This is a genomic window from Acutalibacter caecimuris, from assembly GCF_034335085.1.
GTDB classification, from domain to species: domain Bacteria; phylum Bacillota; class Clostridia; order Oscillospirales; family Acutalibacteraceae; genus Acutalibacter; species Acutalibacter caecimuris.
The window spans coordinates 1-44,636 of record NZ_JAWXXJ010000026.1 but is presented as its reverse complement, the minus strand read 5'-3'; the positions used below and the strand labels follow the sequence as shown (position 1 = coordinate 44,636).

Here is a 44,636-nt window from a genome sequence, read left to right as displayed (position 1 = left end):
GTTCGATGTCCCCGCGGTAGGGGGAGCAGATAAAAACTTGCTGCATATCGGTTATCCTTTCGAGTCATTCGGGTGCATCCCGTGGTGTTGATGGTTGCTGCCGCCACCCGGTCGGGCGGTGGCTGTTTGAGTGGCCAACTCATGACAGGGAACTTATCGTAGATACCGTTTCTGTCAATACCTGCGCGAAGTTACTTTTGTGGATAACGTTACTTTTTGAGTGGGAGGCAGAAACGTGGAAAATAAAAAAATCCCGTATCTCTGCGGAGGAACTCTCTTTTTCCTGCTTGTGCAGACGAAAAAGCCGAGAACCAACGCAAGGGAACGGGAAAAAGGGGTAAAAGATCATTTATCAGACCCTGAAATGATGGAGGGACTGATACAAGCAATCACCGGAAACTATACCTGTGTCCAAGGAGGTAGCCTAAAAAAGAACACTTCTCAGTTTCGTGAATGCCAAATTGATGGCAGTGTGTGCATTCCATTCAATGATAACGCCACTTCCAATAGTTATGACTACGATGTAGTAAACAATTACGATAGCGCACTTCAGCGGATGCTGAAATTTACAGATAACTTTCTCGATCCCTCAAAGGCAGCATGGCTTGTACGGGTACTGCTTGATGTAATAGAACATGATGCAGGGGATGACGTTCAATTCTATACACAGCAAAATGGCGTGCCTCTTTCAAAACCAGATTTACTGGGAACAACACATTTTGAATTTCAATCCTTTTTGATAGGCATAGTACATTACATCTTGATGAACCGCTCTGATAATATATCTGGACAAGCTACGCTGGAAACGTGGGGGAGCAAAGAAAGTGGTCATGAACGAAAACTGGGGAACGATTTTTTGTTAGGTTCTTCCCGGAAGATAAATGTTGATTGGTATACCCCAATTGATAAGAAAACAATTGCTGAAGAGTCAGAAACTGATGATGGTCAAGAAGATGAATCAGAATATGCCAAGATAGAGGTTGTGGACGAATGTTCTGATAAAGGAGAACAGGAAGCAAAAATTATAAACCAGTCTGTGCTTATTAATAACGGTAGTGGCGTCCAGATAGGTGTCAATTACGGAACGATTAACCTATCACCACGGCAAAACACAAGGGATGATTGATGGTGATAGAAAATACACTATAGTTTTGCCCGAAATTGATTGCATATGGCGAACATGATATTCACAAGGAAGTGTCTAATGGATAAAAATCAGATGATTCCGTCGGAAATCACATCTGCGATAGCCCAGGCCGCAAATCCAAACATATTGGTGAACCAAGGAGATGGCATTCAAATTTTGCAAAATCATGGTCCGATTAATATTAACGTGAGCGGTCCCGAACTAATCGGACTATTATCCATGCTCGGAGCCAAACCAGCAGATAATCCAGTGACGCACGCTATGGAATGGGCATCCCTCAGCAGAACACATTACTGTCTCTTTGTGTTGGAAAATGAGGAATATAAAGACGGCGTGTTCTCCATAGCCAAAGATCGCGCTTTGCAGAAGTACACACCCAAAGATGTCCGAGATAAATACCGAATACTGAATCCGGCAAATATGGATGAACTCAGAACTATGCCCTGTATATTCACCAAGCGAAATATGTATTACAAAAGAACAGAGCCTCACCATCCGGCTCTTGTGGGAAGAATATCTAACGCTGTGCCGCAGGGTGAGGTTATAAAAATATATTTCAGCGGATTTCAGGCGTTTTCCCAGCAGATATTAAACCAAAATACGGCACTGTTACATATGGCATCCGCACCCCTGCGGAATGAGCTTGATGTAGAACACTGGGCAATCAAGCAATGTAATTTGATAGATGCCTTTGTAGCGATGAATATTGAGATTAAGTAGGAGGACGTCATGACAGAAAAAGTGTCTGCCCTGATTGGCAAAGTAACAGTAAATTCGCCTGTTTTTCAAAATGAGGTTTTTTCTCCCACTCTGATAAATTACTTTTTTGGGAAGAACGGAACAGGTAAATCCACGATTGCTAAATTGATTGGTAAGCCGGAAACCACAGAATGGAGTCCCGGAATTTTTCTTGAAGATTACGAACTTCAGGTGTATAATGAGGAGTTCATTCAGGAAAACATACAGAGTTATGGAAACATTCCTGGCGTATTTACCATAACAAAGCAAAACGCCACCGTTAAAGCAACGATAGATAAAAAGTCTGCCGATTTAAAAAATCTGTCTGATAATAGAACTGCAATAGGCAGAAAGATTACAGAAAACAATAATCAATTGGAGAACATACTCAATACCCTTGTGTCTGCTCTTTGGGGAAAAAGCGAAGCCACAAGAAAAATGTATCCTGCAACACAGACAGGATTTACTACAAATAAAAAGAAATTTGTCGCCGAACTTATGAAGCACAAACCCGGCTCGGTTGACGAAGATGCGGTTAAGGAGCTGTATGCTTTAGCATATGGTGAAGGCGGCAGGCACTATGAGGAATTGAAGTCTGTGTCTGCTTCAACGATTCCATCGACCTTACTTTTGGGAAAGACGATAGTAAGCAGCAGCCACACGACCTTTTCTGATTTTTTAAATGCGTTGAATGCCACAGCGTGGGTCAATCAGGGACACCGGGAGTACCAACACGCTGCGGGCAAAAAATGCCCTTACTGCCAACAAGACCTCCCAGACAGCTTTGAGGACGACCTTGCTTCCTGCTTTGATGAACAGTATAAGAAGGAAATGGCGCAACTGCAGGAGTTTATCCAGGCTTATAGGGCTGCTTTGAACGACATTTATTCTGTTCTGAATGGAAATGCAAAAAGCAACTTTGCCTGCGATCAACTTGCGGCATATACCACAGAATTTGAACTCTTCATGGAGAAAGCAAAGGCGAATGTAGCGCAACTCGAAAAGAAATGGAATGACCCGACCCTGGTTGTAGAGCTGGATGATCTCTCCACCTATCTACATGATTTGAATGAGCTGGCAGAACAAATCAATCAGAAAATCCGGCAAAATAACGCTATCCTTGCGAACATACCAACAAAGCAGAAAGAATGCGCCAACATGGTATGGACACTGATGGCAACTATCTGTCAAGCAGACATCGCTGTTTACCAAAGCGAGAATGATCGAATAAGGGCTGAGATTTTAAGGCTTCAGGGCGAACAGGAAAAAGCAGAAACCGATATCGGAACGCTCAATGACGAAATCGCGCAGTTGAACAAACAGACAGTAAACACATCTGCCGCCAAGGACAGTATCAACGCTCTCATAAAATCGTCCGGTTTTCAAGGTTTCTCTCTGAGGGAAAAGCCGGGAGCGCAGTATGTCTATCAACTCGTCAGGGAAGACGGAACAATTGCAAAAGGCTTGAGTGAGGGTGAGCGTCATTTTATAGCGTTCCTGTATTTTTACCATATGGTCATGGGAAGTCAGTCTGACGAAGGCAAAATGAAAGATAAAATTGTCGTGATTGACGATCCAGTCTCCAGCATGGATAGTAGCGCTCTCTTTACTGTCGCCTCTCTCGTCCGGGAAATGATAGCTGTATGCTATAACAACTATGAGCTGACCGAAGAAGAAAACGTAGATGACCATATCAGGCAGATTTTCTGTCTGACACACAATCCGTTCTTCTTCAAAGAGATCGTCTATAACCGCATAGCTGCATATGAATGTGTCTCCGTTTACGAAATCAAAAAGCAGGCAAACAATCGCTCTGTTGTCGAAAAATGTGAACAAGACAGTCCCCGCGTAGGCGATGGCAAGATCAACCGCAATCCCGTTGTAAATACCTATGAGGCGCTGTGGAGAGAGTACAGAACATCGGAAGACCCGGTAGCGCTTATGAATGTCTCCAGACGGATTCTGGAATACTACTTCCTTCAGATGTGTGGGTATTCTAATGGCAATATACGAAGTGACTTAATGGAAACACACCGTTCTGCTTTTGAAACCCGTCTTCCTGATGGAACAGTCGATCATACGAGATATGATATTGTTGATGCTATGGTTTCTGTGCTGGACGTTGGGGCGCTCTCATTTAATGATGGTTTATACTTTGATGCATCATCTGTTGATCCCTCACTGTTAAAGGACGCATTCAGGCAAGTGTTTGATGTTTTGAACCAAATGCAGCATTACAAGATGATGATGCAGGAAAATTGATAGCCTCTCAAATAGTATGTTTTCGTCTTTCATTTTGTAATAAAAAACAGGAAGTCCGAATGGACTTCCTGTTTTTTACTTTGTATTCATGGCCCGGAGCATCTGTAGTGCTGCCTGCTTCTGCTCCGGGGTGAGCGACACCCAATTATCGAACAACTCTTTCAGTTCTGGGGTCAGCTCGACCATATCTTGTTCCGCAAAGAACTGTGCCAGCGAAATACCAAAGGCCGCACACACGGCCTCTAAGGTAGAAATAGAGGGAACAGTATTCCGCTTGAAGATGTTTGCAAGGGTTGATTCGGAAAGGCCGCTCTCCTTTGCCAACCGATAAGCTGTCCATCCCCGTTCAGACATTAACTGCCGCAGTTTGGAATGTGTGTCCATGATGCCACCTCCCTTGACAATATTTTACCGTTCACTTAAATAGCTTTATACAGTTGACTCGTACGGAAAATACCGTTATATTAAACTGTATCAACCATTGCAGGAGGGCGGTAAAATGACGGAGCAGGAACTGCGGCAGCATCGGTGTTGCTTCACTGGCCACAGGCCGGAAAAATTGGATAAGCCAGAGGCCGATGTGATTGAGGGACTAAAAAAAGAAATCCATACAGCTACTGCTGACGGATTTCGAACATTCATATCTGGAATGGCGCGAGGAGTCGATCTCTGGGCGGCAGAGATCGTGCTGGCCCTGCGGGACGAGGGGGCGGCGATCCGGCTCATCTGCGCAAGTCCATATCAGGGTTTCGAGAACCGCTGGAGCCGGGAATGGCAGGAGCGGTATCGCCGGGTGATGGAACAGGCCGACCTGGTGCGGTTTATCTGCCCCGGTTACAGCCGTGATTGCTTCCAGCGGCGAAACGAGTGGATGATAGACCACTCGGCGCGGGTTATTGCGGCCTATAACGGCCAGTCGGGTGGAACGAGGAACACAGTGGAGTACGCCAAACGATGTGGTGTGCCGCTGGTGGTCCTCAAATAAAATTCTCTGGAAGGTCAAAAGCGGATTGCTTTTAGTGGAAGAATCCGTTAAAATATAATCTGGATAGTTGTGTAATTGCGCGTTTCATAATGTTAAGGCCGAAGGGAGGAACAGTGTGGTTATCAACATTCAAGACGACCTTCTCAAAATCCACAAGCTGGGCCTTCTGGACAAGCTGTTGATCGATAAGACCACAAAAAAGAACATCATGTGGGCGACCAACGCCTATTGCTCCCTTGGGGCAAGGTACGAGCGGAACGAGCCTATCACCCCGGATTTGATCACAGGCCCCAATGCCAGTGTCATCAAGACCCGCGCCCGGAAAGCGATGGAGCAGCAGTCGGAACGGACTCGCCAGCACGCGGAGGTGTTCACCCCGCTTTGGATCTGCCGGAAGATGAACGATTACGCAGACGAGGTATGGTTCGGCTCCGGTGGGGTGTTCTTCTGCGAGGGCAGGCCGACGCCAGTGGTGGTTTTCCCGCCGAAGAAGGATTGGAAAAAATATGTGGATTCCAAGCGCCTGGAAATCACCTGCGGCGAGGCCCCCTATCTGGTCAGCCGTTATGATGTGGAGACGGGCGAGATGATCCCCATCCCCAAGCGCGTTGGCCTGCTGGACCGAAAGCTGCGCGTGGTCAATGAGAACGCGCAGGACGAGGCGGAATGGCTGGAGTGGGCTGTCCGGGCGTTCCAGGTGACCTATGGGTTTGAGTTTCAGGGGGACAATGTGCTGATCGCCCGCGTCAATCTCCTCATGACTTTCGAGGAGTATTTGCAGGCCCGCTGGGAGCGGGAGCCAACAGAGGCGGAGCGGGAGAAGCTCATCAACATCATTGCCTGGAACATTTGGCAGATGGACGGCCTGTCGGGGGCCATCCCCTATGGGACGGCGGAGGAAGAATTTCAACAGATGGACCTCTTTGGTATGTTCACCCCTGCGCCGGACGCCAACGAGGAGAACCGCCAGCCGAATTGCCGCATCTTTAACTGGCGTGGTGATCGGAGCATGGAATACCTGTCATTGAAACGAAAGGGGGATCGCGCTATGAAATTTGACTTTATCATTGGAAACCCGCCGTATCAAGATGATACAATTGGAGATAACAAAACATTTGCCCCTCCCATTTATCACTTGTTTCTTGACGCTGCATACAAAGTTGCTGATGGTGTTGAGATGATACATCCTGCGCGTTTCCTGTTTAATGCAGGAACCACGCCAAAGCAATGGAATCGGCAAATGCTTGAGGACCCCCATCTTAAAGTTTTGTATTACGAACAAGACAGTAGCAAAGTATTCAGCAATACTGTGATAAAAGGCGGTATCGCCATCACCTATCATGATATTCATAAAGATTACGGCGCAATTGGGACATTTACAGCCTATCCAGAGCTGAACTCAATTATCAAAAAAGTTCGTCAACGCCCAGACTTTTTACCATTTAGCGATACAGCAGTTACCAGTTATGCCTATCATTTTACGGAGAAGATGCACGAAGATTTCCCCGAAGCTGCTGGTCAACTCAGCACTGGACACGCCTACGATTTGAAAACAAATGTGTTTGATCGGCTCCCACAGATATTTCACGATGTTGCCCCGCAAGACGGTACAACTTACATTAGAGTACTCGGACGCACGAATAATGAGCGTGTGTTCAAATATGTTCGTGAGGACTACATTAACAAGGTCAGTAATCTTGCGAAGTATAAGATTTTTTTGCCAGCGGCAAGCGGAAATGGTGTTCTCGGCGAGACGCTGACATCTCCAATTGTCTGCGAACCGTATGTAGGGTCAACTGAGTCGTTTATGAGCATTGGTGCGTTTGATACAAAAGACGAGGCAAATGCTGCATTAAAATATATAAAGACAAAATTTGTAAGGATTTTGCTTGGCGTTTTGAAGGTAACCCAGCATATAACGCCTGAGAAGTGGGCATATATTCCAATCCAGGATTATACGATTGAGTCCGATATCGACTGGTCAAAATCTGTCCATGAAATTGACCAACAGCTATATGCTAAGTACGGTTTGGATGATTTAGAAATCAAGTTCGTAGAAAACCAGGCAAAGGAGATGGAATGATGGAAACCGCGAAAATCAAATCCTTCTCCCGCGTGGTTCCGATGATCTACGCCTACAACACCCCCGGCATCGTCTACCATGACGGCTGGACAAAAATCGGCTACACCGAAAAGCAGACCGTGGCCCAGCGCATCAAGCAGCAGACCCACACCGCCGACATCCAGTATGTGCTGGCGTGGCAGGACAACGCCATGTTCAAGGACGGCTCCGGCGAGTATTTCACTGACCACGACTTTCACTCCTTTCTGGAGTCGGAGGCCGGGGTGGAGCGCACTCCGGGGACGGAGTGGTTCAAGGTGGATGGGCCGACCTCCCAGGGATATTTCAATGCCTTCTCCCGCCGTGAAACGCTGGGGAAGAATGCGGAAAAACTCACCTATGCCCTCCGCAAAGAGCAGCAGGAGGCCGTTGCCATGACGCAGGCGTATTTCCAGCGCGGCGGCGAGGAGTTCCTCTGGAACGCCAAGCCCCGGTTTGGCAAGACGCTGACTGCCTATGACCTCATCCGGCAGATGGGCTTTTCCAAGGTGCTGATTGTCACCAACCGCCCCAGCATTGCCAACTCCTGGGCCGATGATTTCATGAAGTTCATCGGTTGGCGGGGCGAATACAGTTTTGTTTCCGACACAGACGCGCTGAGGGACAAGCCCGGTGTTCTGACGCGGGAGGAATTTGTTTCCCGTGGACTCAGGGACCCCGATGCTCCCCATAAAATGATTGCCTTTGAATCACTGCAAGGGCTGAAAGGCTCCATGTACTTCGGCGGCGAGTACGATAAGCTGAAGTGGATGGCAAAAAAGTACAGGGACGAGTTCGGCAAGGAGCAAGCAGGGATGGAGTTTGACCTGCTGATCGTGGATGAGGCCCAGGAGGGCGTGGACACTGAGAAAACAGACCGCGCTTTCCGCAATATCGGGCGCAGGCACACGCTGTATCTCTCCGGCACACCCTTCAAAGCCCTGGCCAGTGAGCGATTCTCCAAAGAGCAGATTTTCAACTGGTCCTATGCGGACGAACAGGAGGCCAAGGAGAACTGGAGCGGAGAAGATAACAATCCCTATGAGCCGCTGCCCCGGCTGGCTATGTTTACTTATCAGCTCTCCGGCATGATCCGGGAGCGCATCGAGCGGGGCTTGGACCTTTCGGACGAGGAAGGGACGGTAGATTACGCCTTTGACCTCAACGAGTTTTTCGCTACGAACGAGAGTGGAAAGTTCATCCACGAGGATGAGATCAAGAAGTTCCTCCATGCGCTGACCACCCAGGAGAAGTATCCGTTCTCCACCCTGGAGCTGCGGCAGGAGCTTTGCCATACCATGTGGTATCTGAACCGCGTGGCCAGCGCGAAGGCCCTGGAAAAACTGCTGCGGGACGATCCCGTATTCAGCGAGTACAAGGTCGTTCTTGCCGCCGGTGATGGCCGTGTCGATGACGATGATGCCCAGGCCGCAAAAGCCTTTGACCAGGTAAAAGCGGCCATTGCGCAGTACGACAAAACGATCACCCTGACCGTGGGTCAGCTCACTGTGGGTGTGACCATCCCGGAGTGGAGCGGCGTCCTCATGCTCTGCAATATGAAAAGCCCCTCGTCCTATATGCAGGCGGCGTTCCGGGCGCAGAATCCCTGCATCGTCACCAGAGACGGACAGCGGTTCCGAAAAGATACCGCCTATGTCTTTGATTTTGACCCGGCCCGGACGCTCATCATCTTTGACGAGTTTGCCAACAATCTCTCCGCCGACACCGTGGGCGGACGCGGCACCTCCGATGACCGGAAGGAGAACATCCGGCGGCTCTTAAATTTCTTCCCAGTATTGGGCGAGGACGATGAAGGCCGGATGACTGAGCTGGACGCTGCCGCAGTTCTCTCCATTCCGCGCCGCCTCAAGAGCCAAGAAGTTGTACGCCGGGGTTTCATGTCGAATTTCCTGTTTCGGAATATCAGCAATGTGTTCGGCGCTCCGGCCATCGTCCGGGAAATTGTGGAGAAGCTCACCCCTGCCCATGAGGAGGGAAAGCGGACTGATCCGCAGAAACTGGACGGCATGGATACTGTGTCCGTGGATGAGAACGGCGAGGTGGAAATCCCGACCGAGATCGTTGTCGGCAAGACCCAGGGGTTGTTCGGAGAGAAACTGTACGAGGATATCTCCCATGATGTACAGGAGCAGGTGGAGGCCGTTGCCGAAAGTAATGATGTTGCCTCTGTGGGTACACAGGTCAAAAACCTTGCCGGGGCAATCAAGGACAGCTTGAAGGAGAAGGTCCTTGCCCCTGTGGTGGAAACCTACGGCATGAACAAGGGGGCGCAGGCCCGCCTTGAGCGCCAGGTGGAGCGGGACATCGACCGCGCGTTTGAGCAAATCCAAGGTGACTACGAGCAGCAGGCGAGGATCGCCCAGGCTGAGTTGGAGCGTAAGCAGCAGGAGGCCGAAACCGAGCAGGAGGTCGCCCAAGCTGAATCCGCGTTCAAGGCCAGCATGGATTCCGCGATGCAAGCCTTTATGGAAACGGTCCAGGAAACCGTTCAAAGGACGATTGAGGAAAAGCCGAAGGAAGTAATCGAGCAGATGGAGCGGCACAAGGCCGAGCAGGAAAAGCGCACTGTTGAGGAGGAGGTTCGCGCCCATCTGCGTGGTTTCTCCCGGACGATTCCCAGCTTTATCATGGCCTATGGCGATGGGGACCTCACTCTCGCGAACTTCGATGATTACACCGAGGACGATGTATTTTTGGAGGTCACCGGCATCACCGAGGATGATTTTCGTTTCCTCCGGGACGGCGGCGAGTATCAGGACCCCGAAACCGGGGAGACCACATGGTTTGAGGGCCACCTGTTCGATGAGGTCGTTTTCAATGACTCCGTGGAGGAGTTTTGGAAAAAGAAACAGCAGCTTGTAGATTACTTCGATGAGTCGCAGGAGGAGGATATTTTCGATTACATTCCTCCACAGAAAACAAATCAAATCTTTACCCCCAAGTGGGTAGTTTCCATGATGGTAGACCAGCTTGAGGAGAACAATCCCGGCTGTTTTGACGACCCCACAAAGAAATTTGCGGATCTCTACATGAAGTCCGGGCTTTACATCACCGAAATTGTCAAACGGCTTTACCGGAGCGAGGGCCTAAAAGCTACATATCCCGATGAACGGGAGCGTATCCGCCATATCCTCCAGGAGCAGGTCTTTGGCATGGCTCCGACACGCATCATCTATTTGATTGCCACGAACTATATCCTCGGCTTTGATGAGGAACTGAAACACAGCATCCATAACTTCGTAGAGGCGGATGCAGCAGAGGCATCCAAGCTGGGAACCCTGGATGCTTTGGTTGAGCAGCATTTCGGACAATAGGCTGGCCTATTGCTGAAGGAGGGCAGGATCATGAACGAAACAGAGAGAAGGATATGGGGTATCCATACGCAGGATGACTCCCTATTTTTGAAAGACAACACCATAACCATTGGATGGGGCGCTTTTGGCGACCTCACAGATATGGAGAATGACCGCGAGGCATTCAAGAAAAAATATGCCGAAGTGTATCCGCAGGACAAGAAAGGAGCCATTGCTCTGGCAGCGGGGATGCTTTATCGATTCCGCTATGAGGTGCAGATTGGGGACTATGTGGTGTTTCCATCGAAAAGCAACCGCGAGATAAACATTGGAATTGTTGAGGGAGAGTATCAGTACGAGGCTTCGGCGCAGGAATATGTCAATCGGCGCAAGGTAAAGTGGCTGAAACATTTGCCCAGAACCGTCTTTTCACAAGGTGCCTTGTACGAATCGGGATCGGCAATGTCACTTTTCACCATCAAAAACTATGCGGATGAGTTTTTGGCATCTCTGGATACCGGATTCAAGAAGACGGCAATGGAGGATGAGGACGAAAGCGTAGGCGCCACAGCCGAGGAGATCAAACAAAGCACCAAGGACTTCATACTGAAGGAACTTAGCCGGAATTTGAAGGGCTATGCTTTGGAGAGTTTCGTGGCTGACCTGTTGGATGCAATGGGATATCGCACAGAGCTTTCACCACAGGGCGGCGACAGCGGCATTGACATAACTGCGTACAAAGATGAGCTTCCCCCTCGGATTTTGGTTCAGGTAAAGAGCCAGGACGGAGACATTCGGGAGACCACGATTCAATCGCTGAAGGGGGCCATGCGTGAGGGCGACTACGGATTGTTCATATCATTGTCAGGCTACACAAAAAACGCGAGAAAGTATCTGGACAGCACCCCCATTATCAGAGGAATTGACGGGGATGAGCTTGTAACGCTGGTTCTCAAGTATTATGAGAATCTTAGTCCCAAGTACAAAAAGGTCATTCCTCTGGAGCGAGTTTATATTCCCGTTCCTGTGGACGAATGAGTGCCGCCGAATCCGCCAATGAGAATGATTTAACGCCTGCTCAAAAATTTAACGGGTTTTCTGGCTTTCTCCACCTGCAACCCCAAAAATCTAACGCCTTATGCAAAGTTTCAACACATACAAGCGTCCAGAATCCAGAGAAAAGCAAAAAAGCACCGCTACAGGCCGGAGATTGTTCTGGCCCACAGCGGTGCTTTTTCTGAAAATGTACGAAAATCGGTTAAAAATACCCGTTTCGGCATAAAAGTAGGGACGGAAATCTTGATACTCATTGTATCAAAATCTCCGTCCCTACATGGTCGAGGTGACAGGATTCGAACCTGCGGCTTCTACGTCCCGAACGTAGCGCTCTACCAAGCTGAGCCACACCTCGAAAGAGGCCGCCTCGGGTGGGGGGGGGTGAGGCGGCTAAAAAGCTCGGACTCGGAACGCATAGCTCCAAGTCCGAGCCGTGGCAGCGGTACCAGGATTTGAACCCAGACAAACAGAGTCAGAGTCTGCTGTGCTACCATTACACAATACCGCTATCTATAATTACCAAGCAATTTGCCAGTAAACATCACATACTGTCAACTGCTGGGCACGTTGTATATTATACCAATTTTTCGAAAAAAGTCAAGGGGTATTTCAAAATTTTTTCGCGGAAATTTTCCGGCGCCCCTACCCCTGGGAAACCCTGCGTGGATTGACATAATTTGCCGGTTCCCCCTTGCGTTCCCATCTATCCAAATGGTATAATGAACATGGCGCAAGCCTTGCTATAGCCATAGGATTTTTTAGCCCGTGTACCGGCATTTGGCATAGGGCATACCAAATGCTTAACGCTTGCAGATCCTAGCCATCAGGCCCAGCGGCTATGCATCCCTTGCGCCGGCCAACATAATACACTTCACAAAGGATGGTTCAAAATCATGAAGATTTCCACCCGCATACTCTCCGGCCTGCTAAGCGTTTTGCTAACGCTGACTTTGCTGCTGCCTGCCGCACCCGCAGCCAGCGCCGCGCCGGAGGACAGCACGCCGCCGCGGGGCTCGCTGACCGCCGCCTTGCGGCTGGACTACCCCCAGCCCCTGGAGGCCCTGCAAGCCCATGAGGTTACGGCGGCCCTTTACCAAAACGGCGAGCCCCTGGGCGAAGTGCCCTTGTGGCAGCCCGGCGAGGCCCAGATGGGCAGCTACGCCGCTACCCTTGCCGCTAAGGATGCCGACGGCGGCGAAACCACAGGGGACTGGCCCAAATACCTGGAACTGGCTGTATCCGGGCTGCCCCAGGGTTCCTATGACCTGGTGTTCTCCGGGCTGGGCTACCAGGGTTTTGTGCAGCCCCTTACCATTGAGGACTGCGATCTCTATGTGGCCCTGGGCACCGGCGACGGCACCTTTGCCCTGGGCGACCTGAATGCCGACAGCCAGATAGATGCCGAAGACCGGGAACTTATGTCCCAGCACCTGGCCTCTACCGAAGAGGCTGACCTGGCTATGTATGATTTGAACGGCGACGGAAAAATCGACATAGTGGATCTGGGCTATGTCAATGACAATCTGGGTCTTACCGGCGAGGCTTTTATGGCCGAGGGCGCTATGCTGGCCCCTCCTGTCGACCCGGAAGGGATCTCGCAGGACCTGGCCGCCGCAGGCACCACCGTTACAGAGGGGGAATTGGCCTCCCTGTTTACCGCCGGCGGCCAGGGGGCTACGCTGGCAGGGCCCGGTACCGAACTGGCGCTGCCTATCCCCTTCTCCCAGCCGGTAGAGCTGCGCCAGGTTGCCATTACCTCCCCGGAACTGGGGGGCGTAGAAACGGGCAGCGTAACCGTAGAGTATGAGGACGGCACCACCGAGGAACTGCCCATTGACGCTGCCATACCTGCCGGCGTGTATGCCATTAGCCGTACCCCAGGCACCCGCACCATCACCATTGATCTGGGCCAACGGGTGCCGGTGAAAAAGATCACCGTGCGGGTGGAAAAGACAGAGGACGGCACGGTTTCCGTAGAGTCTGTCCAGTTCCTTAAGGACATTATCCCGGAGAACCCTGCCGCCGTCAACCGGCTGGTCAACGGCCTGGCTGCCGAGGCTGGCAGCGGGGAAGTTACCCTGCGCTGGCGGGAACTGCCCAACGTTACCGGCTACCGGGTGGCCTACTGGCTCGACGGCAACCAGGGCGCTGCCAAAACGCTTGAGGTAGACCGGCCCTTTGCCACTGTAACCGGGCTGGAAAACCTGAAAACCTACTGGTTCCAGGTAACACCCATCGCCCAGGGCTGGGAGGGCTCCCCCTGTGAGGCGGTTTCCGCCACGCCCCAGCCTGCCCAAAAGCCCGATGCCCCGGATATGGTTTCCATCGGCGAACTGGACGGGGCCCTAACCGTCAGTTGGAAAGCCTCAAAGGGGGCCACCTACTATGAGGTCTACTATAAAAAGAAGGATGCCGCCGGGCAATACCAGCAGGCAGGCGGCATGATAAAGGGCACCAGCACCCGCATTAGCGGGCTGGTAAACGGCACTACCTATAGCGTTTATGTGGTCGCGGGCAATGAGATCGGCTCCAGCGGCCCCTCCCGCATTTCCGAGGGCACCCCGAAAGCGGTAGACTATGATACCCCCCAGGGCCTCCCCACCGCCAGCCTGCTGGGCCCGGATAAGATCAAGGATATCCGGCTGGCATGGCCCAACAACTATGCTGCCGGGGAGTATACCGCGGACGCGCCCTTTACCCCCCAAAACCTCATTGACGGCGACTACCGCACCCACTGGACCGCCGCCAACTGGCACGGCAACGAACACGTGATCACTACCTTTACTGAGCCTGTAGACCTGCAAGCCGTGCTGTGGGCCCCCCGGCTGGACGGGAATTACCCCAGTTGGCTGCGTGCTTACAGCATACAGGTGTGGTACGAGGGGGATGACCTAAGCCAGAACGGCCGGCTGATTGTGCCGGATCCCCGGCGGGGCGGTGTGGACAACAACACCGACACAGGCAACAACGGCGGCTATGTACAGACCTGGCCCAACATCCCCAACCGCGGGCTGATCCCCACCACAAAGTTTGCGGTGCTCCCCTTGGGGCCGGCCAAAAAGGTGGTACAGATCAGCGTGGCAGTGGAGCAGGCCGGTTACAACCTGGTCAGTTGCTCAGAGCTGATGTTTATGAAATATGACCCCGCCCACTGCTTGCCCGACGAGATTGCTGCCCTGTTTGCCGACGACCTGCGCACCACCCTGCGCCCCGGGGTCGATGCCGCGCAGATTGACGCCCTGAAGGCCCGGCTGGACAGCGACGAGAAGTATTACTACCTGGATACCGCCACTTTGGCTGACGAACTGGCCCTGGCCCGTGAGTTGCTGGGCGGCTCCTCCGCCGGGGTGATCAAGGAAGGGGTACAGTCCCGCTCCGCCGGCGCAGACAGCCAGAAGTACAGCCAAGGGGGCAGCGACCTGCAACCCTTGGGGGTAACGGCCCTGGCCAATAAGGAGATCACCCTGTACGCCCAGGGTATACCCGAGGGCGGCACCCTGACCGTGTACGCCAGCCAGTTTAACGCCGAGGCCTCTGCCTGGCGCAGTTCTATGGGCACGGTAGAGAACGGCCGCAACACCCTGCTGGTGCCGAAAATCGGCAGCCAGAACACCCAGCGGGGAGGCAGCCTGTACTTTACCTATACCGGCCCCAACCCGGAGAAGGTTCGCCTGCATATACGGCGGGCCACAGCCATCCCGGTGCTGGAACTGTCCGGCTGGTACGATATGACGGAAACGGCGCGGCGCAACACCATCACCCAGTACCTGGGCGACCTGGACGCGTACCTGGCCACTGCCGGGGTCAACGAGAACAATAAAACTACCAATGTACTGAACGTCACAGAGATATCAACCCCCACCATGCTGCTCTCCCTGCCTGCCCTGGCGGTAAAGAACAGCACCGCCGCCACTGGTGACGCCCGGGTGGAGGCCCTGTTCAACTCTGTGCTGGCCTGGGAGGACCTGATGCACATCTGCAAAACCACCCAGGGCATTGACAACACCTACCATGACAACGATATGCAATCCCGCCAAAACATCCGGTGTATGCAAATGTTCTCCGGCGCGTTTATGTACGCGGCGGGCAACCACATCGGCATCGGCTACGGCTCCTGCGGAGGCATGGCCGGTGGGCGGCCCATCTCCCAACTGGCCGCCGGGGCCACGGCCAACCAGCTCTTCGGCTGGGGCATCGCCCACGAGATCGGCCATAACATGGATAAGCTGGGCCGGGCGGAGATCACCAACAATATCTATTCCCTCATGGTACAGACCTGGGACGGCAAAAACGGCACCCTCCCCTCCCGTCTGGAAACCAGCGGCAAGTACGCCAAAGCCTTTACCAAAACCGCCCAGGGCCTGCCCGGCGAGAGCAATGACGTATTCGTACAGTTGGCCATGTATTGGCAGTTGCACCTGGCCTATGACGGTGCCGCGCCCGCTGACTTCTATAACCGTTTCTTTAAGGCCTGGAAGGCCGGCACCTATACCACCGGGTTCAGCAGCCTAAGTTATGACGAAAAAATGGCCCTGACCGCTGCGGGCGTTGCCGGTAAGAACCTCACGGAGTTCTTTACCCGCTGGGGGATGCGCCTGAGCCAGCCCGTCAAAGACAAACTGGCCTCTTATCCCGCCGAGCCCCGGGCCCTGTGGTACCTAAGCGACCAGAGCCGCCGGGAGCGCTTGGCGGGCACCGGCGCCGGCTCGGTAAACCACCTGCTCAGTGCCAAACTAAAGGCGGGCAGCGTCAACCAGGTTGAAATCTCCGCTGCCACACGGGAGGCTGTGAACATCCAGGGTTACGAGATCCTCCGGGACGGCAAACCCATTGCCTTTGTAACCCCGGACCAGGTGCAGGGCTCCTTGCTCTACACCGATGAGATCGGCTCCGGCAACCACCTGGCCTTTACCTACTCGGTAAAGACCTACGACCTGCTGGGCAACTTGATTGACACCACCGGCGGGATGCAGGTACGGGTCGCTTATGACAAGACCGTGCCCGCCAGCCAGTATGACCTGAGTCTCAGCGGCACCACCGCTGTGTTTACCTTGAAAGGGGAAACCGCTGTTTCCGGCCTTAAGCTGCTGAACACTTTGCCCGGCAGCGGCAGCTTTGAGGTGTCTGTCACGGATATGGGCGGCAAAAAGATCGTAGCCCGTTCCGGCAGCTACGGGGACAGCCAGTCCGCCGACGATCCCCAGAGCTATGTGACCTACTTCAACAAGCCCGGTACAAACAGTGCCAGCGGCACCATCTGGACCTACGATGCCAAAACCGTCACCATCACCGGCCTGCCCGCGGGCATCAGCAAGGACAATATCCAACTGATCAGCTACGCCGGGGACGATATCTCCTTCCTTACCGGGGAGGGCGGCTTTGTCGGCCGGCTCTTTGCCGACTACGACTGCGGCGGGGGCAATGTGCTGAAAGCCGGTACGCTGGTCATTGCCGGTACCTACCGGGGCGACCCCTACTACTCCTCCATCCGGGTGAAAGGCAAGTTCACCGCTACCAAAACCGTGGTAGATGACCGGGGCGAGGAAACCGTGGAAACCACCGAAGAGATCCGGGATATTGACGGCGACTGCTACCTGTTCTCCCAGGTGCCGGAGGATAAAAAAGTCAGCGATATCAGCGACGGCCTGTTCCTGTTTGTGCCCAATGTACAGCGGGAGGCCGAGTTGCAGGACGCCACCCACTGCGACGGCGTGAACCTGCTGCCCAGCGAGGTAATGGCCGAACTGTACCGGGTAGATGATCCCAACGACCCGGATAGCCCCCGGCTGACCACTGCCAGCACCCTGTGGGCCCTGAGCCCCGGCGGCGAAGACCTGCCGGAGATCGTGCTCAACGAGAATTGACGTAGAAGGGAGAACATCATGAAAAAACTGCGCAATATCCTGGCGCTGCTGCTGTGCCTATGCCTGCTGTGCCCGGCCCTGCCCGCCGCCGCCTATGAGGACGCGGTGCCCACCGTGCGGTTCAGCCTGGAAAAGGACGGCTCGGTACAACTGCGGCTGACCGGGCTGGTAGAAAACACCGTGCTGCGGGGCGTACAGTTGGAGGTCACCCTACAGGGTGACTACGAGGCCAAAGACATCGCCCTGACCCCGGCGGACAGCCTGGCGTTTAGCCCGGCCTTCGCCACGCCGGTAAGTAAGGGCGGCGGCAAAACCACCGTCACCCTGTACCTGGTTTCGGCCTACGCGCTGAACACCGATACCACCGTGGCCCTGGGCAGCCTGACCGCCAAAGGCCAGGGGATATTCCCCCTCAGCGCCCGGCTGGGCCTGCTGTGTCAAGGCGATACCGAAATCAGCATGGCCGATGCACCCGTAGGGCCGGCCGCCGAGTTCCCCTTTACCGACGTGCGCGCCAGCGACTGGTTCTATGGCCCGGTGCTCTTCGCCCGGCAGCATGGGCTGATGAGCGGGGTGGAAACCACCCTGTTTGGCCCCCACACCACCACCACCCGTGGGATGATCGTCACCATACTCCACAACCTGGAGGGCAACCCGGAGCCTAGCAGCACCGGCACCTTCTCGGACGTGAACAGCAAGCTATACTACGCCGCACCCATTGAGTGGGCCAGCAGCAACGGCATTGTCAGCGGGTACGGCGGGGGCATTTTCCGGCCGGATAGGCCCATCAGCCGGCAGGAACTGGCCGCGATTCTGTACAACTACGCCAAGTACAAGGGCCGCGACGTCACCGCCACAGGTGACCTTAGCGCCTTTACCGACGGCGGCAAGGTAGCCACCTACGCCCAGGATGCCATGCGCTGGGCCGTTGGCAGCGGCATTATAAACGGCAAAGGCAACGGGCTGCTAGACCCCCTTGGGGGCGGCACCCGGGCCGAGGCCGCAACTGTGCTGAAACAGTACATTACCAGCGAGTAAGGCAAACCAGAAAAGCTCCCCTTACGGGGAGCTTTTCTGCGTGCATTTTCAGGTATTTGCGCAAAAAGAAGAGCCGGGCAAATGCCCGGCCCAACTTGTATTACACAACTTTCGTAGCTTTGAACAAAGCCTACCCTTACTGCAACAGTTGCAGCACGCCCTGGGGTACAGAGTTCGCCTGGGCCAGCATGGCCTGTGCGCTCTGGATCAGGATGTTGTTCTTGGTGTAAGCCATCATCTCGTCGGCCACGTCGGTGTCGCGGATGGTGCTCTCAGCGTCGGTGATGTTCTCGGTCATCACGCTCAGGTTGTTGGCGGTGTGGTCCAAACGGTTCTGGGTAGCGCCCAGCAGGCCGCGCACAGAGGACACCTTGTTGATAGCGTTCTTAATGGTTTCAATAGAGGTCTGCGCCCCGGTGGGGTTGCCGATGTTCACGTTGGAAACGCCCAGCGCGAAAGCGTGCATATCCTCAACGGAAACCGTCAGGCGGTTAAAGCTGTCGCCGGTGTCGCCAATCTGGAGGTCCAGGCCGGCAGCGCCGCCGGAATGGCTGGAGCCGCCCTCCAGGCCCAGCAGGCCGGCAGTCTTATCGGGCTTGCCGGTAACACCAGCCTCGCTGGCGCTAAAGCTAAAGTTTACATCCTTATTGCCATTGTAAACCACTTTCAAGCCACCACTGGGATCAGCCTCAACAGTGAAGTCCGCTTTAGTAAGGTACTTGTCATCACCAGCGGTGTAACCCATCGCGGTGTTGTATGCGCCAACAGCGTTCTGAATGCTGGTCTGCACGGCAGTTGCTACAGCATCCAGCGTATCATCTTTGGCATTGCCAGCGTAAGTTGCCTGGACGGTGGTGCCATTGATGTTCATGTTGAAGTTGCCCCCAGCAATCGCGGTGGGAAGGGTCTTTTTGGCCTCAGTCACACCGCCCACACCGGCTGTTGCAGAGAACAGAATCGTGCCTGCGCTCAGTGCAACATCAGCAACGGGAAGGCTGCTGCCCGTCCAACCAATAGAACCGGTAGCGGACTCGTTGGTGCTTTCCAGAGAGAATGTACCAGTAGTGCCGTTAACCGTCACCTTCACTTCGCCGGTCAGGCCCTGGGCCTTCATCTCATCGTTAAGCAGCTTGGTCAAGTCGTCGGCCAGGCCCTCAAAGCCTTGCGCGCTGGTATTCGACTGGTCTACATTCAGTTTATCAAAAAGTTTCTTCGCCTCGCCCTTGGTCCAGTCGATCTTCAAGGTCTGCCCGTCAACCGTAAAGGTATCAACACACGCTTTCATGTTCGCGCCAGACAAGTCAGCTTTACCGCTACCATTCGCACCGGTAATCTTGGCGGCAGAGAACTCAACGATATTCTTGCCCAGCAAAGTGGTGCCGGTAGAATTCACCGCGCCACCGGCCAGGCTGCCGTCCAGCAGCTTAATGCCGTTAAAGTTGGCGCTGTCGGCAATACGGTCAATTTCAGCGTTCAACTGGTCAACTTCGTCCTGCAGGGCCTTGCGGTCTACTTCATTGTCGTAGGTGCCGTTGGCGCTCTGGGTAGCCAGGTACTTCATGCGGCTCAGCATATCCTGAATTTCCTGCATGGCGCCCTCGGCGGTCTTTACCAGGCTGATGCCGTCCTTCACGTTCTTCTGGGCAGCGTTCAAGCCCTGCAACTGGGCGCGCATTTTCTCGGAAATAGCCAGGCCGGCAGCGTCGTCGCCCGCGCGGTTAATCTTGTAGCCGCTGGACAGTTTCTCCAGGTTCTTAGAGAGGGCGCTGGCGTTGTTGTTGTAGTTCCGGTAGCTATTCATAGCCATAATGTTGTGTTGGATACGCATAATTTTGCTCCTTCAAAATTATTTTCTTCGGTGGATCCTTCCACCTGTATGCGCCGGGCCCCGACAGCCGGCCGGACTATCCGGCCCCGCGCGGTGTATTCCATCCGGCTCGCGATGCCGGGTGAAACCCTTTTTGCAGGCCCCTCATGGGCCTTACAAAATAACTATCGGCAAATTTTCGGTAAAGTTAAGTTTTCCGGACAATAAAATTTTCCTCCCATTCCTTCGTCCTCCACCGGCAAGCGCCCCGTTTCGGAAAAGTACCCCTTGCAGGTCGCAAGTACAGCGCCCCCGCCCCAAGAGAGTGTCCAAAATGAAGAGTTTAAAAGCAAGGATCCGTGAACAAATGGTAAAAGTTTCGTCCACCTTTTCAAAGGTGGTGGGGTTTTTAGGGGCAACGCCCCTAAACCGCCGGAGGCCAAAATTTCGTCATTAACTCTTCTTTATGGACACACCCCCGCCCCAAGCCAGCCTTGACAAACCTCACCTGTTGAGGTACAATACGATCATACTAAATGCATAAAGGAGGCCATATTTGTGTTTTCTTCCATTGATTCGGCCAAGCCGGCCCTGCGGGCGCTGGTAAAGGAGCTGCGGAAGGATTACCCCTACGCCAGCGTCCTGGCCGTAGAGGATGCCGCCCGCCGCTGGAGCATCAACCGCAGCGGCGTGAATATTGATGCCAGCGGCTTTGGCGGCGGCACGGGCTTTGTGGTGCGGGTGTTCGACGGCATAGGCTGCGCCGAGTACTCCTTCAACCGCTTTGGCGAGGACCGGGTCGCGGAGATCGCCGCCACCCTGAAAGAGCGCCTGGCTGCCCAAAATGCCGCTTTGGGCGATGCCCAGCCCCTGCCCACGCCCCTCCCCGCCGATGAGCCCGCCACCCTGTGCAAGGTTTCCCCCTTCCGGGTAGACCCCCGTGCCCTGGGGGATGAGGCCATCATCACCAAGCTGCGGTCCATCCGGGAAAAAGCCCTGGCCCAGGATAGCCGCATTATGGATGCCAGCCTGGGGCTAGCCTACCGCTGCTGCCGCAAGGTTTTCCTCAGCGAAAACCGTGACCTGGACCAGACCCTGATGTGGACCACCTGCACCCTGAGTATGCTGGCTGCCCGCGGCCAGGAGATCAAAGCCAGCTACCAGCCCTTCTCCAATCTGGGCGGCGCCGAGGTGTTGGACCACGTAGAATCCGCCGTCGAGAAGGTCGCCGGCGAAACCCTGGCCCTGCTGGACAGCCAGCCCATCCCTCCCGGCGAGTACGACTGCGTCTGCGACCCCGCCACCACCGGCATGATCGTCCACGAGGCCTTCGGCCACGGGGTGGAGATGGATATGTTCGTCAAAGACCGGGCCCTGGGCAAAAGCCATGTAGGCAAGTATGTGGCCAGCGGGCTGGTCACCATGCATGACGGCAGCGCCGTAGACGAGGCCGCCACCATGTTCTTTGACGACGAGGGCACCCTTACTGGCGATACGGTGGTCATTGACAAAGGCGTGCTGAAAACCGGTATGTGCGATGCCCTCAGCGCCGCCCGGCTGGGCGTAAAGCCCACCGGCAACGGCCGCCGGGAAAGCTACGAGCGCAAGGCATACACCCGTATGACCAACACCTATTTTGAACCCGGCTCCCACAGCGTAGAGGAGATGATCGCCTCCATCGGCTACGGCTTTTTGCTGCAACAGCCCATGTCCGGCATGGAAGACCCCAAAAACTGGGGCATCCAGTGCATGGTTTCCGTGGCAAAAGAGATCAAGGACGGCAAACTCACCGGGAAGGTTTTCTCCCCCATCGTCCTAACCGGCTACGTGCCGGACCTGCTGAAATCCGTCAGCATGATGGGCTCCGGGCTGGAACTCTCCGGCTCCGGGTTCTGCGGCAAGGGTTACAAGGAATGGGTCAAGGTTTCGGACGGCGGGCCCTATATGAAAGCCCGCATCCGCTTGGGCTAAGGAGGTAATGAAATGATTGAACGCATTAAAAGCGCCCTACAGGACTGCGGCGTCAGCCTGTGGCGTATCAACGACACCACCGAGGAAACCGCCGAGTTGTTCTTTGTAAAAAAGCAACTGGACACCCGCCGCCTGAAGGATGTCCGAAAGTTCGTGGTAACGGTTTTCCGGGATGTGGAACAACCCGAAGGCCAGCCCCTGCGGGGCTTTACCAGTGTAACGCTGCTGGAGTCCATGGACGATGCCCAACTGCGGAAGGAACTGGACGGGGCCTACTACGCCGCCCAGTTTGCCACCAACCCCTACTATGACCTGCCCGCCCCGGTACAGGCCCCCCTAAAGGAAAAGGCCGGCCCGCTGGCCACATCCCCCCTGGCAGAAAGCGCGGGCAAAATGGCCCAGGCGCTGTTTGCGGCGGATGTCCAGGCCGATGCCTTTGTAAACTCGGCCGAGGTTTTTGTGGTGCACACCCGGCGGCACATCCTCTCCTCAACCGGCACGGATATCTCCTATACCGACGCCCGCACCAACGGGGAGTTTGTCGTCCAGTGCCGGGAGCCGGAGGATGTGGAGATCCACAACACCTTCTCCTATGACAGCCTGGACACCGGGGCCTTGTCCCAAAAAGTTGCCCAGGCCCTTACCTTTGTCCGGGACCGTGCCCGGGCCCAGCGCATCTTGAAAAGCGGCCGGTACGACGTGGTCCTTTGCGGCGACGCGGTAGCCACCGTGCTCTCCTATTATATGGACCGCTCCGCCGCCCACATGATCTACCCCCAATACTCCACCTGGCAGGTAGGCGACCAGGTACAGGGCGAGGGGATCACCGGTGCCCGGCTGGACCTGGATCTGTGCGCCACCGAGCCCTACAGCGAAGAGGGCGTCCCCATGGAGGACCTGCCCCTGCTGCGGGAGGGCGTGCTGAAAACCATCCATGGCAACAACCGGTTTTGCCGGTACCTGGGCCTGCGCCCCACCGGCCTGTACCGCAAGGGCCGCTGCCTGAACACCGGCAAGCCCTTTGAGGAGCTGAAGGCCGGGCCCTGCCTGTGGGCCGTCACTTTCTCCGATTTTCAGATGGATTCCATGAGCGGCCACTTTGGGGGCGAAATCCGTCTGGCCTATCTGATCGAGGACGGCAAGGCCACCCCGGTCACCGGCGGTTCCATCAACGGCAGCCTGTTCGACTGCCAGACTGCCCTACAGTTCTCCCAGGACCGCTACGAGGCGTCCCATTACAGCGGCCCTTACGGCCTGCGCATTGACCAGGTGAGCGTTGCCGGTATCGGCTAAGCCGCCCTGCCCTAAGGCAGCCACCCATCGCCGCCCCATAGCCGGGGCCGGTTTATAGCACAACAGCCAGGCAGTCACCCTGCCCGGCTGTTGTTTTACGATTGCCCGTCCCGGCTTGCCACCGTTACGCAAGGGTTCTCCCCCGGCCCCGCGGCCAGCCGCCCCTTCTCCCCCTGGCCTGCCGCCGGCAGGATATGTTCAAAGATGCACAGGCTACCCAGGCCCTTTGCCCGCTGGTACTCCTCCAGGGTGCGGATCGTCCAACTGGCCTCCTGCATCCCAAATACCGCCCTCACCGCGTGCATGGCCGGTATGTCCCTGGTTTGCAGGTGGTATGCCTCAAAATGGGGGCGGGTGTACCAGTTGGTCAATAGGTTGCGCCCACAAAAGGCCTGCCAGCGGTTAAGGCCGTCGTCGCCCTTCCTGAAACGGCCCATCAGTTGGCCCCGCACCACCTCCGGCCGGTTCACCCGGAACCACCGCACAATCCGCGGGTCAAAGGACTCCACACAGTAAGGCCCATGGTAGCCCTTCAGTTCCTCCATAACCAGCGTACACAACTGGGCCGGGTCGTTATAGCCCTTCAGTTCGATAATCAGCGGGGTACTCCCCTCCAGGGCCCCCAACACCTCCCGGAAGAGGGGGACACGCTCCTGGGTGCCAAACAGCCGGTAGCCCTTCAGCTCCTTGTAGGTCATCTCCGCTATCACCCGTTGCGACCCGCAACTGCGTTCCAGGTGGGGGTCATGGTGCACCACCACCTGCCCGTCTTTCGTCAGTTGCAAGTCAAACTCCATGCCATAGCCGGCCAGTTCCGCCAGCCGGAAAGCCTTTATCGAGTTCTCCGGCACCCCCTTTTCCAGGTCGTGCAACCCCCGGTGGGCATAGTCAAACGCCCTGAATAGCCCAAAGCCCGGCCGCCGCCACAACTGCGGCGCAATCAGCCAAAGCCATACCAGCACCGCGGCCAATGCCACCAGTACGATCACCAGCAGCACCGGTGTACCCGCCATGCCCACTGCCTGTAGTTCTTCTAAACCCATAGCGTCCTCCCGTTTTCTGGTTTTCCTCCATCATATACCAAATGGGCCGGAATTGCAAGCCCGTCGGCCGCATTTCGCCCCCTACGGGCACACCCTGCCCTTCCCGGTCCAATTTTTTGTGAGGAGCCTGGCCTACGCGTCAAACATGACATAATATTGTCATGTTCCTTCCGGTATAATAGGCCTATCCCTATCAAAAAAAGGAGTACCCCCATGAAACAAGACCATACCCTGGCCCGTGCCGCTGAGATCATCGCCCAGCGCTACAATCTGCTGGTGGACTGGAACGCGGCTACCGGCGAACTGTAAGCGTAAACTTGCCCATAAAAACAGCGGGGTGCCCAAAAGGCCGCCCCGCTGTTCTATTTTTCCTGCCGGGCCTCCTCTATCCGGGTGGCACTGTATGTCCCCCGGCCCAACCCGGCCTGCTGCAAAAACCGCACCCTGTAGCCCAGGCCTTCCAACCGGCCCAGGTTCTCCCGCCCCTGCCCCAGGGCGTTGGAGATATCCTCCGGGCAAACCGCCACCACATAGTCCCCCGGCCCCTGCCCGGCCAATGTGGCCAGCAGCCGGCCCAAAAACCGCCGGCTCTCCACCAGTTGCCGGAACGCCGGGTGATAGGGCCCGGCCAGCCGTGCCTGCTCCAGCCCAGGCCCGGCGTGCAGCCCCATGCGGATGACCCGCACCCCCGCCTGTTCAAAGCGGTCCAACAGCCGGGCGCATAGGGCCACTGCCTCTTCCAGCGGCTGAGGGGCGTAGCGGCCCCCTTGCCATAGGGCCGCCAGTTCCGTGCCGGGCAACACCAGGGTCGGGTACACCCGCATCGTCCGCGGCCCCAGGGCGATCAGCTTATCCGCCGTGTCCAGGGCTTTTTCGTCGGTGTCGGTATACAGGCCGGTCATCATTTGCAGGCCCAGTTCCAGGCCCGCCTTACAGACAAACCCCGCTGCCCGCACCGTGTCCTCCGCCCGATGCCCCCGGCGGTTGGCCGCCAGCACCCCGTTGTCCATAGACTGCGCGCCCAATTCCACAGCCGTCACCCGGTAAGCCTTCAGCAGCCCCAGCACCTGGGGGTCAACGGCGTCCGGCCGGGTAGAGCAGCGCACGCCCTTAAACCCATACCGCTCCACCGCCGCCTTGGCAGCCTCCAATAGGGCCAGCATATACCCCCGGTCAATCGCCGTAAAGCTGCCGCCAAAAAAGGCAATCTCCGTTTCCCTGCCCCGGCCGCTTTCCGCCGCGATCCGGGCCGCGCGGGCCACATCCTCCGGGGTAGGCGGCCGCCGGTGGCCCGCCCCGGTGATGGCCCCCTGCTCACAAAAGCTGCACTGGTGCGGGCAGCCCAAATGGGGCACAAACAGGGCGATATTCCCATGGTGTCTGGGCCCGCTCAATAGCCCATCAACTCCAATGCCTCCCTGGCCGCCTGCTGCTCGGCCTCCTTTTTGCTCCTGCCGCCGCCCTTGCCAATCACATTGCTGTTCAAATGCACCTCCACGGTAAAGTGCTTTTGATGGTCCGGCCCGCTCTCGCCGGTCAGCACATATTCCAACCGCTCCTCCGGGTTCTGCTGGATAATCTCCTGCAAGGTGGTCTTGTAGTCCTTAAAGGCCCTGCCCCCCCTGGTGCGGGCCGCCGGGGCCACAAAACGTAAGATCAGCTCCTTCGCGGTGTCCAGGCTGCCGCTGTCCAGGTACACCGCCGCTACGGTAGATTCAAACACGTCCGCCAATATGCTGGGCCGCTCCCGCCCGCCGGAGTGCATCTCCCCGTGGCTCAGGCGCAAAAAGCTGCCCACCTCCAGCGCCCGCGAGAACCCGCACAGGGACTTTTCACACACCAGCGCGGCCCTGGTCTTGGTAAGCTGCCCCTCCGGAAGGTCAGAAAAATGCCGGAACAGGTATTCCGCCGTCACAAACCCCAGCACCGAATCCCCCAGAAACTCCAGCCGCTCATAGCTCTGGCAGCGGTTCTCGTTGGCATACGATGCGTGTGTCAGCGCCGTTTCCAGCAAAGACTTGTCCTTAAACTCGTACCCTATCAGTTTTTCGTATTCCTCAAGCGCTCTCATCTGTCCTTTAGCCTCCTTTTACGCCTACTCCGCCGCCCCGGCCGGGCAGGCATTTGCCCGGCCAGTTCCTGGCCAAAGCCTCCGAACCACCGCCCGTCACTCTGCCTTTTGGGAGAACGCCTCCGCCAGTGTTTCCACATAGCCCGACTGGGTGCAGTCCCGCACCAGTTTCAAGGCGCTCTCCACCGCCCTGGCCCTGGCATTGCCGTGCATCTTAAACATGGGTTTCGAGGCCCCAATAACCGGCGCGCCACCGTAAGAGTTGTAGTCCATCCGCTTTTTCAGCCCCTGCAAATCGCCGTAAATCATGGCTGCGGCCAGCTTATTCTTCACATTTTTCTGGAAGATCTCCTTTACCATGCCCATCATAGCCAGGGCGGTACCCTCGTACAGTTTCAGTACGGTGTTGCCGGTAAAGCCGTCCGCCACCGCCACATCGCATACGCCATAGGGGATATCCCTGGCCTCCACATTGCCAATAAAGTTGATCGTCCGGCTGCCTTTCAGCAGGGCATAGGCCTCCCGCCGCAGGTCGCCGCCCTTGTGGTCCTCGGTGCCCACGTTCACCAGGCCCACCCGGGGGTTTTTAATCCCCATCACCTTCTCCATGTACACCGAGCCCATCACCCCGTACTGCAAAAGCCAGTCCGGCCGCGCCTCCACGCTGATGCCCCCGTCGCAGATCATAAACGGCCCCCGGGTGGTAGGCAGCACCGGGGCAAAGGCCCCCCGCCGCACCCCTTTCAGCCAGCGGACGACCCGCAGGGCCCCAAAGCCCAGGGCGCCGCTGTTGCCCGCGCTGGCAAAAGCGTCCCCCTTCCCCTCCGCCAAAGCCCGTACCCCCACAGCCATCGAGCTCTCCGCCTTCTCCTTCAGGATGCTCCCCGGCTCGTCCTCCATGGTCAGCACCTGTGGGCAGTGGATGATCTCCATCTTCTCCACCTGCCCGGCCACGTTCATCTCTTTTGCCGCGGCCAATATCCTGTCCCGGTCGCCGGTCAGGGTAATGTCAATCCCCAGGTTCTCCATCCCCCTGGCGCAGCCCAGCAAAATCTCCCCCGGGGCGTTGTCCCCGCCAAAGGCGTCTACAATAATGCGCATGATCCCTCTCCTTTACTCTGTTTCCAGCCGGGCCAGCCAGGGCTCCAGCGCCTCCAGTGCCCGCTGGGCCAGGCGGCCGTACCGCTCCCGCTTGTCCCGTATCTGTTCCCCCAGCGGGGGCAGTATGCCAAAGTTTGCCCCCATGGGCTGAAAGTCTTTTCCCGTATACCCGGAGATATACCGGCTCAGCGCGCCGGTCATGGTCGTATCCGGCAACACCACGGTTTCCTGCCCCCGCAGCCGCCGCACCGCGTTGCGCCCGGCCATTATGCCGCTTGCCGCAGATTCCATATACCCCTCCACCCCGGTCATCTGCCCGGCAAAAAACAGTGTGGGCCTCTTCTTCAGGGAAAAATCCCCCTGCAGCAGTCCGGGGGATTGGAGGAAGGTGTTGCGGTGCATCACCCCATACCGGGCAAACTCGGCGTTTTCCAGCCCCGGTATCATCCCAAACACCCGTTTTTGCTCCCCAAACTTTAGGTTGGTCTGAAACCCCACCAGATTATACAAGGTATTCTCCCGGTTTTCCGTACGCAGTTGCAAAACCGCCCAGGGCCGGTGGCCGGTGCGGGGGTCAACCAGGCCCACCGGTTTCATGGGCCCAAACCGGATGGCCTCCCGCCCCCGGCTTGCCAGCACCTCAATGGGCATACACCCCTCATAGACCTTGGGCCCCGCCACGTCAAAGCCGTGTACGGGCGCCCGTTCCGCCCCCAGCAGGGCGTCGGTAAAGGCCTCATACTCCTCCTTGTTCATGGGGCAGTTGATGTAATCGCCCTCCCCTTCCCCCCGGCCGTAGCGGTCGGCGGTAAAGCAGCGGGCCATGTTGATGCTCTCCCTGGTGACAATCGGCGCGGCCGCATCGTAAAAGCTGAGGCCGCCCCCGCATAGCCGCCCGATCTCCCCCGCCAGCCCCGCGGAGGTCAGGGGCCCGGTCGCAATAACCGCTACGCCCTCCGGCAGCCCCGTCCATTCCCGGCGTTCTACCGTGATCAGCGGGTGCCCCCCTATGGCCCCTGTCACCAGCCGCGAGAACACCTCCCGGTCCACCGCCAGCGCGCCCCCCGCGGGCACCTTGGCCTGCTCCGCGCAGCCCACCAGCAGCGAGCCCAGCCGCCGCATCTCCTCCTTTAAAAGCCCCGCCGCGCTCTCTATCCGCGCCGCCTTCAGCGAGTTGGAGCACACCAGTTCAGCCAGCAAAGGGCTCTTGTGCGCCGGGCTGTACCGGGCCGGTTTCATCTCTGCCAGCCGTACCGCCACACCCTTTTGGGCAATCTGCCACGCCGCCTCGCACCCTGCCAGGCCGCCGCCCACTACCGTTATGCTTTCCATTTTTGGCGCTGCTCCTTTCCTTTTTAAGGTTGTTCCTGCCCTTTTTAGGGTCGCCTCCGGCAGCTTAAGAAACTTTTCGTGAAAAGTTTCTTAAGAATCTTCCAAAGCTTCCCTGCCGTTACCGGCCGCCCTCGTAGAGCCAGGCTCTCCCCTCGACCGGCAGCGGTACCGCCTCTGCTTTTTTTAGGCCGCCTCCGGCGGCTTAAAGAATCTTCCAAAGCTTTCCTACCGTTACCAGCAGCCCTCACAGAGGCAGGCTCCCCCTCGGCCGGCAACCCGGCAGCGGTACCGTTTCTGCTTTTTTAGGCCGCCCCCGGCGGCCGGCGCCCCTACTCCTTCGGCTCCTTGCCGGGGAAAGTACAGCCCTCGGTAACGCAGTAAAGGCGCTTGTCTTTGGTCTTTTTCTGCATCAGCACCTTGCCGCACACCGGGCATTTCTCCTTGCTGGGCGGATCCCAGCTAACAAAATTGCAATCCGGGTAGCGGTCGCAGCCGTAGAACACCCGCCCCTTCTTGGACTTGCGCTCAATAATATTGCCCCCGCACTTCGGGCACTCGGCCCCGGTCGTTTTCACAATCTTCTTGATATTCTGGCACTCCGGGTAGCCCGAACAGGCAATAAACTTGCCAAACCGCCCGTGTTTCACCACCATCGGCCTACCGCATTTGTCGCAGATCTCGTCCGTTTCGTCCTCTTTCAGGTGTATCTTCACCCCGTCCATGGCCTTTTTGGCCTTCTGCACGGTCTTGTCAAAGTCGTCGTAAAAGGTGCGCAGGGTATCCACCCAAGCCTCGTCCCCCCGCTGCACCGCGTCCAGGTCGTCCTCCACCTGGGCGGTAAATTTCACGTTGACGATCTTGGGGAACTGCTCCTTCATCAGCTTGGTGATCACCTCCCCCAATTCCGTAGGCTTAAAGGCTTTGCCCTCCCGCACCACATACTCCCGCATGGTAATGGTAGAGATGGTCGCCGCATAGGTAGAGGGCCGGCCAATACCGTTCTCTTCCAGGGTCTTGATCAGCGAGGCTTCCGTATACCGGGGTGGCGGCTGGGTAAAGTGCTGGTTTCCTACCAGGTCCCGCACCTTCAGTTTCATCCCCTCCTCCAGGGGGGGCAGATCCTTACCGGCCTTTTCCGCCTCGTCCTTGCTCTCCTCGTACAGGGCGGTAAAGCCCTCAAAGTTCACGTTAAAGCCGCTGGCCTTAAAGATATACCGCCCTGCGTGGATATTGGCCTGGGTGGTGTTCAGCACACAGTTGGCCATCTGGCTGGAGATAAACCGCTCCCAAATCAGCTTATACAGCTTATACTGGTCCGGCGTCAGCGAGTCCTTCACCCGCTCCGGGCTCAGGCTGATGGTAGAGGGCCGGATGGCCTCATGCCCGTCCTGGGCCCCTGCGCGGGACTTAAAGTGCCGGGGTTTCGGCGGCAGGTACTTGCCGCCCCAGCGCTCCTCGATAAAGGCCGCCGCGTCCCGTATGGCGTCCTCCGAGATACGCAGCGAGTCGGTACGCATATAGGTGATAAGGCCCACGGCCCCCTGCCCCTCAATGTCCACGCCCTCATACAGTTCCTGCGCCGCCCGCATGGTGCGGTACGCCTGGAACCCCAGCCTCCGGGACGCCTCCTGCTGCAAGGTTGAGGTGATAAAGGGCGGGGCAGGCTGGCGGGTGCGTTTGCCCTTTTTCACCGGGCCCACTATAAAGTCCTCCCCCTCCAGTTCCCCCAGGATAGCGTCCGCCTGCTGGCCGCTGGTAATCTCGATCTCCCCGTTCTCATCCCCATAAAATGCCGCCTGGAACACCGACCGGGAGGGGGGCGCGGTCAGTTTCGCGTCCAGGCTCCAGTACTCCTTGGGTACAAAGGCGCGTATCTCCTCTTCCCGGTCCACGATCATCCGCACCGCCACCGACTGCACCCGGCCCGCCGAAAGCCCCTTGCGGATGGTTTTTACCAGAAAGGGGCTGAGGGTATACCCCACCAGCCGGTCCAAAATCCGCCGGGCCTGCTGGGCGTTCACCAGGTCCATGTCAATGGTACGGGGATGGGCCATGCCCTCGGCCACCCCGGTTTGGGTGATCTCGTTAAAGGTCACCCGGTCCTGGGCGTCCTCGTCCAGTTTCAGTATATAGGCCAGGTGCCAAGAGATAGCCTCCCCTTCCCGGTCCGGGTCGGTGGCCAGCAGCACCGCGTCCGCCTCCGCCGCGGCTGCCTTCAGGTCCTTCACCAGTTGTTCCTTGCCCTTGATAATGGTGTATTTGGGCTTAAAATTGTCCTTCACGTCCACACATAGCCGGGCCTTGGGCAGGTCCCGCACATGGCCCATCGAGGCCACCACCTTGTAGCCGGGCCCCAAATATTTCTGAATGGTCTTTGCCTTTGAAGGCGACTCCACAATGACTAATTTTGCCATAATCGTATCCTTTATTTCATAACAAAATTTGTAATCCCCCACTGGCGGGCTCCCGGTTCATATCCGGCGGTAGCGGCCGTTCTGGCCCCGTTCCACCCGGCCCAGCAGTTCCAGCCTGGCCAGCGCCCGCAGCAGCAGCCCGGCCTCCACTCCGCTCCGGGCAGAAAGCTCCTCCACGGTCAGTTCCTTTTCCAGCAGTGCCAGCAGTCCCCCGTCCTGCCCGGCGGGCTGTCCGGGGCCGGGCGGCGCCGGGGTTTCGGGCCTTGGCGCCCCTGGCGGCGGCCTGTCGGAAAGCGCCCCCTGGGCCCTCTGGCCCGCCTGCCGGGGCGGCTTTCTCCGGGGCCTGCCAGGGCTTGCCTCCATACCGGCAGCCCTTTTCCCCTGCCGCTGCCAGCCGGGGTTTTCCTCCACAATCTCCCAGCCCGATTCCACCGGCCTGGCCCCTTTGGCAAGCAGCGCCCGGCTGCCCGCAAAGGCCGGGTCATCCGGCGGTCCGGGGTAGACGTACACCGGCCGGCCCTGCTTGGCCGCCAGCCGGGCATACAGCATGGTGCCCCCTTTTTCCGCGGCCTGCACCAGCACCACTGCCGCGCACATACCCGTAAGCAGCCGGTTGCGCTGATGAAAACCGCCCTGTGCCGGGTTCCGCTGCGAAAAATACTCGCTCAGCAGCACCCCGCCCCGTTCCGCCACCCGCCGGCAAAGGCCGACCGGCCGGTCCAGGTAAGGGCTGGCCAGGTCCACCGGGGCCACGCATACCGTGCGGCCAAAGGCTTCCATGGCCCCCTCCTGGGCGGCGGTGTCCACCCCCGGGGCCATACCGCTGGCCACCACTACCCCGGCCGTGGCCAGTTGGTGGGCGATCTTCCTGGCCACCTGGCAACTGGCCTCGCTGGCCTTCCGGGCCCCCACCACAGCCACCCAGGGGGCGTCCGCCAGGGGGGCCATCTCGCCTTTCATATACAATACCGCAGGAGGGTCAGAAATATTCCTGAGATCCGGGGGATATTTCTCACTCTCCGGCGTAAGCAACTGCCAGCACATCTGGGCGGCAAACTGCAAGCGTACCATGGCGGCTTTCAGGTCAAAGGCCCGCAGGCTCTCTATCTGCTGGCGGGAGATATACGCCAGCCTGCACCACTCCCCGGCACCGGCCCGGTAAAAGCCCTCCAGCCCACCGGGAAAGGTGTTGTGGATATGCCAGGGCTTGGGGCTGCCCTCGCCAAAGGCGTGCTGGGCCCACACCCAAAATACGTCCTTGTCGATCATACCCGCCGCCCCCTTGCCATCTCCCACAGCAGCACCGTCGCCGCCGCGGCCGCGTTCAGTGATTCCGCCCTGCCCCCCATCGGGATCGTCACCAGGTCCGTACACAGCCCTGCCGTTTCCCTGGTAAGCCCGCTGCCCTCATTGCCAATCAGCACCGCGTGGCGCCCCCTGGTAAAGTCCAGTTCGGTGATGGGCCGGGCCTCCGGGGCAGGTACCGCCCCGTGGGCCGCGTAGCCGTGGGCCTGCAACAGCCCAAACAGCCGCCGGGGCGAGGCCTCCAAAGCCAGCTCCATCCGAAACACCGCCCCCATGGAGGCCCGCAGCGCCTTGGGGGACAGCGGGTCGCAGCAATCCCCCAGCAAAAAGACCCGAAACCGGCCCAGCGCCTCCGCTGTGCGCAAAACCGTCCCCAGGTTGCCAGGATCTTGAAGGTTTTCCAACACCAGGCAGGGGCCCTTGGGTGCAAAGCCGATTACACCCTCCATCCCCTGGGGCCGGCGGCACACGCAGAAAATCCCCTGGGGGTTTCTGGTGTCAGCCAGCAGTTGCACCACAGGCTGGCTGACCTCGTATGCCTGCCCGCACACCTTCAGCACAGGCTCCAGGTACTGGGCGTATGTTTTCTTGGCCTGGGCCGTGAAAAAGCAGGCCTCTACCCCCACATCCGACAGGGCCGCGTCCTGGCACAGGCGGGCCCCTTCGCACAAAAAGAGCCCCGCCTCCCGCCGCTGCCGGGCAGAGCCGGCCAGCCCCGCCGCGGCCCGTACCACCGGGTTGCGGCGGCTGGTGATGACCTCAACCCCCACTGGAAACACCCCTTTCAACCAAAGCGCAAAGATACTTCCGGCCCGCCCTGCCGCCCCTCCCACCAGAACGGAAACGCCCAAGGCAGGTTGCCTCAGGCGCAATTTGCTTAATTGGAACGGTACGCATCACGCGCCTGGCAAACCCTATTCGCTTACAGCGCGGCCTTCGCCTTTTCCACCAGCGCGGTAAAGCCCTGGGGGTCGGCAATGGCAATCTCAGAGAGCATCTTCCGGTTCAGGGTAACGCCCGCCTTCTTCAAACCGTTCATAAAGGTGGAGTAATTGGTGCCGTTCATCTTGCACCCTGCGGAAATGCGGGTGATCCATAGCTGGCGGAAATCCCGCTTGCGCTGCTTACGGCCAATATACGCATAGTTGCCGGACTTCATAACAGCCTGTTTGGCCATTTTAAAGTGGCGGCTCTTGGCGCCCCAATAACCCTTCGCCAGTTTCAGTACCTTTTTCCTTCTTTTGCGCGTCATCATCGCGCCTTTTACTCTAGCCATTTCTTCTCAATCCTTTCCCGGCAGCGCCGGCATAATGCGGTCCCTCCGGGGCCGCCTATTCTCCGTCGGCACCGGGCCAGCCGGCCGGTGCCGCTTGCATTTTCCTGTCCTTGCCCTTCTCCCAAAAGGCCCGCTGGGCCCCTGCTGCCGGGCTTATTTATAGGGCAACATCCGTTTCACGGCGGCGGTATTGGTCTTGTCGGTCACCGTGGTGCCCCTGGCATGGCGTTTCACTTTCGGGGTCTTGCCATGGCCGTTAAACAGGTGGCTGGTAAAGGCGTGGCCGCGAATGACCTTCCCGTTTTTAGACAGCTTAAAGCGCTTTTTGGCGCCGCTGTGGGTTTTCAGTTTCGGCATACTTTATTCCTCCTTGGTTTTGTGGCCCAACCGGCGGGCCTTACTTAACGGGCTTGGGCACAAGGAACATCAGCATCGTCCTGCCCTCCAGCTTGGGCTGGCGCTCCACGTTTGCCACCTCGGCCATAGCCTCGGCAAACCGGCGCATAATATCCTGCCCCAGCTCAGGGTGCCCCATTTCCCTTCCCCGGAAACGGATGGACGCCTTGACCTTGTTCCCCTCTGTTATAAAGCGGATGGCGTGGTTTTTCTTGGTCTCAAAATCATGGGTGTCGATATTCAGCGACAGCCGGACTTCCTTGATCTCCACCACGCGCTGGTTCTTCCGCTGTTCCTTTTCCCGCTTGCTCTGCTCAAACCGGTACTTGCCGTAGTCGATTATCTTGCACACCGGCGGGGTGGCCTGGGGAGCGATCTTCACCAGGTCCAGATTCTTCTGCTCGGCCAGCTCCATCGCCTTTTTTGCGGGCATAATGCCCAGTTGCGAGCCGTCCGCGTCGATAAGCCTTACTTCCCGGTCCCTGATCTGCTCGTTGATCTGTAGCTCCTTGCTGCTAATGTTCAGCACCTCCATCAAGAAATCCTCAGCCAAAAAAGCGGACGGTATACCCCGCCCGCTGAATCAACACATAAGCGCCGCCCCAAACAACAGGGGCCGCCCAAGCTATTGACCCAATGCCGGCCTGTGCCGCACGGGTGGGCCGGTTTTCTCCTTACGCCGAAAACCGCCGCTTTGTTTTCCGCCCACTATTATACTACGCCCCCTGGCCTTTGTCAAGGGCTATTTTCCCCAGGGTGTGTCCAAAATGAAGAGTTTAAAACGAGGCTCCAGCGAACAAATAGTAAAAGTTTCGTCCACCTTTTCAAAGGTGGTGGGGTTTTTAGGGGCAAAGCCCCTAGGGCTTGTTTGAAAAATCGAAAACGCCGTCTTTTTACCCAGAAGCAGCCATCTTCTGCGTCGAAAATCCTCGTAATACGCAAGTATTCCTTGCGGTTTTCTCCTTGAAGCTGACCGTTTCTGGTCAAAATTCCGTCATTTCCTCTATTTTCAAACAAGCCCTAAACTGCCGGAGGCCAACATTTCGTCATAAACTCTTCTTTATGGACACTCCCTCTCCCCAGGGCCGCCCTGTCCCCCCAAAACTGCACTTCCATGTAGTTGAACCGCCCGTTCACTTCCTCCACAAACCGCCCGGCCCCGCCGCTTTCCTCTATGGCCTTTGCCAGCATGGCCTTGGTCAGCATGGTAAAGTCCCCCTGCCGCTCTGTCACCGTCATGCTGTCGCCATAGGTAAAGCTTACCAGTTGGGCAGGTATGGCAGAAAGGGGCGCCCGTACCGCAAGCCCCCGGCCAAACCACCGGTCCAGCATTTCGCTGCCCTCCAGCACAAAGGAAAGGGGATGTTCCTGCTCCGGCCGGCCGCCCAGCCGGAGAAAGCGCTGGTAAAGCCGCCGCTCCACCTCCAGGCGCCGGGGGTAGTAGTTTTCAAAATCCGCAAACCGCCCAAAGGCTGTTTCCTCCGGGTTCTCCCTGGCCAACGCCCCGGCCAGGGCAAACGCCTCTTCCCTTGGCAGGCTCATGATCGTATGCAGGGGCTCGCAGTTTTTGTGGCAGTAGTGCACAAGGGTAAGCCCCTCCAGCCCCTTCATCCCTTTCTCCCCCTTTTCCGTCATCGTATATCGTACACGCTGCGCACCCGCAGGCCCACCGGCTTGCCCCGCAGCACCTTCACCCGGCGCTCTCCGGGCAGCATATCAAAGTAGTTGTCACTAAGCACCAGGTCCTCCCCGGCGTTGCGCACCTCTACCCCCTGGGCATAGGCCCTGGCCGTCACCACAATCTCGTCCCCTTCCACCCGGCACCCCAGCGCCGGGTCCGCAAAGCGGAAATACTTGGGCTCCACAAAAATCACCGCGCCAAAGCTGGCCTGCACCCCGTTCTCCCACAGCGTGTAGGTCAAAACATCCTCCCGTATATCCGCCTCCGGCAACTCCACCCGATCCAACCAGGCGCTTTCCAGGGCCGGCGCCAGCAGCGAGATCACTTCTTCCCGTTTCACCCGGCCCAGCCGGTCCCGCAGGGCCCATTTCACCAGCGCCGGGCGGCTGCCCATGGTTTCGTTGGTCACGCACAGGGTCATGGCCGGCGTCCAGCCCGCCGGCTGGGCATTCACCCCCAGCCCCCGGCTCATGGCCCCCTCTTCCTGGCAGGAGAGCAGCACCGGCGCAAAGAACCGCCGGGCAAAGTAGTGCAGGGCCTTCCACCGGCCGGTATAGTCAATGGAAGACCAGGACGCCCCCGGCCAGCAGTCGTTCAGTTGCCAGTAAAGGGCCCCCATGCACCGCCCCCGCCCCCGGCGGAAATGCTCCACCCCATACCGCACCGCCTGGGCCTGTAACAGTTGCGAGGCATACAGCGCCGTGTCCAAATCCCCTGGGCGCAGGAAGTACTGCTGCATATAGGCCGCCAGCAGGGCCCCGCCCATCTGGCACCGCTGATGCTTTTCCATGATATACCCATACAGGTTCCTGTCCTCCGGCAGGGTAAAGCCCTCTACCGTGGAAAGGCAAGGCCAGCTTTCAAAGCCGAACTCCGAGATATACCGGCCCATATTCTTCCGGTAGGCGGTAAAGGGCTGCACCCCGTGCCACACGCTCCAGTCGTGCACATCCCCCCTGGCCTGGCCGTTGGGCTCGTCAAACCCGCCCCCCGAAGAAGGGCTCCCCGGCCAGTAGAAGGCGTCCGGGGCGTGCTCCAGCACCACCTTGGGCAGCAGGTATTCGTACATCCGTATGTAATCCGCCCGGCGTTTCGGGCTGTCCACCCAAAGGCCCTCCTGGGCAAAAAGCTCCATCTCATTGTTGCCGCACCACAGGGCGATGCAAGGGTGGTCCCGCAGGCGTTTCACATTGTCCGCCACCTCGGCCTCTATATTCCTGGCAAAGGCCGGGGTCAGGTCATAGGCCGCGCAGGCGAACATCAAGTCCTGCCACACCAGCAGCCCCAGTTCGTCGCACAGGTCGTAGAAGGCGTCGTCCGGGTAGTGCCCCCCGCCCCACACCCGTATGGTGTTGAAGTTGGCCGCGCAGGCGTCCTCCAGCAGCCGGCGGGTGCGCGCCGGCGTTATCCGGGAGAGGATATTGTCCGCCGGGATGTAGTCCGCCCCCATGGCAAACACCCGCACCCCGTTGATCTCATGGGCAAAGCTTTCCCCCCATGCATCCTTTTCTATGGCCACCGTGGCCGTGCGCAGCCCGATGCGCCGCTCCCAGCGGTCCACCTCCCGGCCCTCCACCAGGGCCCGCACGGTCACGGTGTACAGGGGCTGGGCCCCGTAGCCTCTGGGCCACCACAACTGGGGATCCTCCACCGCCAGCCCCATGGGCCGCTGGGGAAAAGCCGTCACCCGGCCCTGGGGGTCGGTCAGCGTGGCGGCAAATTCCACCCCGGCCGGGGAGACCGCGCTCACCCCCAGGGACAGTTCCACCCTGCCCCCCGTATGTTTCTGCCGGACCCGCACCTCCTGGATGCGGGCCCCCTCCACCCCCAGCAGTTCCACCGGCCGCCAGATGCCCGCGTCCGGCAGGCGGGGCCCCCAGTCCCAGCCGAACATACAGTGGGCCTTCCGCAGGCTGGGGAACCCCCCCATGGCGTCCGGGCTGCCCTGGGCGTATGCCTCCCCGCCGTGGGCCCCTATGTACCCGGTGGGCGAGGCGATCTGCACCACCAGCCGGTTCTCCCCTTCCAGCAGCAGATGGGTCACGTCAAAGGTATAAACCCGGTGCATATTCTCCACCCGCCCCAGGGGGGAGCCGTTCAGTTCTATATCCGCCAGGGTGTCCACCCCCCAAAACCGCAGCAGGGCCTGCTTGCAGCCGGTTATCCCCCCTGCCGGGGTAAAGCGGCAGGTGTAGGTAAAGCTGTTGTCCATCAGGGCCAGCGCCGCCCCCTCGTTGTCCCGCCAAAAGGGATCCTCCATGCGGCCGTGCTCCAGCAGGCAGGCATATACCGAACCCGGCACCCGCGCCGCCAGTTCCTCCCCGGCCTGCCCCACGCCCAGGCTCCACCCCTCTGAAATGGTTTGTCTGATCATAGTCCCCTCCTTGTCTATATGGCCGGGGCCATCCCCGGCAGGCCTGCCCTTACGCCCCGCCGTACGTCCGGGCGCTCCCCCTGCTCAACCAGGTAGAGTACAGGATCATCTCCCCCACCTTCTCCCCGGTCACTTCCTCCATGGCATAGGCGTACAGCCGCAGTTGCATTTCATACCGCCGCCACAGTTCCTCCATATCCTCCACCCGGTCCGTCTTAAAATCAATGATGTGCAGCCGTCCGTCCTCCATAAAGGTACAGTCCACCGCACCCTGCAAAACCACCTGTTCGCCCAGCCCCCCGCTGGTGCCGGGCTGGGCCATGCCGGGGGGTATGGCCGCCGTAAACCGCCGCTCCTTCACCACCTCCGGCGAGCGCAGCACCCGTTGCCCCAGTTCCCCGGCAAAAAAGGCCCGCACCCGTCCCACGTCCACGGCCCCGGCCTCTTCGGGGGCCAGGTAGGCCCTTTCGGCCAGCCGGGCAATCTCCCCCTCCGGGTCCCTGGCCGCCCTGGCAAAGTCGGCAAACTGCATAAAGGCGTGCAGGGCCATGCCCCGCTGGGCCGGCGTCATCCCCTGCTCCCCCAGCCAGGCCGGCCGCGAGAGCCCCAGCTCCCGCCCCCCCCCCTGCTCCGCCGCCAGTTTCGAGGCCGAAACCTTCGCCGGTATGTCCAAGGCGTCCTCATAGGGGTAGCAAAAGGCGGCCTGGGCCCGTACCTGCCGGTACAACTCCATATCCGGCTGGGCCGGCTGGGCCGGCGGCGGCGCCGCCTCCTCCTGCTCCGGGACATAGTCCCACAGGCTAACCGCCCAGGGCTCCCCGTCCTCTGTTTCCACCGCCCCGGCGGCCAGCCCGGCGGCCCGGCGCAGCCCGCCCCCGCTGGGGTGGCGCAGGGCGCAGGCCAGCAGCCATTCCCCGGCGTTTTTGGCCCGGCCCACCGCAAAGGGGTCCGGCCGTCCGGGGCCAAACTCCATGGCCGCCCGGTCCAGTACCGGCCCCATATCCCTGGCCGATGCCACCAGCAGCAGCTTTTCCTGGGCCCTGGTCATGGCCACATACAGCACCCGCAACTCCTCCGCCGCGGCCCCGCGGGCGCTTCCCAGGGCAATGGCCTCCCTGGCCGTGGTGGTGGCGCGGGCCCCGTCCGGGCCCTTCAGCCGCACCCCCAGCCCCAGTTCCGGGTGCAGCAGCACGTCCTCGGCCCGGTCCCCCACAAAGCCCCGGCCGCAGCCCGCCACTATGCACACCGGGAACTGCAACCCCTTGGAGCGGTGTATGCTCATAATGCCCACCGCCTGGGGCCCTGCCGGCTCCTGCCCCGCCGCTTGCATATCCGAGCCGTTGTCCCGCAGCCGGTCCAAAAACCGCACAAACCCCGCCAGCCCGTGGTAGCCAGAGCGCTCATACTCCTGGGCATACCGCTGCAAAAGCCGCAGGTTCTCCAGCCTGGCCGGGCCGTCCTCCATAGCCAGCACCATATCCGTGCAGCCGGTGCGGCTGTACAGCACGGTCAAAAAGCTGTCGGCGGGCATGGTGGCGGCCAGGCTCCGCAGCCGGGCCAAATCCCCCAGCACCCGGCCCCAGCGGGTATCCTCTTCCCCCGCCCGCAGCAGCGACACATACACCGGCACCCCCTTCCCCCCGGCCCGCAGCCGGGCCAGGTCGTCGGCAGAAAACCCATACAGGGGGCTCATCAGCACCGCCAGCAGGGGGATATCCTGGTCCGGGTTGTCGATCACCCGCAGCAGCGACAGCACCATCTGTACCTCCCCGGCGGCAAAAAAGCCCCCGCTCACCGCCGCCCTGGCCGGCACGCCCCGGCGTTTCAGTTCCTGGGCGTACAGGTGGGCATATTGGTTGGCGCTGCGCAGCAGGATGCAAAAATCCCCATAGCCCGCCGGCCGTTCCGTGTCCCCTTGGCTGATGGTGAACCCGCCCTCCACCATCTCCCGTATCCGCCGGGCGATCCACGCGGCCTCCGCGGCCTCCGGGGGCTCCTCCCCCCGGCTGATGAACACCGCCTCCGTTTCGCACCCGGCCTTGGGGGCAAAGCCCGCGCCGCACACCAGCCGTTCTTCCCCGGTGTAGTCCATGTCCCCGGCCTCCCGGCTCATCAGTTGCGAGAACACAAAGTTCACCGCCCCGGTCACCTCCCGGCGGGAGCGGAAGTTCCTGTCCAGCACAATGCAGGCCGGGTATTGGTCCAGCCGCCGGTCGTACCGGGCAAAGGCCGCCTTGCACCCCAGGAACAGTTCCGGCATGGCCCGCCGGAACCCGTAGATGCTCTGTTTCACGTCCCCCACCATAAACAGGTTCTCCCCGTTCCGGGAGATCGCCCGGAAAATGGCGTCCTGCACCTCGTTGATGTCCTGGTACTCGTCGATCATGATCTCGTCAAAGCGGGCGGCCACCTGCCGGGCCGCGGGGGTCGGCTCCCCCCCCTCCCCGCAGAACAACCGGATGGCGCAGTGCTCCAGGTCGCTATAGTCCAAAAAGCCCCTGGCCCTTTTCTTCTCCTGATACCGCCTGGCCATATCCAGCGTAAGCCCGGCCAGGCTTTCCAGCAGGGGCGCGGCGGCGGCCAGTTCCTCCCGGCTGCGCGCCCGGCTTACCGCAAGGGGCCTGCCCAGCCCCTCCATCACCTTTTTCACCTCTTTGCGGCAGCTTTCCAGCCGCAGCAGCAGGGGGTCGTCCTTGTCCCGGCCCCGCAGGGCCTTCCGGCGGGCCGGGGCAAAGGCGGCCAGCGCCGTCCGGGCCCCGTCCCAGTCCCCGGCCCTGGCCGTTTCCGCCAGGGCCAGGCAGCGTTCCCGGTCCGCCGCCAGCGCCGGCCCAAACGAGGCGTACAGTTCTTCGTCCTCCCCGGCCAGCCCCTGGGCGTTTTCCAGCAGATGGGCACAATAGGCCCCGGCCCCGGCGGCATAGCCCAGCACCACCTGCTCCCAGGGCGCCGGGTCCCCGGCGCCGTACATGGCCACCTTTTCCGCCAGCCACTTTTCGGGGAAAGGGTGGCTCTGCATAAACCGGTACAGGCGCAGGGCCATCTTCCCCAACCGGCGGTCGTCCCGGTCCCCGGCAAAGGCGTCGGCCAGCTCCCCCACCTCCCCTGCCTCAAAGGCAGCGGACACCGCCTCGTCCAGGGCCAGCCCCACCAGTTCCTCTTCCCGCTTGTCCGAGAGTATCTTAAAATCCGGCGCCAGCCCCAGCAGGTGGAAAAACTCCCGCACCATATCCGCGCAAAAGCTGTCCACCGTGCCAATATGGGCCTGGTGCAGCAGGATGCTCTGCCTGCTCAGCCGGCGGTCGCCGGGGTTCTCCCTGGCCAGCCGGGATAAAGCCTGTTCCAGCCGGGCCCGCATCTCGGCGGCGGCGGCCTTGGTAAAGGTGACGATCAACAGCCGGTCCGCGTCCGCCGGGTTTTCCGGGTCCGTCAGCCGGGCTATGGCCCGCTGCACCAGCACGGCGGTCTTGCCGGAACCGGCTGCGGCGGCCACCAGCACGGTCCCCTGCCGGGCCTTTACCGCATCTTCCTGACTGGGGGTCAGTTCCATGGTAAGTCACCTCCCAAAAAGTTAAAAATCTCCCGCGCCCTCAGGTATAGCTGTCGTCCAGCAGTTGCTCGCAGTACCGGCACCGGTAGCGGTGTTCTTCCCCGTCGCACAGGTAAAATTCCTGGTCCACATCCTCCACGCTGGTCACGCACCGGGGGTTTTTGCACTGCACAATGTTCACCAGCTTTGTAGGCAGATAGGGCTGCTTTTTCTCCGCCAGCCTGCCGTCCCGGATCACGCACACCGTGGCATGGTCGTCAATAAACCCCAGCACGTCCAAATCCACGTCCGTCATGCCCTCTATTTTAATGATATCCTTCTTCCCAAACTTGCTGCTCCGGGCGTTGCGGATAATGGCCACACAGGTGTCCAGCTTATGCAGTTCCAGCAGTTCATACACCCGCATCCCCCGCCCGGCGGTAATGTGGTCTATCACAATCCCGTTCTCAATGCTGTCGATGTTCAGCATACCTTCAGCCCTCCTTCAAAATATCCGGCTCCAGCCCCAGCAGCGCCAAAATCAGCGCCATGCGCACAAACACCCCGCCCCTGGCCTGCTCAAAGTACAGCGCACGGGGGTCATCGTCCACCCGCTGGTCTATCTCGTTCACCCTGGGCAGGGGGTGCAGCACCGCCAAGTCCTTTTTGCCCATTTCCAGCTTTTCGGGGGTCAGTATGTACGAGTTCTTCAGCCGCACATAGTCCTCCTCGTTAAAAAACCGCTCCCGCTGCACCCTGGTCATGTACAGCACGTCCAACTGGGGCATAACCTCCTCCATGCGCCGCACCTCCGTAAAGGGGTGGCCCGAAGGCCCGATCACTTCCTTTAATATGTACCCCGGCGCCCGCAGTTCTTCCGGCGAGATCAGCACAAACCGCATCCCCTCATACCGCACCAGCGCCTTAATCAGCGAGTGCACCGTCCGCCCGAACTTCAGGTCGCCGCACAGCCCAATGGTCATGCCGCCAATCCCCCCCCGGCTGCGCTGTATGGTAAACAGGTCCGTCAGCGTCTGGGTGGGGTGCTGATGCCCCCCGTCCCCGGCGTTCACCACCGGTATCCGCGAAAACCGGGAGGCCACCAGCGGCGCCCCCTCCTTAAAGTGGCGCATGGCCGCTATGTCCGCGTAGCCGGAGATCATGCGGATGGTGTCCGCCACGCTCTCCCCCTTGGCGGCAGAGCTGCTCTGGGCCGAGGAAAACCCCAGCACCTGCCCCCCCAGCCGCAGCATGGCCGATTCAAAACTCAGCCGGGTGCGGGTGCTTGGCTCAAAAAACAGCGTAGCCAGTATCCGCCCCGCGCACCGCCGGGCGTAGTTGCCGGGCCTGTCCGCTATACGCTGGGCCAGCGCCAGCAGCCGCCCGGTTTCCTCCCTGTCAAAGTCCAGTGGGTCGATCAAATGCCGCATCCAACCGCCGCCTTTCATAAGGTTTTGTGTAAAAAAGCCGCGGGCAACATAACCCGCGGCTGTGTTCATTATACTATTATACAGGCGCCGCCCCGGTAAGTCAATATCCTCCCCTACATAGGCGTGCCCCAAAAAAGAGTTTATGACAAATTTTTGGCCTCTGGCAGCGGAGAGTTGGCTACGCCAACTCTGGGGCGTTGATTCTCGGCTGCCGCCTCGGTCGGCGACGGGAAATCGCCACCGGCGATTGTCGCCCCCTAAGAACCCCACCACCTTTGAAAAGGTGGACGAAACTTTTACTATTTTTTCACTGGCACCTCGCTTTTAAACTCTTTGCCCCCTATATTCCCCGGCGGGCACAGGCCCGGCGTTGGCAATAACCGGCCCCCCAGGCGCAAAGGCACCCCAGGGCCGCCCCGGCCAGCACGTCCGTCGGGTAGTGCACAAACAGGAACACCCGCGAAAAAGCGATCAGCCCGGCCAGCGCCAGGGCCGCCGCCCCCCATCGCTTATCCCGCCGGAACACCCCCACCGCCGCCCCAAAGGACGCGCAACTGTGCCCCGAAGGGAACGACCACCCCGCGGGCGGGGCAATCAGTAGCTGCACCGCCCCCGCCGCCTCCTGAAAGGGCCGGGGGCGGCCTATCAGGTTTTTCAGGCAGATTTCGCCAATCACCAGCCCGGCCAGCATCGCCCCCAGCATCACCACGCCCGTGCCCCGCCAGCCGCTTTTCTTGCCAAACACCACCAGCAGCAGCGCCAGCGCAATCCAAACCGCCCCGCCTTCCCCCAAGTAGGTAATCACCGGAAAAATCCGGTCGCTCACCCCGTTGTGGCAGTAGCCCTGCACCAGCCCCATCACCGCCTGGTCAAATGGGTTCATCCTCATCACTCCTTCCCGCCCACTTTTGCGGGCGATGATCTCCCCTACCTCCGGCGGCCTAGCACCCCGCTGCCTCCGGCGGCCTAAGGGCCCTTTTAAAAAAGGGCCCTTAGATAGTGTCTACACGAATTAAGTACGGATAGCAGCCCAAATGGCGATACAACGGACGTGTACCGCGGCGATAAAAGCATCCGAGGTTTTGGCATAACGAGTGGCAATACCTCTCCA

30 protein-coding genes, 2 tRNA genes and 1 pseudogene are annotated in these 44,636 nt (G+C 58.8%); 11 read left to right on the top strand and 22 right to left on the bottom strand.

Annotated features, from left to right (window positions below):
* Positions 1-235: 235 nt before the first annotated feature.
* The 3 genes from U8U01_RS13675 to U8U01_RS13665 all read left to right on the top strand — a co-directional run bounded on the left by U8U01_RS13675 (position 236) and on the right by U8U01_RS13665 (position 4,147).
* Positions 236-1,126: a hypothetical protein gene (locus tag U8U01_RS13675; RefSeq protein ID WP_322175261.1), complete on the top strand. Its 891-nt coding sequence runs from the start codon at positions 236-238 to the stop codon at positions 1,124-1,126.
* A 78-nt stretch (positions 1,127-1,204) separates the two neighbouring features.
* Positions 1,205-1,867, top strand: a complete 663-nt coding sequence (locus U8U01_RS13670; protein WP_322175259.1) for a hypothetical protein — start codon at positions 1,205-1,207, stop codon at positions 1,865-1,867.
* 9 nt (positions 1,868-1,876) lie between these two features.
* Entirely contained in the window at positions 1,877-4,147 is a 2,271-nt protein-coding gene (locus U8U01_RS13665; protein WP_322175256.1) for an AAA family ATPase, read from the top strand.
* Between the two features lie 75 nt (positions 4,148-4,222).
* Here the strand turns inward: U8U01_RS13665 and U8U01_RS13660 are convergent, their stop codons facing one another.
* Entirely contained in the window at positions 4,223-4,531 is a 309-nt protein-coding gene (locus U8U01_RS13660) for a helix-turn-helix domain-containing protein (protein ID WP_322175254.1), read from the bottom strand.
* Positions 4,532-4,646: 115 nt separating this feature from the next.
* Here U8U01_RS13660 and U8U01_RS13655 point away from each other — a divergent pair, with 115 nt between their 5' ends.
* The 4 genes from U8U01_RS13655 to U8U01_RS13640 all read left to right on the top strand — a co-directional run bounded on the left by U8U01_RS13655 (position 4,647) and on the right by U8U01_RS13640 (position 11,585).
* On the top strand, positions 4,647-5,132 hold the full coding sequence (locus U8U01_RS13655; protein WP_322175251.1) for an SLOG family protein: 486 nt from the start codon (positions 4,647-4,649) through the stop codon (positions 5,130-5,132).
* Between the two features lie 115 nt (positions 5,133-5,247).
* Positions 5,248-7,215 carry an Eco57I restriction-modification methylase domain-containing protein gene (locus U8U01_RS13650; protein ID WP_322175248.1) on the top strand — a complete coding sequence of 656 codons (1,968 nt, stop codon included), beginning with the start codon at positions 5,248-5,250 and terminating at the stop codon, positions 7,213-7,215.
* Entirely contained in the window at positions 7,215-10,568 is a 3,354-nt protein-coding gene (locus U8U01_RS13645) for a DEAD/DEAH box helicase family protein (RefSeq protein WP_322175245.1), read from the top strand. Before U8U01_RS13650 ends, U8U01_RS13645 begins: the two co-directional genes overlap by 1 nt.
* Positions 10,569-10,598: 30 nt before the next feature.
* Positions 10,599-11,585, top strand: coding sequence for a restriction endonuclease (locus tag U8U01_RS13640; protein ID WP_322175243.1), 987 nt, complete (start codon positions 10,599-10,601; stop codon positions 11,583-11,585).
* Positions 11,586-11,881: 296 nt separating this feature from the next.
* On the opposite strand, the gene U8U01_RS13635 is transcribed toward U8U01_RS13640, so the two are convergent.
* Positions 11,882-11,958: transfer RNA gene (locus U8U01_RS13635), tRNA-Pro, on the bottom strand.
* A gap of 79 nt (positions 11,959-12,037) precedes the next feature.
* Positions 12,038-12,111, bottom strand: a tRNA-Gln gene (locus U8U01_RS13630).
* A gap of 385 nt (positions 12,112-12,496) precedes the next feature.
* Here U8U01_RS13630 and U8U01_RS13625 point away from each other — a divergent pair.
* A complete protein-coding gene (locus tag U8U01_RS13625; protein WP_322175240.1) occupies positions 12,497-17,467 on the top strand; it encodes a M60 family metallopeptidase in 4,971 nt (1,656 codons plus the stop codon).
* Between the two features lie 18 nt (positions 17,468-17,485).
* Entirely contained in the window at positions 17,486-18,505 is a 1,020-nt protein-coding gene (locus U8U01_RS13620) for an S-layer homology domain-containing protein (RefSeq protein WP_322175237.1), read from the top strand.
* 136 nt (positions 18,506-18,641) lie between these two features.
* Here U8U01_RS13620 and U8U01_RS13615 read toward each other — a convergent pair whose 3' ends face one another.
* Complete coding sequence (locus U8U01_RS13615) at positions 18,642-20,333, bottom strand: flagellin N-terminal helical domain-containing protein (protein ID WP_322175236.1); 1,692 nt, start codon at positions 20,331-20,333, stop codon at positions 18,642-18,644.
* Positions 20,334-20,870: 537 nt separating this feature from the next.
* Here U8U01_RS13615 and U8U01_RS13610 point away from each other — a divergent pair.
* Both U8U01_RS13610 and U8U01_RS13605 read left to right on the top strand, forming a co-directional pair.
* A complete protein-coding gene (locus U8U01_RS13610; RefSeq protein ID WP_322175233.1) occupies positions 20,871-22,283 on the top strand; it encodes a TldD/PmbA family protein in 1,413 nt (470 codons plus the stop codon).
* A gap of 12 nt (positions 22,284-22,295) precedes the next feature.
* Positions 22,296-23,576 (top strand): metallopeptidase TldD-related protein, encoded by a 1,281-nt coding sequence (locus U8U01_RS13605; protein WP_322175230.1) that lies wholly within the window; start codon positions 22,296-22,298, stop codon positions 23,574-23,576.
* A 95-nt stretch (positions 23,577-23,671) separates the two neighbouring features.
* On the opposite strand, the gene U8U01_RS13600 is transcribed toward U8U01_RS13605, so the two are convergent.
* The 18 genes and pseudogenes from U8U01_RS13600 to U8U01_RS13515 form a co-directional block, all read right to left on the bottom strand.
* Complete coding sequence (locus tag U8U01_RS13600) at positions 23,672-24,619, bottom strand: glycerophosphodiester phosphodiesterase family protein (protein ID WP_322175228.1); 948 nt, start codon at positions 24,617-24,619, stop codon at positions 23,672-23,674.
* A 362-nt stretch (positions 24,620-24,981) separates the two neighbouring features.
* Positions 24,982-26,013: an elongator complex protein 3 gene (locus U8U01_RS13595; RefSeq protein WP_322175226.1), complete on the bottom strand. Its 1,032-nt coding sequence runs from the start codon at positions 26,011-26,013 to the stop codon at positions 24,982-24,984.
* Positions 26,010-26,690: a ribonuclease III gene (gene rnc / locus U8U01_RS13590; protein WP_322175224.1), complete on the bottom strand. Its 681-nt coding sequence runs from the start codon at positions 26,688-26,690 to the stop codon at positions 26,010-26,012. Before rnc ends, U8U01_RS13595 begins: the two co-directional genes overlap by 4 nt.
* A 96-nt stretch (positions 26,691-26,786) precedes the next feature.
* On the bottom strand, positions 26,787-27,791 hold the full coding sequence (gene plsX / locus U8U01_RS13585) for a phosphate acyltransferase PlsX (RefSeq protein WP_322175221.1): 1,005 nt from the start codon (positions 27,789-27,791) through the stop codon (positions 26,787-26,789).
* A gap of 12 nt (positions 27,792-27,803) precedes the next feature.
* A complete protein-coding gene (trmFO, locus tag U8U01_RS13580; protein ID WP_322175218.1) occupies positions 27,804-29,123 on the bottom strand; it encodes a methylenetetrahydrofolate--tRNA-(uracil(54)-C(5))-methyltransferase (FADH(2)-oxidizing) TrmFO in 1,320 nt (439 codons plus the stop codon).
* A gap of 329 nt (positions 29,124-29,452) precedes the next feature.
* Positions 29,453-31,537, bottom strand: a complete 2,085-nt coding sequence (gene topA, locus U8U01_RS13575; protein ID WP_322175215.1) for a type I DNA topoisomerase — start codon at positions 31,535-31,537, stop codon at positions 29,453-29,455.
* 57 nt (positions 31,538-31,594) lie between these two features.
* Positions 31,595-32,806, bottom strand: a complete 1,212-nt coding sequence (locus U8U01_RS13570; protein ID WP_322175213.1) for a DNA-processing protein DprA — start codon at positions 32,804-32,806, stop codon at positions 31,595-31,597.
* Positions 32,803-33,612: a TrmH family RNA methyltransferase gene (locus U8U01_RS13565; protein ID WP_322175210.1), complete on the bottom strand. Its 810-nt coding sequence runs from the start codon at positions 33,610-33,612 to the stop codon at positions 32,803-32,805. Before U8U01_RS13565 ends, U8U01_RS13570 begins: the two co-directional genes overlap by 4 nt.
* A gap of 152 nt (positions 33,613-33,764) precedes the next feature.
* Positions 33,765-34,118, bottom strand: a complete 354-nt coding sequence (gene rplT / locus U8U01_RS13560) for a 50S ribosomal protein L20 (protein WP_322175208.1) — start codon at positions 34,116-34,118, stop codon at positions 33,765-33,767.
* A gap of 153 nt (positions 34,119-34,271) precedes the next feature.
* On the bottom strand, positions 34,272-34,475 hold the full coding sequence (gene rpmI, locus U8U01_RS13555; RefSeq protein ID WP_120426871.1) for a 50S ribosomal protein L35: 204 nt from the start codon (positions 34,473-34,475) through the stop codon (positions 34,272-34,274).
* A gap of 40 nt (positions 34,476-34,515) precedes the next feature.
* Positions 34,516-35,049: a translation initiation factor IF-3 gene (gene infC, locus U8U01_RS13550; RefSeq protein WP_322175204.1), complete on the bottom strand. Its 534-nt coding sequence runs from the start codon at positions 35,047-35,049 to the stop codon at positions 34,516-34,518.
* Between the two features lie 485 nt (positions 35,050-35,534).
* Positions 35,535-36,125: a hypothetical protein gene (locus tag U8U01_RS13545; RefSeq protein ID WP_322175201.1), complete on the bottom strand. Its 591-nt coding sequence runs from the start codon at positions 36,123-36,125 to the stop codon at positions 35,535-35,537.
* Positions 36,126-36,145: 20 nt separating this feature from the next.
* Complete coding sequence (locus tag U8U01_RS13540) at positions 36,146-38,569, bottom strand: beta-mannosidase (protein ID WP_322175197.1); 2,424 nt, start codon at positions 38,567-38,569, stop codon at positions 36,146-36,148.
* 49 nt (positions 38,570-38,618) lie between these two features.
* Positions 38,619-42,116: a helicase-exonuclease AddAB subunit AddA gene (gene addA, locus U8U01_RS13535; protein WP_322175194.1), complete on the bottom strand. Its 3,498-nt coding sequence runs from the start codon at positions 42,114-42,116 to the stop codon at positions 38,619-38,621.
* Between the two features lie 40 nt (positions 42,117-42,156).
* Positions 42,157-42,585, bottom strand: a complete 429-nt coding sequence (locus tag U8U01_RS13530; protein ID WP_322175191.1) for an aspartate carbamoyltransferase regulatory subunit — start codon at positions 42,583-42,585, stop codon at positions 42,157-42,159.
* Positions 42,586-42,589: 4 nt separating this feature from the next.
* A complete protein-coding gene (gene pyrB, locus U8U01_RS13525) occupies positions 42,590-43,525 on the bottom strand; it encodes an aspartate carbamoyltransferase (RefSeq protein WP_322175188.1) in 936 nt (311 codons plus the stop codon).
* 340 nt (positions 43,526-43,865) lie between these two features.
* On the bottom strand, positions 43,866-44,408 hold the full coding sequence (locus U8U01_RS13520; RefSeq protein WP_322175185.1) for a phosphatase PAP2 family protein: 543 nt from the start codon (positions 44,406-44,408) through the stop codon (positions 43,866-43,868).
* 129 nt (positions 44,409-44,537) lie between these two features.
* Positions 44,538-44,636, bottom strand: a pseudogene (locus U8U01_RS13515) (IS5/IS1182 family transposase); the annotation flags it as partial.

Coding starts and splice junctions, on each gene's coding strand:
- topA (WP_322175215.1), bottom strand. CDS start 31,537: ATGGCAAAATTAGTCATTGTGGAGTCGCCTTCAAAGGCAAAGACCATT.
- U8U01_RS13520 (WP_322175185.1), bottom strand. CDS start 44,408: ATGAACCCATTTGACCAGGCGGTGATGGGGCTGGTGCAGGGCTACTGC.
- pyrB (WP_322175188.1), bottom strand. CDS start 43,525: ATGCGGCATTTGATCGACCCACTGGACTTTGACAGGGAGGAAACCGGG.
- U8U01_RS13540 (WP_322175197.1), bottom strand. CDS start 38,569: ATGATCAGACAAACCATTTCAGAGGGGTGGAGCCTGGGCGTGGGGCAG.
- rplT (WP_322175208.1), bottom strand. CDS start 34,118: ATGGCTAGAGTAAAAGGCGCGATGATGACGCGCAAAAGAAGGAAAAAG.
- U8U01_RS13570 (WP_322175213.1), bottom strand. CDS start 32,806: ATGATCGACAAGGACGTATTTTGGGTGTGGGCCCAGCACGCCTTTGGC.
- U8U01_RS13660 (WP_322175254.1), bottom strand. CDS start 4,531: ATGGACACACATTCCAAACTGCGGCAGTTAATGTCTGAACGGGGATGG.
- addA (WP_322175194.1), bottom strand. CDS start 42,116: ATGGAACTGACCCCCAGTCAGGAAGATGCGGTAAAGGCCCGGCAGGGG.
- trmFO (WP_322175218.1), bottom strand. CDS start 29,123: ATGGAAAGCATAACGGTAGTGGGCGGCGGCCTGGCAGGGTGCGAGGCG.
- U8U01_RS13615 (WP_322175236.1), bottom strand. CDS start 20,333: ATGCGTATCCAACACAACATTATGGCTATGAATAGCTACCGGAACTAC.
- U8U01_RS13645 (WP_322175245.1), top strand. CDS start 7,215: ATGGAAACCGCGAAAATCAAATCCTTCTCCCGCGTGGTTCCGATGATC.
- U8U01_RS13655 (WP_322175251.1), top strand. CDS start 4,647: ATGACGGAGCAGGAACTGCGGCAGCATCGGTGTTGCTTCACTGGCCAC.
- U8U01_RS13530 (WP_322175191.1), bottom strand. CDS start 42,585: ATGCTGAACATCGACAGCATTGAGAACGGGATTGTGATAGACCACATT.
- U8U01_RS13620 (WP_322175237.1), top strand. CDS start 17,486: ATGAAAAAACTGCGCAATATCCTGGCGCTGCTGCTGTGCCTATGCCTG.
- U8U01_RS13605 (WP_322175230.1), top strand. CDS start 22,296: ATGATTGAACGCATTAAAAGCGCCCTACAGGACTGCGGCGTCAGCCTG.
- U8U01_RS13600 (WP_322175228.1), bottom strand. CDS start 24,619: ATGGGTTTAGAAGAACTACAGGCAGTGGGCATGGCGGGTACACCGGTG.
- rpmI (WP_120426871.1), bottom strand. CDS start 34,475: ATGCCGAAACTGAAAACCCACAGCGGCGCCAAAAAGCGCTTTAAGCTG.
- infC (WP_322175204.1), bottom strand. CDS start 35,049: ATGGAGGTGCTGAACATTAGCAGCAAGGAGCTACAGATCAACGAGCAG.
- U8U01_RS13545 (WP_322175201.1), bottom strand. CDS start 36,125: ATGAAGGGGCTGGAGGGGCTTACCCTTGTGCACTACTGCCACAAAAAC.
- U8U01_RS13625 (WP_322175240.1), top strand. CDS start 12,497: ATGAAGATTTCCACCCGCATACTCTCCGGCCTGCTAAGCGTTTTGCTA.
- plsX (WP_322175221.1), bottom strand. CDS start 27,791: ATGCGCATTATTGTAGACGCCTTTGGCGGGGACAACGCCCCGGGGGAG.
- U8U01_RS13640 (WP_322175243.1), top strand. CDS start 10,599: ATGAACGAAACAGAGAGAAGGATATGGGGTATCCATACGCAGGATGAC.
- U8U01_RS13665 (WP_322175256.1), top strand. CDS start 1,877: ATGACAGAAAAAGTGTCTGCCCTGATTGGCAAAGTAACAGTAAATTCG.
- U8U01_RS13670 (WP_322175259.1), top strand. CDS start 1,205: ATGGATAAAAATCAGATGATTCCGTCGGAAATCACATCTGCGATAGCC.
- rnc (WP_322175224.1), bottom strand. CDS start 26,690: ATGAGAGCGCTTGAGGAATACGAAAAACTGATAGGGTACGAGTTTAAG.